This window comes from Streptomyces omiyaensis, assembly GCF_014650895.1.
Taxonomy (GTDB): domain Bacteria; phylum Actinomycetota; class Actinomycetes; order Streptomycetales; family Streptomycetaceae; genus Streptomyces; species Streptomyces omiyaensis.
The window spans coordinates 115,049-171,882 of the sequence record NZ_BMVV01000013.1; the positions used below are offsets into that span (position 1 = coordinate 115,049).

Genomic DNA, 56,834 nt, shown 5'->3' on the forward strand with positions numbered 1-56,834 from the left:
GGACCGGCCGAACTCCTCGACCTCAACGACCTGCTGACCACGGCCGCGCTGCCGACCAGCCATCTCGTCACCATCCGGCTCGACGCCGACGGCACCGCCCACTTCGCCCTGCCGCGCGCCGAGGTCGGCCAGGGCGTCACCACCTCCTCCGCCATGCTCATCGCGGAGGAGCTGGACCTGCCGCTGGAGAAGGTGCGGGTCACCCTCGCCGACGCCCGCCCCGAACTGCTCTTCAACCAGCTCACCGGCGGATCCAACACCACCGTCTCCACCTACACCCCGATCCGGGTCGCGGCCGCCGTCGCCCGGGGGCGGCTGCTGCACGCCGCCTCCCTCGTGCTCGGCGAGGCCGTCTCCACCCTCACCACCAAGGCCGGCACGGTCCTCTCCCCGGCCGGTGCCGTCCTCGGCTACGGCGAACTCGCCGCCCGGGCCGCCGCCGTGGCCGACGCCGCCGTCCCCGTCACGCTCAAGGACCGCGAGGACTTCCGGGTCATCGGGACCGCGCGCCGCCGCCTCGACGCGCTCGACGCCGTCACCGGCCGCAAGAAGTTCGCCATGGACCTCCAGCCGGCGGGTGCCCTGCCCGCCATGGTCTGCCGCCCGCCCACCCTCAACGGCACCGTCCGCTCCGTCGCCAACCTCGACGCGGTCCGGGCCATGCCGGGCGTCACCGACGTCGTCACCATCGCCTCCGGCGTCGCCGTCCGCGCCCGGACCTTCGGCCAGTGCGTCGACGCGGTCCGCGCCCTCGACGTCGACTGGGGCCCCGGCACCGCCGAGGACGCCACCGACGCCACCGTCCTCGCCGAGCTGCGCCGGGCCGAACTCCCGCTCGTCGTACCGCCGCTGCCGCTGCTCACCAAGGCCGTCGACGCCCGCTTCACCTTCCACTTCGCGAGCAACAGCGCCCTGGAGACCAACTGCGCCATCGCGGACGTCCGTCCGGACTCGGCCGAGATCTGGGGCTCCCTCAAGGCCCCGATCGTCGCCCAGGAGCAGCTCGCGCTCCGGCTCGGCCTGCCGGTCTCCGCGGTGAGGGTCCACGTCACCGAGGGCGGCGGCTCCTTCGGCCGGAAGCTCTTCCACGACGCGGCCCACGAGGCCGCGGAGATCTCGCAGAAGCTCGGCAAGCCGGTGAAGCTGATGTGGCACCGCACCGACGACTTCCGGCAGGGGCGTACCCACCCCATGGCGACCTCGCGGGTCCGCGCCACCTACTCGCTCGGCGAGGTCCTGACGTACGAGCAGCGGCACACCTCGGTCGCCACCGACTTCGGGCACGGCATCGGGGAGGTGCTGACGGCGGAGGCGGCCCGGCTGCCGGTCGCCGACGCCGCCTTCTCCCAGACGATGTTCCAGCTGACCCAGATCAGCCCCTACCACCTCGGCGTCACCACCCAGCTCCTCGCGGAGACCGACAAGGGCTACAACACCGGCTCGATGCGGAACATCTACTCGCCCGACGTGCGCACCGCCCAGGAGCTGGTCCTCGACGAACTGGCCCGCCGCCTGGGCGAGGACGCCTACGGGCTGCGCCGCCGCCTGATGAAGGAGGCGCGGGCCCGCGCGGTCCTCGACGAGGTCGCCCGGCGCGGGCGGTGGGGCCGGCCCATGGAGCCCGGCACCGGGCAGGGGATCGCCGTGCACCCCGAGTACCACTCGTACGTGGCGGTGCTCGCCGAGATCGACTGCCGGCCCGCGACCACCGGGCGGACGGTCCCGAACGCGTACACCGGCCCCCGGGTCACCAAGGTGGTCTGCGCCGTCGACGTCGGCCTCGCGGTCAATCCGCGCGGTCTGGAGGCGCAGATGATGGGCGGGATCTCCGACGGCATCGCGCTCGCCCTCACCTCCGGACTGCACCTGAAGGACGGCGCCTTCCTGGAGTCCAGCTGGGACAACTACTACTACACCCGGCAGTGGAACACCCCGCCCGAGCTGGAGATCGTCGTCATGCCGCCGACCGGGGACGAGCCCGGCGGCGCGGGCGAGCTGGCCGTGGCGGCGGCGATGGCGGCCGTCGCCGGCGCCTACGGGCGGGCGACCGGCACGATGCCGACGGTCTTCCCCGTCAACCACCACGCCCCGCTCGCCTTCACGCCCGCGCCGGCCGTCCCGCCGGTCCCCGCCTCCCCGACCGACGGCCGCGACCGCGTCCTCTAGCTCCCCGGAGTCCCCGTGCCCCAGCACACCTTCATCCTCAACGGCCGGGCCGTCACCGCCGAGGTCGAGTCCGACGTCCGGCTCCTGTGGGTCCTCAGGGACGTCCTCGGCGTCACCGGCCCCAAGTACGGCTGCGGGGTCGGCGTCTGCCGGGCCTGTACGAGCCACCTCAACGGCGAGGCGTTCACGCCCTGCGCCGTGCCCGTCGGCGAGCTCGCCGCGGAGGACGAGGTCACCACCATCGAGGGCCTGCCCGACACCGTCGGCGCCGAGCTCCACCCGATGCAGGAGGCCTGGCTCGACCTCGACGTGGCCCAGTGCGGCTTCTGCCAGCCCGGGCAGATCATGGCGGCCGTCGACGCGGTCCGCCGGGCCCGGGCCGCGGGCCGCGAGGTCACCGAGGCCGACCTCGACGAGCTCCGCAACATCTGCCGCTGCGGCACCTACCACCGCATCCGCCGGGCGGTCCTCGAAGGCGCCCGCCGCATGGCCTGACGGAGTCCGGGGCGGTCCGGGCGGGAGGCGGCGCCGGGGGCCGCTCCGGTGGGTCCCGGCGCCGCCCGTGCCCGGAGCGTGCCGAAGGCCCCCGCCGCGGTCGCGGCGGGGGCCTTCGGCACGGGTGGCTCAGACGGCGGGCGGGACCCGCGGCGGACGGCCGGAGCCCCTGGTCAGGGCGTAGCCGCCGATGCCCGCGAGCGCGGCGAGCACGCCGCCGGCCGCGGTCCAGATCCAGCGGTCGGACCACCAGCCGGAGGACCAGCCGTCCTCGGGCGCGGCGGCCTCCACCGCCGTGCGGCGGCCCGCCTCCTCCTCGGTCTCGGCGAGCTCGGCGGTGGTCGCGCCCGGCACCAGGGGTGCGGCGAGCGCGCCGTCGGCGGCGTAGGCGCCGCCCCTGTCGGAGACGTCGACGCCGATCCGGGCCGAGAACGGCTGTCCCAGGTCCTCCTCGGGCAGCCCGGTCACGGTCAGGCGCACGAAGTAGCTGCCCGGCAGCGGGTCGTTCGCCCAGGCGTCGGCGGCGGCCCGCACCGGGCGCAGCACGCAGGCGAGCTCCAGCGAGGAGGCCGCCTGCGGCGCGGTGCGCGACTGCGCCCCGTACATGCAGGCCTGACGGCGCCGCAGGCCGTCGTAGACGTCCACGCGCCAGGTGGCGGAGCCGTGCCGCAGGGAGCTCTCCGGCAGCGTCACCGTCGCCCGGACCGTGGGCCGCTCGCCGGTGTCGGCGGGGAAGACCCAGTAGAGGTAGTCGCCCGTCGCCGCCTGCGCGGTGGCCTCCTGGCCCGGCCGGAAGGGGGCGGCGGTACGGAAGGTGGTGCCGGCCTCCGTGGGGCCCGCCTCCTCGCCGGCCGTGGCCGACGGGGTGGGCGTGTCGGCGAGGGCGCCCGGCGCGGCGGGGCCCAGCAGGGCGGCTCCGGCCAGCGCGGCCGCCGCGAGCATCCGTACGGTACGCATCAGTGGGTCCTCCAGACGGCGAGGCGCCAGCGGGACAGCCAGCCCCAGATCAGACCGGCGAGGAAGCCGGCGAGCACCAGCGCGCCGAGCAGCCACCAGCCGCGGCCGAGCCCGAAGGAGGCCACGTCCGAGGCGCTCGCCGGGCCGTCGACGATGTCGACGGTCAGCTCGACCGGCATGCCGGGCGTGGTCTTCACGGCCGGGGGAGCGGAGAAGGAGTTGCTCACCTGGAGGCAGACGGTCTCGGCGGCCGGTTTGCCGTCCTCGTCCGCGTCCTCCGCCTCCGGCTTCGGGTAGCGCAGGCCGGTCGAGATGACGTCGGTGCGGCCGTCGCCGGCCTCGGAGCCGCGCACGATCTCCCGGCCGCTGCGGGTGACCGCCCGCAGCAGCACGCCGTAGTCGTCGTTCACGGCCCGGTCGGCGGAGATGCTGACGGAGGCGCGGAGTTCCTGGCCGGGCAGGAGGTCGACCCTGTACCAGCGGTGCTCGCCGAAGGTCTCGCGGTCGGTGTAGAGGCCGGGCTTGAGCTGCGGGGCGTCCGCGCACCGACGGGCGCCCTCGGTGGCGACCGGGGTCACGACCGGGTCGGCCGCGCGGTCCACCAGCTGGCGTACGCGGCGCGAGAGTTCCTCGGTGCGGTGGATGGAGGTGTACGTGCCGCCGGTCGCCTCGGCGATGCAGGTGAGCTGCTGCCGGGTCTTGGCGTCCGGCACCAGGCCCAGGGTGTCGATCACGAGGTGGATGCCCTTGGCGGCGATCTCGCGGGCCACCTGGCAGGGGTCGAGCGGGGCGCAGGTGTCCTCGCCGTCGGTGATGAGGACGATCCTCTTGGTCGCGCCGTCCTCGCCGAGGTCGTCGGCCGCGCCGAGCAGCGCCGGGCCGATCGGGGTCCAGCCGGTGGGGGCGAGGGTGGCGACGGCGGTCTTGGCCTCGGTCCGGTCGAGCGGTCCGACCGGGTACAGCTGGCGGGTGTCCTTGCAGCCGCGCTTGCGGTCGTTGCCGGGGTAGTCGGCGCCGAGCGTGCGGATGCCGAGCCGGACCTCCTCCGGCACCGCGTCCAGGACCTCGTTGAAGGCCTGCTTGGCGGCGCTCATCCGGGATTTTCCGTCGATGTCCCTGGCCCGCATCGAGCCGCTGACGTCGAGGACGAGCTCGACCTTGGGGGATTCCTTCGCCGCCGGTTCGTCGGCGGAGGCGCTCGTCGGCAGCAGCGCGGCGGTCAGGGCGACGAGCAGCGCACAGGCCCCGGTCGCCAGCCGTTTTCTCGTGATCATCGGCGGATCGTATTGATGATCCTCCGACAATCCAAAACCGGGGTCCGGCTCCCCGTCCTCCGGGGAGCCGGCCGCGCGGCCCCGACGGGCTACCAGATCGCCTCGACCCACTCCGGGTGGTCGATGAACGGGTTCCGGTTGCCCTGGTAGGCGGAGTGCACGAGGTCGTTGCGGCGCTCCTCGAAGGCGCTCGGCGGGTCCTGCTCGTTCCACTGCTTCAGGACGGAGAGCCGGCCGTGGTAGGGCACGCTGCCGTTGGAGGTCGAGTCGTTGGGCTCCAGGTTCGGCCAGCCGTCGCCGCCCTCGTACCGCACGGCCATGTAGAGGATCATGCGGGCCACGTCGCCCTTGTCGGCATCGCGCGGTTCGAAGGAGTTGGAGTCGGTGTAGCTGCCGGGGGCGCCGCTCACCGCGCTGCCGCCGTTGTCGAAGTCCTTGTTGCCGCGGATGCTGTTGACCTGGACGTCGGCCGCGCGCAGGTGGTGCAGATCGGTGCCGGGGCCGGCCGAGGTGCCGAAGGAGCCGTGCGACTGGGCCCAGGTGTGCTCGCGGTTCCAGTTGCCGACGGCGCCGCCGTTGAGGCTCTTGCTGCGCGAGGTGCCGCTGTAGAGGAGCAGGACGTTGGACGTGTTGTTCGGGTCCTGGTCGAGCGACTTCAGGGCGTTCCAGACGGCGTCGTACGAGATCGTGGACTGGTTGCGGATGATGGTGTGCAGCGCCGACTTGAGGCTCGTGCCGGTCTTGCCGACGGCGTTCTTGTAGTAAGTGGCGTCGTAGGCGGTCGTGGTGGCGGCGGCGGGCGACGCCGCGACCGTGGGGAGCGCGAGGCCGACGACGGCGGCGGAGGCCGCCGCCCAGACCTTCCACCTGCGTATCCGTGCAACCGACATGGGGGCCCTTTCCCGGGGACGGGCACGCGGACGAACACGGTGCCCGGCTCAAGGGCGCCGCGTTCTACGCGTGTTGACTTCGTGTCATCCGGGAGAGTGGCACGGCGGAGGGGCCGGCCGTGTTACGGGGAGAGAGCCGTTCGATGACGTTCTCGCATACGGCGCAACCGTTCGAGGGCGACTCGCGTGGCTTCCGCCTCGGGCGCCCCGGAGGTCCGCCGGTACCCCCTTCCGCCCGGGGCGCCCCGAAGGTTCCCCGGTGCCCCCTTCCGGCCCGGGTGCGCCGGAGGTTCCCCTCCCGTACTCCTTCCGGCTCGGACGCGCCGGAGGGTTCTCGGTGCTTGCCCGCTTCCGGCCCGGACGCCCCGGTACTCCCCTGCGCCCCCTTGCCGGTCAGGCGCCCCGGAGGTCCACCGGCATCCCCTTGGGCTCCTTGATCCGCTTCATGATGATCTGGGAGTTCACCTCGGTGACCCCGGCCAGCGCCGTCAGCTGCTCGATCCACAGCCGCTCGTACGCCGACAGGTCCGCGACCGCGATCCGCAGCAGGCAGCCCGGGCTGCCGAAGAGCCGGTACGCCTCGATCACGTCCGGGATCGACTGGAGCGCCTCCTCGAAGGCCTCCACCGTCTCCCGGTCCCGCTTCACCTCGACCGACACCAGCACCTCGAAGCCCCGCCCCACCGCCTCCGGGTCGATGACCGCCCGGTAGCCCCGGATCACCCCGTCCTGCTCCAGCTGGCGCACCCGGCGCAGACAGGGGGAGGGGCTCAGGCCGACCCGCTGGGCCAGCTCCTGGTTGCTCAGCCGGCCGTCCTGCTGGAGCTCGCGCAAGATGTGGAGATCGATACGGTCCATGGCGCAATTGTCTGCCACGATGAAACATTCCTGCACCCGGATTGGCAATCGGCTGCTCACTCTTCTGGCCTACCGTTGCCGAGAGACCACGAGAGCCCGGTGGACCACGCGCGCCCGAGGGGCGCGGACACCCGGGGACGGCACGGAGAGGCGGCGGACATGCAGCGGACGAACGACGGAACCCCGCGCCGGATCGTCGTCATCAGCACCGGCGGCACCATCGCCAGCCGCTGGCAGGGCACCGGCTACGCCGCCGACGCCTCCGGCGACGACGTCCTCGCGACCGCCCCCCTCCCCGAGGGCGTGACGGTCGAGGTCCGCGACCTCTTCAACGTCAACAGCTCGCGGCTCACCGCCGCCCATCAGCTCGCGCTGCTCCGCACGGTCCACGAGACCCTCGCGGACCCCGGCGTCGACGGCGTCGTCGTCACCCACGGCACCGACACCCTGGAGGAGACCGCCTTCCTCCTGGACCTCCACCACGCCGACCCCCGCCCGGTCGTCCTCACCGGCGCCCAGCGCCCCTTCGGCACCGGCGACGGCGACGGCCCCGGCAACCTGTACGACGCCCTCCAGGTGGCCGCCACCGTCCGCGAACTCGGCGTCCTCGTCGTCTTCGACGGGCGCGTCCACGCCGCCCGCGGCACGGTCAAGACCCGGACCCTGGCCGCCGACGCCTTCTCCGACCCCTCGGCCGAGCGCCTGGGCCGGGTGGGCTTCTCCCGCGTCGACATCGAGCGCCTGCCCGACCGCCCGGCCGTCCTCCCGCTGCCGGAGGCCGCCCGTACCGCCGACCCGGACACCACCGGCCGCGCCGGACTGCCGCGGGTGGACGTCGTCTTCCACCACACCGACGGCGACCGGCTGCACATCGACGCCGCCCTCGCCGCCGGCGCCCGGGGCATCGTCCTCGTCGCCACCGGCGCCGGGAACGCCACCCCGGAGATCGCCGAGGCGGTCGCCGAGGCCACCGCCCAGGGCGTCCTCGTCGCCGTCACCACCCGTGTCCCGTCCGGCCCGCTCGCCGAGATCTACACCGGCGGCGGCGCCGTCGACCTGGTCGCCGCCGGCGGCCTGCTCACCGGCACCCTCCGGGCCGGCCAGGCCCGCGTCGCCGTCCTGGCGGCCCTGCTCGCCGAGACCGACGGCGACGACCCGGCCCGCCGCACCGCCCTCCTCCGCCGTCTCCTCGAAGGCCCGGTCCGCGCCGCGCCCGCCCTCGCCACCGGCGCCTCCCGCGAGGCGGCCCCGGTGCCGACGCGCGCCTGACCGTCCCCGAACACCGGCTCGCGGGCGTCGACTTCCCCCTCCTCCGCCCGCGAGCCGGAAACGATCCCGCCGGGACCCGCACGGCTCCTCCGGTCCTGTGGCGCCCCCGCGTCCGCCGCCCGCCCAGGAGCCCCAGGCCCCGACGACGCCCCCGCGTCCGCCGCCGCCCGCCCAGGAGCCCCCAGGCCCCGACGACGCCCCCGCGTCCGCCGCCGCCCGCCCAGGAGCCCCCAGGCCCCGACGACGCCCCCGCGTCCGCCGCCCACCCAGGAGCCCCCAGGCCCCGACGACGCCCCCGCGCCCGCCCAGGAGCCCCCACGCCCCGACGAGGCCCCCGCCCCCGTCGTCCCGGGCTCCGTCATCCCCGCACCCGGCCTCGCCCCGCTCCCCGCCGTGCCCCGCGCAGGCGACCTGTCGCCCTACGGCCCCTGCCCGTCCGGGCTCTTCGACCCGGTGCCGGAGGCCGACCTGCGGGCCGCGATCGTCGCGGGCGTGCCCGGGCCCCTCGACGACCCCGACGGCGACACCCGCCCTGCCCACCCCGGCCCGGATCCTCACCACCCTGCGCACCGGCCGGATCCGGTCCGAGGACGAGGCCGCCGCCGCGCTGCCTCCGGAGCTGCCCGCGGCGCACCGTCCGGTGCCCGCGGCGGCCCGGGCCCCGTACCCGGCGGGGGAGTGCGGCTCCCGGACCGACGGACCGTCCGCGGCGCGGGCCCACGCGGCGTATGCCGCCGCGGCGATCAAGAGGGCCTATCCGGCCTGAAGTTACCCGTCGGTTTCTCGTGACTTCCTCGGCGAGCGGTCGTAGAACATGTTCCCATTCGCTCACGAGTGAGGAAGATCACATGAGTGAACACCCCCTGTCCGCCCAGGGAATTCACGGAGTCAGCCGACGCCGCTTCCTGACCGGAACAGGTTCTGTTCTCGGCGCCGCCGCCCTCGCCGCCGGACTCCCCGCCCCGGCCCGCGCCGAGGCCCCCGGGCTGGACGTCTCTCCCATCCCCGACGGCTCCCACGTCCGCGTCCTGGTCGTCGGCACCGGCTACGGCGGCTCGGTCGCCGCCCTCCGCCTCGCCCGCGCCGGCGTCGACGTCCACATGATCGAGATGGGCATGGCCTGGGACGCCGCCGGCCCCGACGGCAAGGTCTTCGCCAACACCACCAAGCCCGACTACCGCTCCTTCTGGCTGCGCACCCGGACCAAGCAGCCGCTGAGCCAGTTCCTCGGCTTCCCCCTCGACAAGGACGTGCCCCGGCACACCGGCATCCTCGACGCCGAGGAGTTCGCCGGCATCACCGTCTACCAGGGCCGCGGCATCGGCGGCGGCTCCCTGGTCAACGGCGGCATGGCCGTCACCCCGCTGCGCGAGCGCTTCCCGGCGATCCTCCCCACCGTCGACCCGGCCGAGATGTACGCCACCTACTACCCGCGCGCCAACGCGGGCCTCGGCGTCACCGACGTGGACGTGTCCTGGTGGGAGGGGACGGACGCCTACCAGTACGCGCGCGTCGGCCGCAAGCACGCCCAGCGCTCCGGCTTCCCCTTCGTCTTCGTGCCCAACGTCTACGACTGGGACTACATGAAGCAGGAGGCCGCCGGGGCGGTGCCGAAGTCGGCCCTGGACGGCGAGGTCATCTACGGCAACAACCACGGCAAGAAGAGCCTCCGGAAGACCTACCTGGCCCAGGCCGCCGCCACCGGCCGGGTCACCGTCTCCGCCCTCCACCGGGTCACCTCGGTCACCCCGGCGGCAGCCGGCGGCTACACGGTCGCCGTCGACCAGATCGACACCACCGGAGCCACCCTGGCCTCCAAGACGGTCCGCGCCGACCGCGTCTTCTTCGCCGCGGGCAGCGTCGGCACCAGCAAGCTCCTCACCCGGCTCAAGGCCACCGGGGCCCTGCCCGCCCTCAACGAGCACATCGGCAAGGGCTGGGGCGACAACGGCAACGTCATGTGCGGCCGGGCCAACCACATGTGGGACCCCACCGGGAAGCTCCAGTCCGCCATGCCCACCGCGGGCATCGACAACTGGGACGCGGGCGGGGCCTTCGCGGAGGTCGCCCCGCTGCCCACCGGCATCGAGACCTACGCCTCCTTCTACCTCTCCATCACCCGCACCCCGCACCGCGCGGAGTTCACCTGGAACCCGGCCACCGGCAAGGTCGACCTCAGCTGGAACCGGGCCTGGAAGCAGAGCTCCATCGACATGGCGAAGTCCATCTTCGACAAGATCAACGCGAAGGAGGGGACGATCTACCGCACCGACCTCTTCGGCGCCTACAAGATCTGGGGCGACCACCTCACCTACCACCCGCTCGGCGGCGCCGTCCTGGACCGCGCCACCGACAACCACGGCCGCCTCCGCGGCTACCAGGGCCTCTACGTCATCGACGGCTCCCTGATCCCCGGCAACGCCAGCGTGAACCCCTTCGTCACCATCACCGCCCTCGCCGAGCGCAACATCGAGCGCATCATCGCCGAGGACTTCTGAGCGTGACCCCGGACGCGCGAGGGCCGGCCGGTCCGCGGACCGGCCGGCCCTTCCGGCGTCCGCCGGGCCTCAGCCCGTCGGCAGCACGCACACCTCGTCGAGCCCCAGCACCCGGTTCAGCCGGCCGAAGGCCAGCCAGGAGCCCAGGCTCATGGTCAGCTCCACGATCTCGGTCTGGCCGTAGTGGGCGGTCATCCGCTCCCAGAACTCCTCGTCCAGACCGTGGTGGTCGAGCGCGTACCGCTCCGCGTACTCGGCCGCGAGCCGCGTGCGCGCGTCGAAGGAGTCGGACACCTCCGTCGTGCGCCAGGCCGCGACCACCGCGTCGAAGCCCTCCTCGACCTTCTCGCCGTCCCGGTCCGTCCGCCAGTCCAGGCAGAACCGGCAGCCGTTGATCTGCGCGATCCGCAGCCGCGCGGCCTCGAACTCGCGCAGTCCCAGGGTCGTGTGGGCGTACACCGACAGCGAGAAGTTCGCCGCCGCCATCCCGATCCCCGGGACCATGTCGCCCCACACGTACCCGATCGGCTCCTGCCCCTCGGGAATGTCGATGATCATCGTGCGCTCCTTCCCAGCTTCCCCACCGCCGGGCGTATCGGCACGTCCAGCGCGTCGTAGAGCCCCGGCTCCGCCGCGGCCAGCCACTCGATGGCCCCCACCAGGCGCCCGACCGCCGTCGCGTTCCCGCCGGCCGCCCGGTTCTCGTCCTCGTCGGTGGCCGCCACCGTCACCTCGATGCGCGGCCGGCCCTCGACGATCACCCGGTGCGCCCCGGCGCCGTCCGGCGGCACCGGCCAGTCCGGGGCGCAGGACGGATGGATCCGGGTCACGTGCTCGATCACGATCCGCGGCTCACCGCCGACGATGCCCTGGACCTCGAAGCGGACCGCGCCCTGCGTGCCCTCCTCGAAGACGCCCATCGTCCGGGTCCTCACCGTCGCCTCCAGCGGCCGCCGGTCCACCGTCTCGCGGATCTCGTCCAGTTCGGCCCCGAGGGCCCGCGCCATCAGCCGGATCTGCCCGCCCCAGACCATCGTCGGGACCGACGGGAAGAGCATCGGCGGCTCGTGGTCGAGCGGCTTGCCCATGCCGATCAGCTCGCGCACGGAGAACTCCTGCTCGTACGTCGAGTAGTCGAAGATCTCCTGGCAGCGGACCGCGTCCACGACCGTGCCGAGCCCGCTGACCAGCAGCGGCAGCACGTCGTTGCCCCAGCCGGGATCGACCCCGGACGCGAAGAGCGACCCGCCGCCCCCGGCCACCGCCGCGAGCACCGGATCGCGGAACTCCGGCGGCGCGCTCCGCGGGTCGTAGAGCGGGTACAGCGAGGGCGTCACCACCACCGCGCCCGCCGCGACCGCCCGCACCACGTCCTCCAGGGCCCCGTCGGGCCGCACGTCGCCGGAGGCCGCGTACACCACGGCCCCCGGCCGCGCGCCGAGGACCGCCCCGACGTCGTCGGTCGCGGCGACCCCCAGCTCGCGCCCGAGTCCCGCGAGCGTCCCCGCGTCCCGGCCCACCTTCGCCGGGTCGGAGACCAGGACCGCCGCGAGTTCGAGGCCGGGATGGGCGTCCACGGCCCTGAGGGCCGCCCGCCCGACATTTCCGGTTCCCCACACCACCGTCCGTATCATGCGCGGAGGGTAGCGCCGGGGGAGCGAGGTTCCCATACCCGCGACACCGCTATCTGACGCTCAGTCAGATAGCTGGCCGCGCACGGCGGACCATCCGAGCCGCAGGGTCACGAAGGGGATCGTGTCACCCGGCAGCACATAGCGCTCCACCTCCGTGAAGCCCCGCGCGAGGGCGAACCGCAGCCCCTCCTCGTTCGACGCCAGGACCACCGTCTCCACCCCCGCACCGCCCAGCGTGCGCGCGTGCGCGAGCCCCCGCTCGTACAGCGCCGTCCCGAAGCCCCGCCGCCGGTACTCCGGCAGGATCCGCGCGATCACCGTCGCCGCCGGGGTCTCCCCGTCCGGCGGCCGCACCGTGGAGCACCCCACGGCCACCCCGTCCAGATAGGCCACCTCCAGCCGGTTCCGTCCGGCCCGCTCCCGCACCTCGTCCGCCGACAGCACCGCCGTCGGGACGATCGTGTTGTGCACCGCCCGCCAGTCGGCGGACTCCCGCCCGCCCGCGACCGGGACGACCCGCACCCCGTACCCCTCAAGACGACTCATCCCGGCACCCAACCGCGCCCCCGTCCGGAGGTCAACCGCTTTCCGTCCCCGTCCGCTCCGCCGTACGGGTGGGCCGCCGCGGTCCCGCGCAGCGCCGCCCGCCGATCGGGTACGGATCGCTCCACTGCCCCCGGCCAGGAGGATGCCCACCCATGCCCGCCTTCGTCCGCAAGGGCGCCCCCGCGCTCCTCGGCGCCGGCACCCTGTGCGCGGCCCTGCTGCTCACCGGCTGCGCGCCGCCCGGGCCCGCCGCCCCCACCCCGCCGACCGCGTCCGCCGCGGCGAAGACCCCCGCCGCGCCCACGCCGGGCCGGGAGGCGAGCGCCACCGACGCCCGCCCCGAGAGCCCCCCGCGCATCCCCGGCCTCGGTCCCCTCACCCAGTCCCGCGTCCCCGACGGCACCACCCAGGCCCTCGTCGTCACCGGCGCCACCGAGAACAGCAACACCGCCACCGTCGTCCTCCACCGGCGCGCCCCCGACGGCCGGTGGCACGAGTCCGGCGGCCCCTGGCCCGCGCACAACGCGCTCAGGGGCTGGACGCCCGACCACACCGCCGGCGACCTGCGCACCCCCATCGGCGTCTACCGCATCGGCGACGCCGGCGGCCGGCTGCCCGACCCCGGCGCCCGCCTTCCGTACGACCAGGACCCCGAGTTCGCCATCAGCGGCACCGGCTTCCGCGGCGAGCCCCTCGAAGGCTCCTTCGACCACGTCATCGCCATCGACTACAACCGGGTCCCCGGCCGCACCCCGCTCGACAAGGAGCGCCCGCTCGGCGCCGAGAAGGGCGGCGGCGTCTGGATCCACGTCGACCACGGCGGCCCCACCCAGGCCTGCGTCACCCTCCACCGCGACGACCTGCGCACCCTGCTGGTCGCCCTGGACCCCGCCGCCGCGCCCGTCGTCGTCATGGGACCGGCCCCCGAACTCGCCCGCTGAGCGGACGGATCCGGGGACCGGCGAAGGCCACGGGGGGCGGGCTCAGCCGACCGCCCCCCGGAAGGGCCCGGTGTGCAGCCGGACCTGGTCCGGCGTCAGATAGGCGTCGGTGTACTCGAAGTCCCGCAGCGTCCCGGCCTTCGACGCCAGGAACCCGGTCCGTACGTAGTCGTCCCCGGCCACCGCGTTCAGCAGCCAGTTCGTCATCACCCGGGTCTTCGCCACGTTGGTCCGCAGCGCCGCCCAGTGGTAGCCGCGCGCCACCGCCTGGGCCGCCGGCCCGTGCAGCTCCACGCCCAGCGGCTTCGACACCCCGTCCATGCCGCCCAGGTCCACCACCAGCCCCAGGTCCTTGTGGGTGTACGGGTGCGTCGGCTCGCCGCGCAGGGTCGCCACCAGGTTGTCGGCGAGCGCCTTGCCCTGCCGCATCGCGTGCTGGGCGGTCGGCGGGCAGATCGCGCCCTCCTCGCCCTTCGCCAGGTCCGGCACGGCCGCCGCGTCGCCGAGCGCCCACACCCCGTCGACGCCCGGCACCCGCATCTCGGGCGTCGCCACCAGCCGGCCGCGCAGGGTCTCCGTGCCGACCGTCCCGACGAGCGGGCTCGCGGCCACGCCGGCCGTCCAGATCAGCGTCCGGCAGGGCAGCACCCGGCCGTCCGTCAGGGTGACCGCCTCGTCGTCGACCGAGGCCACCGACACCCCCAGCGAGACCTGGATGCCCCGCGCGGTGAGGATGTCCATCGCGGCCGAGCCGAGCTTGTCGCCGAGCTCGGGCATGAGCCTGGGTGCGATGTCCACCAGGTGCCACTTGATCAGGGCCGGGTCGAGCCGGGGGTACCGCTTGACCGCGTTGTGGGTGAGCAGCTGGAGGCAGGCCGCCGTCTCGGTGCCCGCGTAGCCGCCGCCGACCACCACGAACTGGAGCCGCGCGGCCCGTTCGGCCTCGTCCTCGCTGGCGTCCGCCAGGTCCAGCTGGGCGATGACGTGGTCGCGGACGTAGACCGCCTCGGCCAGGGTCTTCATGCCCCGCGCGTGGTCGGCGAGCCCCGGGATGTCGAAGGTCCGCGTGACGCTGCCGGGCGCGAGCACCAGATGGTCGTACGGCTCGACGTCGTACTCCCCGGTGATCGTCCGGACCACCACGGCCTTCGCCGCCGTGTCCACGCCCACCGCGCCGCCCGGCACGATCCGCGTCCGGTGCTTCTGGCTGCGCCGCAGCGACAGCGCCACCGACTGCGGCGTCAGGACGCCCGCCGCCACCTGGGGCAGCAGCGGCAGGTAGAGCTGGTACGAGAAGGGAGAGAGCAGCGTGATGCGCGCCTCCCGCTCCGTGAGCCGTCGTTCGAGCCGCTTCACACAGCCCACGCCGGCGAAACCGGCGCCCACCACGAGGATCCTCGGTCGCGTCACGCTTGCCGCCTTCCGTATGAACGTGCAAAGTGCCGTCGCGTATGACTGCATATGCACATGTGGCAATTTTTCGCTGACTATCCGTGGTTTACCCTTTTTATCGTCATTGCTGCAGGATCGCTCTTCGGCATGGTCCGCTTCGGGCCCGTGAAGCTCGGCGCGGCCGGCGTCCTCTTCGTCGGACTGCTGGTCGGAGCCCTCGACCCGGACGTCGGCAAGGCGGTCCCCGCCGGGCTCTCCGTCCTCGGACTCGCGCTGTACGTCTACACGGTGGGCCTGGAGGCCGGCCCGGCCTTCTTCCGGGAACTGCGCCCCCAGCTCGCCGTGATGCTCGGCGCCGTCGTCGCACTGGTCCTCACCGCCCTCGCCGTCGGTCTGGTCGGCAGCGGACTCCTCGGCATCGAGGGCCCCTACCTCGCCGGCGGCTACGCGGGCATCGGCACCACCACTCCCGGTCTCGCCGCCGCCCAGGCCGCCTCGGACGACCCCACGCAGGCCGCCACCGGCTATGCGATCGGCTACCCCCTCGCCGTCGTTCTCACCATCCTCTTCGTCGCCGCCGTCGCGGCCGCACGGAACTGGCCGGGCCGCCGCGACCCGGGCACCGGTCTCCCCGACCGGCTCGTCACCCGCACGGTCGACATCACCCGGCCCGCCCGCTGGGCCGACGTCCCCGGCGTCGCCTCCGGCGAAATCCTCGCCAGCGCCCACCGCCCGGCCGGCGCCCCCGTCCACATCGTCACCGGCGACCCCGGCCCGCTCGCCCCCGGGGACGCCCTCGTCCTCGTAGGCGGCCCCGAGGCGGTCGCCGCGGGTGTCGCCGCCCTCGGCGCCGAGGCGCCGGAGCACCTGCTCGACCGCCGGGACGTCGTCGACTACCGCCGCATCCTGCTCACCAACCCCGACCTCGCCGCCCGCACCGTCGCCGAACTCGGCCTCGCCGACCGCTTCGGCGCCCGCGCCACCCGGGTGCGCCGGGGCGACCAGGAGCTCCTCGCCCACGACGACCTGCTGCTCCAGCTCGACGACCGGATCCGCGTCGCGATGCCCCGCGAGCGGACCGCCGAGGTCTCCGCCCACCTCGGCGACACCGAGGCCAAGGTCAGCGAGGTGAGCGCCGTCAGCATGGGCCTCGGCCTCGCGGCGGGCTTCCTCATCGGCATCCCCGAGCTCACCGTCGGCTCCACCGTCCTCTCGCTCGGCACGGCCGCCGGCCCGCTCGTCATGGCGATGGTCCTCGGCCGGATCCGCCGCACCGGCCCCCTCGTCTGGGTCCTTCCCACCCGCGCCAACCTGACCCTGCGCCAGATCGGCCTGCTGGTCTTCCTCGCCTGCGTCGGCCTCACCTCCGGCTACGCCTTCCGCCGCGAGGCCTTCTCGGTCTTCGGCCTCAAGCTGCTCGCGGTCCTCGCCCTCGGCGCCGTCCTCAGCTACGCCCTGATGGTGCTCGTCTGCCGCCTCCTCGGGCAGAGCCGTCCCCGCACGATGGGCCTGCTCGCCGGCTACGTCGGCAACCCGGCCATCACCGCGTACGCCAACAGCCGGGTCTCCGACAGCCGGGTGAACACCGGCTACGCCACCCTCTTCGCCCTCGCCATCCTGGTGAAGATCGTCTGCATCCAGCTGATCGTCGGCCTCTGACCGCCCCGCGCGGGACCGCGCGGGACCGCCCGGGACCGCCCGGGCCGGCGTCGACCCGTCTGCGCGCCGACGGAGCCGGGGCGAAGCGCACCGGGTAGGGGACCCGCGGCATCCACGGGATCCACGGGATCCACGGGATCCACGGGATCCACGGGATCCGCGCGGCCGTGCGCGGACCGGCCGTCCGACCGCCGGGCGGCGGGGGAGGCCCGTCGGGCGGCGCGAGGGGGTCCCGTAGGGCGGACGGTGCGGGAGGTTCCGTCAGGCGGGCGCCCGGCCGTCCGCGGGGGCGCCGGGCCCGTCTCCCGCGTCCCCGTCCGGGATCAGGGAGGCCACCAGGCGGCGGACGGCCGGGCGGGGGTCGGGGGAGCCGGGCCAGGAGGTCATCAGGAGGTGGTGACCGGTGCCGACCAGGGCGAGGGCCGCGATGGCGGGGTCCAGCGCGGCGGGGGCGCGGCCGAGCAGGCGCTCGGCCTCCAGGTAGGCGGCGACGGCCTCCTCGATCGCGGCGAAGCCCGGAGCCCCGGCCGCCAGGGCCTCGCGGACGCGGAGCGCGGCGTCGGGGCGGGCCATGACGAGGCCGGAGAGCGCGGGACCGCGGGAGTCGAAGAGCGCCTGGACGACCGTGTCGAGGTTGCCGGCCACCGTCCCCCGGCCGACGAGTCCGGCCAGGGCCCGCGCCCGCTCCGCGGTACGGGCGAAGCGGTCGAGGCACAGTTCGGCGACGAAGGCGTCGAAGCCGTCGAAATGCGTGTGCAGCAGCCCCTTGGCGCACCCCGCCTCGGTGGTCACGGACCGGCTGGTGAGCGCCCCCGGCCCGTCCCTCTCCACGACCCGCTCGGCCGCCGCGAACAGCCGTTCGCGCACGTCCGGCGTCGCCACTCCGCGCGGTGACATGAGCCCGCCGTCCTCTCCCTCGCCCTGCGCGCGCGTGCGCGCCCGTCGTCCGTGACCCCCGGCGTCCGCGTCGGGCTGCCCGGCCACCCGGCTCACCCGGATCACCCGGCTCACCCGGATCACTTGGATCGTAAACGGTGTTGCCGGTATGGGCACATGCCCATACCGTGGGCCGTCACGAGAATGGGCACCCGCCCATTCTCTTCCCCACTCCTGGAGCACGTCGTGACCGTCATCGCCAACACCGCACAGGAGCAGGCCTGGAACGGCCCGGAAGGAGCCCACTGGGCCCGCCACCAGGACCGCTGGAACGCCGTCAACGACGGCTTCAACGCGCCCCTGCTCGACGCCGCCCGGATCGGAGGGAGCCACCGCACCCTCGACATCGGCTGCGGCGCAGGCCGGACCACCCGGCTCGCCGCCCTCCGGGCCCCGCTCGGGCACGCGCTCGGGCTCGACCTCTCCGGGCCGATGCTCTCCGAGGCGCGCGCCCGGGCCGCCGCCGACGGCGTACGCAACGTCGCCTTCACCCGCGGCGACGCCCAGACCCACCCGCTCGGCGCGGGCGCCTTCGACGCGGCGATCAGCCGCTACGGCGCCATGTTCTTCGCCGACCCCGAGGCCGCCTTCGGCAACATCGCGCGGGCCCTGCGCCCCGGCGGCCGGCTCGCGCTCGTCTGCCCCTCCGCCCCGGGGCTCAACGGCTGGGTCACCGCGATGACGTCCCTGCGCGGCATCCTGCCCGTCGGCGACTTCGCCCGTACCGGAGAGCCCGGCATGTTCTCCCTCGCCGAGCCGGCCCGCGTCCGCGCCGTCCTCGCCGCCGCCGGCTTCACCGCGATCGCGCTCGACGAGACGCGCGCGCACGGCACGTGGGGCCGGGACGCCGCGGACGCGGCGGACTTCCTCCTCGCCACCGGTCCCGGCCGCCACCTGACGGAGCGGGCGGACGCGCCCGCGCGGACCCGCGCCCGCGCCGCCCTCACCGACCACCTGCGCGCGCACGAGCGGCCCGACGGCACCGTCGCACTGCTCAGCACGGCATGGCTGGTCACGGCGGAGAGGGGCTGACCCCTCGCCTCCGGACCGGCCGGGGTCCGGAGGGAAGGCCGGGAGGTGCCCGTAACCGGGGGCCTAGAAGACGACCACGCCCAGCGGGCGCGCGCCCGCCGCGAGGCGCTTCACCTCGCCCGAGCCGAGGTCGACGACGCTGATCCCGTCCCAGTACCCGTCCCGCGTGAACCCGCCCGTCACATAGGCGGTCCGGCCGTCCCGCGACACCGCCACGTCCTCGTGCGGACCGTCGAGCGGGTACACCCGCTCGACGCCCCGGGGCGACCGGACGGTCAGCGACGGCCCCCGGTCCTCGCTCGGGTCGATCGGGCCGGTGCCGACGGCGAGGAGCGTCCCGTCCGGCGTCACGGTCACCCCGTGCTGGTGGGTGTCGGCCGTCATCTCCTCGATCTCGACGCGACCGGTGGCGGGGTCCACGACCGCGAGCCGCTCGCCCTCGAAGGGCAGCAGCAGCTTCCCGTCCGAGGGGCGCACCGCGGCGTAGTGGGGCTTCAGCCAGGAGCCGAGCCCGCCCTCGGTGCCGTACGGGGCGACCTCGACGCGCCGGGCGTCCAGCGAGCCGGCGTCGACGACGGTCACGTCGAAGGAGTCGTGGTTCGTCGCGTACACGGCGGAGCCGTCCCGGCTGACGTCCACGTCGAAGGGGCGGCGCCCCACGTCCACCACGTCCACCACCTTCGCGGACGCGGTGTCGATCACCTCCAGGGTGCCGTCGCCGCCGGGCACGTTCACCCCCACGTACACCCGCTTCCCGTCGGGCGAGAGCGCGATGCCCATCCCGCCGCCCCGGTACTCGCCGGTGGTCACCGGCCCGGTGTCCGTCCGGTAGGGCACGAGGGCCCGGCGCTCCCGGGCGGCGGTGTCGACGACGGCGACGCCCTCGGCGGTCGCCACCCAGGCCCGCCCGTCCTTCCCGAGCGCGAGGCCGTACGGTGCCGTGCCCACCTCCACCGAGCCGGTGGCACCGCGCGCGGGGTCCACGAACGTCACGGTGTCCGCACCGAAGTCGGCGACCAGCAGCGTCCCGGCGGCGGGCTTCGCCCCGGGCGTCGCGGGCCCGGCCGACGGCGGGGGAGCGACGGTGACGGCGGGCGCCGGGCCGTCCGGAGCGGCGGCGGGAGCCTCGCCGGCCCGGGCGCATCCCGCGAGCAGGACCCCGGCGACGGCCGCGGGCAGCAGCGCGCGGGCGGTACGGGACGGGCGGCGGATCTTCGTCATCTCGGGCTCCTCGGTGCGGGGCGTGCGGAGGACGCCGCGCGAACCGGCCCCTCCCGTCTCCCGATCCTCCGTCGGCCCGGGCCCGGGGGGTCTCGCCCGCCCGGATGCGGTCCCCGGTCCCTCCGGACGACCCGGGGGTCCACCGATCGGACGACCCGGCGCGGTGGCCGCGCCGGACGGGCGCCGGGGCCGTGCCCCGGACCTCGGGGCCCGCCGGGCCCGGGACGGGTGGGTCAGCCCTGCGGGAGCGACCGCATCGCCACGATCCCGGAGGGGCCGTGGGGGCCGCCCTGGCCGGGGACCGGACCGGGGGCCTGGAGGCCAGCCTGGCCCGGCAGTCCGGCGGGGCCCGCCATGCCGGGCTGCCCGGGCGCCGGCTGGCCCGGCACCGCCGGAAGGGCGGGGAGCGCCCGGCCCTGCATCCCCGGCTGCCCCTGCATCCCCGGCTGACCGGGCATCCCCGGCTGACCGGGCATTCCCGGCTGGCCGTGCATGCCGGGCTGCCCCGGCATCGGCTGCATGGGCTGCATCCCCGGCATCCCGGGCTGACCCATCCCGGGCTGACCCATCCCCGGCTGCCCGTGCATGCCGGGCTGGCCCTGCATGCCCGGCTGGCCGGCCATCCCCTGCATCCCGGGCATGCCCGCCGGCGCTCCGACGCCCATGGGCTGCTGCGGCGCGGCCGGGGGAACCTTGATGTACCGGCTCAGGTCGCGCAGCACTTCCTCCGCGGTCTGGCGCACGTCACCGGGTACGTCCCCCCGCTCCCGTATGAGCTGGGCGTAGATCGGTGCGGTGCCGTCCGCGTGGTTCATGGAGTCCGTCGCTTCCTGTCAGCTGGGCCGGTGCCGCCACCGGCGGCAGACGGCGAGTCTACGGGGAACCGCCGACACCCCGTGGCGCGGGGAGCCCGCCGCCACCCGGGCGGGCGACCCCGCGGGGGTGCCCGGGACGTGCCCGGGCACACCGCCGTCCGTGTCAGGATCGAGGGATGCTGGAGAAGATCATCGCCGCGTGCGACGGCGCGTCCAAGGGAAACCCCGGCCCCGCGGCCTGGGCCTGGGTCATCGGCCGGACGGACGGCACCGTCGAGCGCTGGGAGGCCGGCCCGCTCGGCCGTGCCACCAACAACGTGGCCGAACTCACTGCCCTGGAACGGCTCCTGGAGACCCTCGATCCCGCGGCGCCCGCGGAGATCCGGATGGACTCCCAGTACGCCATGAAGGCCGTCACCACCTGGCTCCCCGGATGGCGCCGCAAGGGCTGGAAGACCGCCGCGGGGACCCCGGTCGCCAACAAGGACCTCGTCGTCCGGATCGACGCCCTGCTCACCGGCCGGGACGTCGACTTCGTCTACACCCCCGCGCACCGGGGGGCCGACGGCGACCCCCTCAACGACGCCGCGGACCGGGCCGCCAGCCACAGCGCCCGGACCCAGGAACCGCTCGGTTCGGACGCCGGCTCCGCCCTCCCGGACCCCGAGCCCGCCGCCGTACGCGTCTCCGCCCCCCGCACGCCCCGGCCACGCGCCTCCGCGCCGGGCGGATCCGGTGCCTCCGGGGCCCGCCGGAGTCGCCCGTCCGGCGGCACGCTGAAGGCCAAGTTTCCGGGCCGCTGCCGGTGTGGGCGTGCCTATGACAAGGGGGAGAGCATCGCCAAGAACGCGGAGGGCTGGGGGCACCCCACCTGCGTCTGAGCACGGCGGCCGTCCGAGGGGCGGGCGACCCTGTCCGCCCCCTGAGACCGCCTTTCGGGCCCCTCCGGCAGGCTTCACCCACCCGTGGATCCCGGTTCGCCCCAGGTTCTGTTCTCAGAGCTGTTGTGGCTGCATACTGTTCCTCCTCGCACCTGGTGACGAACCGTTTTGCCTGCTCATCCGACGTCTCTCGACGTGAATCGGCACCCGGCGAGATTCCCCCCTTCACTTCCGGCGCACAGCGTCGTGACGGAAGTGACCCCTGCCCGTGAAAGACCCGAGGTTCCGTGCCAGTACCTGTTCTCCTGACCGGGCGCTCCGTGCGCCTGGAGCCGCTGGCGATGCGGCACGCCGAAGCCCTTGCGCGGGCCGGCGAGGCGGACCGATCGGCCTACGCCTTCACTCCCGTGCCCGACGGCCTGGAATCCGCTCTCGACTACATCGCCCGCGCCCTGGCCGAACAGGCCGCCGGGCGCTGCCTGCCCTTCGCCCTGGTCAGTACCGCCGACGACCGGGTGATCGGCTCCACACGCTTCCTCGAACTCGACTATTGGCGGGGGCCGCTCGTGTGGCCCCCGACCCCCGGCCACCCCCACGGGGATCCGCTCACCGCGATCCCCGACGCCGCCGAGATCGGCAACACCTGGATCGCGGGCGACGCCCGGGGCACCGGCATCAACACCGAGGCGAAGCTCCTCATGCTCCGCCACGCCTTCGAGAGCTGGGGCGTCCGCCGGATCACCTTCCGCGCCGACGCCCGCAACACCCGCTCGCGGGTCGCCATCGAACGCCTCGGCGCCACCTGCGAGGGCATCCGCCGGGCGCACTCGCGCGGCCTCGACGGCGCCGTCCGGGACACGGCCTTCTACTCGATCCTCGACGAGGAGTGGCCCACCGTCCGGGACATCATCGAGCTGAGGCTGAGCGCCCCCCGCGGGAACCGGGTCCTCCAGGACCTCCTCCCCGCCTGACCACCCCGCGCCGCCCGCACTGCGGGCGGCGCGGCAGGGTGTTTTCATGGAGGTGACGGGAAGGACTCCGTGCGAGGACACGGAGTAGCGGTCCTTGAGCCGCGCACCGTGCAATCAGGATCCGCGAGAAGCGGGTGAGTCCTTCCCGCCCCCACGTCCCCGACCACCCGCCTCCCCGCCGGCGACGCCCGCCGGGGCGGGCGAGGGAGGCGGTCCCATGAGCGGCGGCGCGTGGACGGTCCTGGCCGTGGCCGGAGTCACGGCCGCCTACGCCCTCGGTTCGCGGCGGCTCTCCACGACGCCGGTCTCCTCGGCGATCGTCTTCACCGGCTGCGGCGTCCTCCTCGGCCCCGCCGTCCTCGGCGTCGTCGGGGGCGACGACGCCGGACCCGTCACCGCGCTCCTGGAGGCGGCCCTCACCCTGGTGCTCTTCACCGACGCCATGACCGTCCGCCGCCGCGACCTCACCGTCGGCGGGTTCCTGCCCCGCCGGCTCCTCGGCATCGGGCTCCTGCTGAGCATCGCGCTCGGCTGGCTGCTCGCCCTGCCCCTCCTGCCCGGCCTCACCGTCTGGGAGCTCGCCCTCGTCGGCGTCATCCTGGCGCCCACCGACGCCGCGCTCGGCAAGACCGCGATCTCCGACCGGCGCGTCCCGCCCCTCGTCCGGCAGGGACTGAACGTGGAGAGCGGCCTCAACGACGGCATGGTGCTGCCCTTCTTCCTCGTCTTCCTCGCCGCCGTCCCCGGCACCTCGTACGCCGCCGAGGGCGTGGCCGGCACCTTCTGGCGCTCCCTGCTGCTCAGCACCGCCCTCGGCCTCCTCGCCGGCGGCGTCGCGGGCAGGCTGCTGCAGGCGGCCCGGGCCCGCGGCTGGATCACCCGGGAAGGGCGCCACGTCTACGTCCTCGCCGTCGCCGCCGCCTCCTACGAGCTGGCCGTCGTCGTCGACGGCAGCGGCTTCATCGCCGCCTGGATCGCCGGATTCGCCTTCGGCCACGCCCTGCGGAACGTCCCGGCGGGCCCGCCCGCGACCCCGGCACCCGACCGCGGGGAGGAGCGGGACTCGACCGCCGACCTCGCCGAGGACCTCGGCGGTCTCCTCGCCTCCGTCTCCCTCCTCCTCTTCGGCGCGCTCCTGCTCGGACCCGCCCTCCAGCACCTGAGCTGGCGGATCGTGCTCTACGCCCTGCTCAGCCTGACCGTGGTCCGACTCGTCCCCGTCGCCCTGTCGCTGCTCGGCAGCGGACTGCGCCTCCCCACGGTCCTCTACATCGGCTGGTTCGGCCCCCGCGGCCTCGCCTCGGTCGTCCTCGGGCTCCTGGTCGCCGAGGAGCACGTCGCCGGCACCGAGCTGATCGGCCGGGTCGTGGCCGTCACGGTGGCCCTCAGCGTCCTCCTGCACGGCGCCACCGCCCCGGCGCTCGCGGGCCGCTACGGCGCCTGGTACCGCGGGGCCGCCGCGGCCACGGACGGTCTGAGGGAGTCCGCCGACGTTCCCGAGGGCGGCGGCCGCCGCCGCGTCGGCCCCACGTCGTAGGGGGTGCCCCGTCCGATCGGGCCGGGCCGGTCGGTCCCCCGGTCCCGCCGATGCGCACCGCGCCCTTCGGGCCGACCATGGAAGGAAGCGCGGGGACCGGCGCGGTCCGGGCCCGGCTGACCGAGAGCGAGGACCCATCATGGCCGCCACGCACACTCCCCACCGGACGGGCAGCACCCAGCAGTTGTGGGCCGGGGGACTGACCGTCTTCGCAGCCGTCATGCTAGGGATCACCGGCGTCGTCGGTGTCTTCCGGGGCATCATGGCGATCGCGGAGGACGACGTGTTCCTCACGACGCCCAACTACGTCTTCCAGTTCGACCTGACCGGCTGGGGCTGGATCCACCTCGCCCTCGGCATCGTCGCGATCCTCGTGAGCTTCGGCCTCTACAAGGTGTCGACGTGGGCCCGGGTGGCCGGTGTGGCCATCGCCGCCCTCGTCGTCATCGCGAACTTCCTGTCCCTGCCGTACTATCCGGCCTGGTCGATCCTCATGATCGCCATGTCCGGCTTCGTCATCTGGGCCCTGTGCGTCGTCAAGCCCGACGACTCCACGGCGCGCTAGTCCCCACCGCGAGAACCCGGGAGCCCGGCCGTCAGCCGGTCAGCTCGTACAGGGAACGGCTCACCAGCCACAGCCCGAGGAGCAGACAGAGACCGATGACGGCGGGCTCCTTGTGGCGCGTCAGCCACCGGCGCAGCGCCATCAGGGCCGGGTGCGCCCGCTCCGGGGCGAACACCATCGACAGCTCCATCGCCAGCAGGCTGGAGGTGGCCACCAGACAGAAGAGCACCAGCACCACGACGTTCCCGGCGTCCGACAGATCGGCCTGGACGACCGTGGCGCCGGCGGCCCCGACCATCCCCCACGGCTGTAGCAGGAGGGGCAGGGCCGCGGCGGACCACAGGGAGACGCCGCCGTGCGGGCCCGCCGACTCCCCGGAGGCCTCCGCGGCCTCCGGGCCCTCCGCGGCCGGAGCGGACGACGCCCCGGCGTCCGGCCCGGGCGCGGCGGAGCCCCCGTCCTCCCGTGTCCGTACTGCGGAAGCGGAGGCGTCCGCGTCCTCCGGCGGCGTCATCGCGCCCCGGCGGACGCGCCGCAGCCGGTACGTCCCGTACCCGAGCAGTCCGAGCCCGATGACGAGCGTCACCGCCTTCGCCGCCGTCGACGGCGGGGAGCGGGGAGCGGGCGGCTGCCCGCCGGTGAGGAGGACGACGATCCCGATCACCGCCACCAGGCACGCCAGCCAGGACACGATGAAGACCAGCCCCTTGCGGACCCCGCCCGGCGAGGCCACGACCAGGACGAACGCCATGACGGGCAGCGGGAAGAGCGTGATCGCCAGCCCGATCAGCAACAGGTCAAGCGCCATCACGGCACCGCCGCTCCCGGTCCGCCGCCCGGGACGGCCGGAGGGACCCCGCCGGGTCCCGGGCCGCCCGCACGGCGCGGACCGTCAGGAGCGGCCCTTCCGGAAGGAGTCCCGGACGCCCCGGGCCCGCCGGCCGAGACCCCGCCACGCCTTGCGCAGCTCGGCCCGGAAGCGGTCCGTCCGGCCCTCGGCCTCCAGCCGCTCGTCGCCGGTCATCCTCCCGGCGATCTCCTTGGCCTTGCCCCGGGCCCGGTCCATCTCGTGCCTCGCCGCGTCCTTGGCCCGGTCGACCTCGTGCCTGGCCTTCTCCCTGGCCCGATGGGCCTCGTGCGCGGCCTTCTCCCTGGCCCGATGGGCCTCGTGCGCGGCCTTGCCCCGGGCCCGGTGGGCCTCGTGCCTGGCCTTGACCTTCGCCCTGTCGATGGTGCTGCTCATGCCTGCGATGCCTCCTTGGGCCCGCCCCCCATTCCACGCTAGGCCGCGGCCGCCGCCCGCGCCCGTCGGCCCCGGATCCGGCGGCGCGGCTCCTCCGGCGACCGGCACGATCGACGTCCGCCTCGCCGGGACCACCGGCCGGCCCGCCCCCCGCCGCGAGCGCGGCCGCCCCGACCTCGCCCTCGCCGCCGGCACCCTCCCCGCCGTCCGCCACGTCCAGGAGGAGACCGGCGGCGTACGGGTCGCGGTCTCGACTCCCTCCCCCCGCGGCGCCCGACCCGCCCCGGCGCTCCCCGGGGACCCCGTCCGACGGCCCCGGGGACCGGCCCCGGGGCCCCGGCCCCCGCCCGGTAGCGTGGGCGGCGACCCAGTGCCGTGCCCCGGGAAGGACCGCGTGATCGCCGTGCCCGCCGAAGTGCCCGCCGAACACCCCGCCGACGAGCCCCAGACCACCGCCGAGCGGGACGCGGACGTCCTGCGCCGCACCGAGGGCCGGGCCGGATTCCTCACCCTCGACCGGCCCCGGGCGATCAACGCCCTCACCCACTCCATGGTCCGCGCCCTCGACGCCGCCCTCGCCGACTGGGCGGACGACCCGGCCGTCACCACCGTCGTCCTGCGGGGAGCGGGGGAGCGGGGCCTGTGCGCGGGCGGCGACATCCGCGCCATCCACGACGACGCCCGCGCCGGGGGCACCGCCTCCGCCGCCTTCTGGCGCGACGAGTACCGCCTCAACGCCCGGATCTCCCGCTACCCCAAGCCGTACGTCGCCCTCATGGACGGCATCGTCATGGGCGGCGGCGTCGGCGTCTCCGCCCACGGCTCCGTGCGCGTCGTCACCGAACGCTCCCTGATCGCCATGCCCGAGACCGGCATCGGCTTCGTCCCCGACGTCGGCGGCACCTGGCTCCTCGGCCGGGCCCCCGGCGAGCTGGGCACCCACCTCGCCCTCACCGGCGGCCGGATCGGCGCCGCCGACGCCCTCCTCACCGGCCTCGCCGACCACCACGTCCCCGCCGCCGCCCTCGACGCCCTCGCCGCCGACCTCACCCGCCTCCCCGCCGACGAGGCCCTGGCCCGGCACACCACCGCACCCGCCCCCGGCGTCCTCGCCGAGCAGCGCGACTGGATCGACGCCTGCTACGCGGCCCCCACCGTCGAGGAGATCGTCGGCCGGCTGCTCGACAGCGGCGTCCCCGCCGCCAAGGAGACCGCCACCACCCTCCTTTCCAAGTCGCCGACCGCCCTCAAGGCCACCCTCGCCGTGCTGCGCGCCGCCCGCGCCCTCGACAGCCTGGAAGCCGTCCTCGACCTGGAGTACCGCGCGTCCTGCGCCGCCCTCACCGGTCACGACCTCGTCGAGGGCATCCGGGCCCAGGTCGTCGACAAGGACCGGAACCCGCGCTGGGACCCGGCGACCCTCGCCGAGGTCACCGACGCCGACGTCGCCCGCTACCTCACGCCCCCGCCCGGCGGCGACCTCGGCCTCGGCCCCCGCTGACCGGCTCCGCCCCCGCCGCCGGCTCGCCCAGCGCCAGCGCCGCCGTCCGCCACGCCTCCGTGACGGCCCCGTGCGCCAGCGCCGTCGCCGACGGCACGTCCCGCGGCAGCCGCAGCGGCGCCCCGATGTGCACGTGCAGGCACGGGCGCCGCAGCGGGGCCGTCAGCACCCCCGCGATCTGCTTCGCCGTCCCGCCCGAGGTGATCCGGCGGGCCCCGGCCTGCCCGACCGGGACCACCGGCGCGCCCGTCGCCCCGGCGAGCCGCGCCAGACCGGTCCGGAACTCCTCCGGCGGCGCCTCCGACGCCTCACGCCGCGGCGGGATCCGCCCCTCCGCGTAGAGCATCACCGGCCGCCCCGAGGCGAGCGCCACCGCCGCCCGGTCCAGCGCGGCCGAGGCGCGTGCGGTGTTCCGGTGCACGGGCACGTACCCGTCCCGCGACAGCGCCCGCCCGAGTCCCGGCACCCGCCACAGACCCGCCGCCGCGAGCAGCACCGGCTCGGCGCCGAGCCGCCGCCGCAGCGCGGCCAGCACCAGCGCCGGATCGGCGAGCGAGGTGTGGTTCACGACGATGATGCTGCCCGGCTCGATCCGGGCGCCGGGGTCCGCGGTCACGGTCAGCCGTCCGAAGAACGGCACGAGATGCGCGGCGAGACGACTGAGCACGGGCGGGACCCTCCACCTTCGGAAACCGGCGACGACCGGCACATCGTCCGCCGGAGCCGCCCCCGGGGGCATGCGCGCCCGTACTCATCCGCGTACTCATCCCGCCGCCCCGCCCACCTGGTGTCCCGTCCCGGCCGCCGCCCGTCTAGGCTGGCCCGACGGGTCGTCACGGCAAGAGGTACCGACGACGGCCAGGGCGACGAGAAGGACAGGGGGTGGGCGGTGGGACGCGTCACGCGGCCGGCCTCCGTCCGTGTCCTCGCCCGGCTCCTCCCGGCGCTGCTCTGCGCGCTCTGCGCCTTCCTCGTGGCGCCCGCCAGCGCCGCCGTCGGCACCGGCGCCCCGACGGTCGCCGTCGTGGACGTCGCCCCGGCGCCGGCCGGACCCGACAGCCTGGTGTCGGCCGCCGAGACGGCGGAACTGCCCGCCGTCGTCGAGCAGTCCGTACGCTTCCCGGCGCCGCCCGTCGCACCCCCGGTCGTCCGGGGCGGGACCGACGCGTCCGCGCGCGGACGCGTCGCCGGGGACCCGCGCCGGGAGCGCGCGCCGCCCGGCCTTCCGCACCACCCCACGGCCCCACGGGGGCCGCCCTCCACCCGGCACAGCTGACGCCGTTCCACCGCGCCGCCGTCCGGGCCCTCGGCATGCCCGCCGCCCGGCCGCGCGCAGCCCAGCTCGCCCGCACGGACCGCCGCGCCCCCGGCGCGCGGCCGTGCCACGCCCGTGGAGACCCCATGTCCTCGTCCGCCGTGCTCCGGCGCGCGCTCCTCGCGCTCGCCGTCGTCGCGCTCGCCCTCTGGACCGCCCTCACCACCTCGCCCCGCCTCGGACTCGACCTCCGGGGCGGTACCCGGATCGTCCTGGAGACCCAGGACGCCCCCGGGGTCCGCGCCGACGCGCAGGCCACCGACCGCGCCCTCGAAGTCCTCCGCAAGCGCGTCGACGGGCTCGGCGTCGCCGAACCCTCGCTCGCCCGCTCCGGCGAGAACCGGATCGTCGTCGAACTCCCCGGCCTCCGCGACCCGCGCGAGGCCGCCGAGGTCATCGGCCGCACCGCCCAGCTGACCATCCACGCCGTCACCGGACCGTCCGGCGGTCCCGCCCGGGAACCCGCCGCCGACGGCGGCCGCGTCCTCGCCGACCCCGACGCCGCGCCCGGCTCCGCGGGCTTCCTCGCCCTCGCCGCGCCCGCCCTCACCGGCGACGGCGTGAAGAGCGCCGACGCCGTCCTCGACGCCACCGGCGGCCGCGGCTGGACCGTCGACCTCGCCTTCCGCGACGCCGCCGCCGCCGACTGGGCGCGCCTCACCGGCGAGGCGGCCTGCGCCCCGGCCGGCGACCACGCCCGCCGGGTCGCGATCGTCCTCGACGGCCGGATCGTCTCCGCGCCCTCGATGCAGACCGGCGTGCCCTGCGGCGGCGGCATCGCCGGCGGTGCCACCCAGATCACCGGCGGCTTCTCCGCGCAGGAGGCCCGCGACCTCGCCGCGCTCGTCGAGGGCGGCGCCCTGCCCGTTCCCGTCACCACCGTCGAACAGAGCACCGTCGGCCCGACCCTCGGTGCCGAGGCGATCCGCGCCAGCGCCCTCGCCGCCGTCATCGGCCTCGCCTGCACCGGCGCCTTCGTCATCGCCGTCTACCGGCTCCTCGGCCTCCTCGCCACGATCGCCCTGCTCCTCTACGGCCTGATCTCCTACGCGGCCGTCGTCGCGCTCGGCGCCACCCTCACCCTCCCCGGCCTCGCCGGCTTCGTCCTCGCGGTCGGCATCGCCGTCGACGCCAACGTCCTGGTCTTCGAACGGGCCAGGGAGGAGTACGCGGCCCTCGGCCGCTCCGCGCCGGACCGCGACCCGCGCCGCCCGCTCGCGGCCGCCTTCGGCAAGGCCTGGAGCGCCGTCGCCGACTCCAACGTCACCACGCTCCTCGCCGCGGGCCTCCTCTTCGCCTTCGCCACCGGCCCGGTGAAGGGCTTCGGCGTCACCCTCGCCATCGGCGTCCTCGCCTCGATGGTCACCGCCATGGTGATCACCCGGCTGCTCGCCGACGCGGCCCTCGCCCTGCCCGCCGTACGCCGCAGGCCCGCGGTGACCGGCATGGCGGGCCTCGGCCGGCTGCGCACCCGGCTCAACCGCCGGGCCCCGCGCCTGATGGTCCACCGCCGCCGCTGGTTCACCGTCAGCACCGCGCTGCTCCTCGTCGCCCTCGCCGGGATCGGCGTGCGCGGCGTCGAGCTGGGCGTCGAGTTCACCGGCGGCCGGGACGTCCGGTACGCCGCCACCCGCCCGGTGGACGCGGACGCCGCCCGCGCGGCCGTCGCCGCCGCGGGCTTCCCCGACGCCGTCGTCCAGACCACCGGCGACGGGGGCCGGGACGTCACCGTACGGGTCGGGGAGACCGGTGACGAGGCCCACGCCCGCATCACCGAGGCCGTCACCGGCGCGGCGGGCCCCGTCACCGTCGAGCGCGACGACCTGATCGGCCCGAGCCTCGGGGGCGAACTCCGCACCCACGCGCTCCTCGCGCTCGGCCTCGCCGTCGCCGCGCAGCTGGTCTACCTCTCCGTCCGCTTCCGCTGGACGTACGCGGCGGCGGCCGTCGCCGCGATGGCCCAGGACGTGCTGCTGGTCGTCGGCCTCTTCGCCTGGCTCGGCAAGCCGGTGGACAGCGTCTTCCTGGCCGCGCTGCTGACCGTCGTCGGCTACTCGGTCAACGACTCGGTCGTCGTCCTCGACCGGCTCCGCGAACTCCGGCGCAAGGGCGGAGGCCTCCCGCTCGCCGACCTCGCCGACCGCGCGGTGGCCCAGACCCTGCCCCGCACGGTCAACACCGGCATGGGCGCCCTCTTCGTGCTGGCCGCCCTCGCCGTCCTGGGCGGGGACACCCTCACGGACTTCTCCGTCGCCCTCCTCGCCGGCGTCCTGCTGGGCATGGCGTCGACCGTCTTCACCGCGCTCCCCCTGACGGTCACCCTGGAGACCCGCTCCCCGGCCCCCACCCGCCCCGCCGCGCCCCGCCCCGCCTCGGCCGACCGCACCGGCGCGGTCGTCTGACCCACCCGGGGCGCCGCTCACGGGACTCCCCGCGCCCGGCGCCCCGTTCCGGCCGGCTCCGCCCGTTCGCCGTTCAGCCGGTCGGCCGGTCAGCCGGCCGGCCGGGCGGGTCGGTGGGCGAGGAACGGTTCGGTCAGGTGCGGGGTCGCCAGGTGGAGGGTGCCCGCGGCCGGGCCGCGCAGGAGCCGTTCCCGCGAGACGCGGGCCCGCTCCGCGTCCATCTCGTGGGCGTAGGCGAGTTCGGGGTGGAGCAGCTGGACCGCGTGCACGAGCAGGTCACCGGTGACGGCCACGCGGTCGCGTCCGGCGTCCACGAGCACGCTCTGGTGTCCGGGGGTGTGCCCGGGGGTGGCGAGGACGCGCCCTCCCCCGCGGAGCGGGGCGTCGCCGTCGAGCAGCCGCAGCCGGTCCGCCGCCCGGAGCGGATCGAGCACGGCCGACCGCAGCTGAGGGTTGATCCGGTCGAGGGCCTCGGCCTCGGCCCGCTGCAGGAGGTACGCGGCGTTCGGGAAGTACGGGCGTGCCCGCTCGCCGCCGACGACGGCCCAGCCCACGTGGTCGGTGTGGAGGTGGGTGAGCACGACGGTGTCGACGTCGGCGGGGTCGATGCCCGCGGCGGCCAGCGAGGCCGGGAGCGCGCCGGGGACGGGCGCCCACGAGGCCGCCGGGCCGTCGGCCGGGCCGATGCCCGCGTCGACCAGGGTCACTCCCCGGTCGCTGCGGACGGCGAACGCGCGGAACCGGAGCCACCACCGCCCGTCGGCGTCGAGGGCGCCGGGATCGAAGCGGTCCGCCGCCGCCCACTGCTCCGCCGTGGCGCCGGGGAACGCCTCCCGACGGGGGGAGAAGAAGGGGCCCTCGCCGTCGGCGAGCGCGATGACCGTGTACGGGCCGAGCTGGAGGGAGGGCGGCATCCCCGGATCATGCCAGCGGGGACGGCCCGCCACCAGGGGCGGCCGGGGCGCGCCGTCCGCCCTCGCCGGCCGCGTGGCCCGCGGTCCCCCCGAGGGGGAACGCCCGGCGCTGCGCCGTCACGAGCGCCGTGTTCACCGCCGCCACGGCGCCGAACACCACCGCCGCCGTGCCGTGGCCGAGGTCGGCCAGGGCGAGCGAGGCCGCCCCGAAGACGAGCGCCTTGACCGCCAGGACGCCCGCGAGCGGCACCCGGAACCGTGCCTTCGGAGCCGCGAAGAGACCCCACAGCGCCGCCGCGGCGCCCGGCACCGCCACGGCGGCCGCCAGGCGCAGCCACACCGCCCCGCCGGCGCTCCATCCCCACCAGGTGAGCAGTCCGAGCGCGAGCAGCTCCCAGACGAAGGCCAGCAGGTCGTTCAGTACGCGCGCCGCACGCATGTGACGTCCTCTCGCCGGGCGGCGCCCGGCAGTTCGGGATGAGCCCGGTCCGACGGCCGGGGGCGAACACGTGATCGTATCGGTGGCGCCCGGTCCGCGTCCGGAGGTTTCCGCTCCCGTCGCGCGTGGGCCGATGGAGCGGTTTGGGTGACCCCGGGTGCGTTGGGTCGTTGCACGCGTAAAACGATCACACGGTGATGACGCGGAGGTGGTTCCCGTGAGCGTTCAGCAGGTCACGGCGGTGAGGACCTGGGTGCTCGACGACCCGGAGGACGTACGCGCCGCGGCCGCGGCGCTCGCCGAAGGGCGGGCCGTGGCACACGGGTTCGGCAACGTCTACGCGCTGGCCTTCCGTCCGGGCCGGGACACCGTCGAGCGGGTGAACCGGCTGAAGGGGCGCCCGGCGGAGCAGACCGCCAGTCTGGTGACGGTCCCGGAGCGGATCCCGTCCGCCTTCGACTGGACCCGGCTGCCCGACGGCGTGCCCCGGGAGCAGGTGCGGTCGCTGATGGACGAGCTGGTCGGGCTCGGGCCCATCGGCCTGCGGGGGCCGGCGGCCGACCGGGTGCCGGGCGCGCTCGCCCGCGACGACGACGGCGTGCGTACCGTCCAGGTCATCGTGCCGGGCACCCGGTGCCCCTCTCACGCCTTCCTGGGCGCGGCGCTCGCGCGGACCGGGGGCGACTTCCTCGCCGTCACGTCCGCCAACCGCTCGCACCACCTCACCGGCCGGGAGCAGGAGCCCGCGCACTGGCGGGCCGAGGGCCTCGCGGAGGAGTTCGGGGGCGAGTCCGGCGTGCGGGTCCTGGCCCATGCCGACGAGGAGGCCGCCCGCCGCCGCCATCCGTTCCACCGGACGACCTCCGTCAGCGTGCTGTCCTTCCTGCGGGTCGCCGGACGGACCCGTTCCGGCCTGCCCGTGCTCGTCCTCGAACGGCACGGCTCCCTCTCCGCCGACCACATCCGCGCCGTCGCCGCCAACCACGGCTTCGGTCTCGCCCCGGCCCCGCACGCCACCGTCCCGCTCGTCCCCCGCGCGTACGGCCCCGCCTGACCGGGCCGGGGCTCAGTCCCGGGGCCCGTCGAGCGCGAGCTCGGCCCAGACGGTCTTGCCGTCCTCCTCGAAGCGGACGCCCCACGCGTCCGCCAGGGTCGAGCAGATGTGCAGACCGCGACCGCCCTCGTCGCCGGCCTTCGCGTGCCGCAGGTGCGGGGCGGTGGGCGCCCCGTCGCGGACCTCGACGGTGAGCGCGGTCTCGCCCCGGAGCAGCCGCAGGGAGATCGGCGGGGCGCCGTACCGGACCGCGTTGGTGACCAGTTCGCTCACGGTCAGCTCGACGGTGAGCGGGTCCACCGGGAGGCCCCACTCCCGCACGCGCGCCTCGGCCGCGTGCCGCACCGGCGACACCGCCGACAGCTCGGACGGCACCGGCCACTCGGCGACGTCCGTGGCGGGCAGCCGCAGGGTGCGGGCGACCAGCAGGACCCGCTCCGGCACCAGCAGGGCCGCCAGGTCGTCCGCCATGGCGTGGGGGCCGCGCTCCGGCGAGGCCAGCGCCTCCGCGACCCGGGCCCGCGAGGGCCCGCCGTCGTCCCGGGCGGAGGAGGCCAGGCAGAGGGTGGTGCCCTCCGGCAGGAGGTGCGAGGAGCAGGCGAACGGAGGTCCCCCGCCGCCCAGCAGCGGCCCCTCGTCCACCAGATCCGCGTCGAGCGAGCCGTCCGGCCGGACGGCGAGGCACAGGGAGGCTCCCGCGCGGGCGAGTTCGAGCCGGCCGGTCACCGGGTCGTGCACGGCGATCGTGCAGCTCGCCGCCGGCTCGTCGGCGCCGGGCCCCCGCCCCTGCTCCCGGGCGAGACGCTGGGTCACCGTGTGGAGCCGGGCCAGCAGTTCGTGCGGGGCGAGGTCGAGCGTCGCCAGGCTGTACACGGCCGTCCGCAGCCGTCCCATGGTCGCCACCGAGCTCAGGCCGGGCCGCTCCACCTGGCCGACCACCAGCGCCACCCGCGCGCCCGGCAGCGGGATGACGTCGAACCAGGAGCCCGCGCCCGTGCCGCCCGGCCGGTGCCGCTGGGCGAGGTCGACGGCGTGCCGGGTCTCGCCCTCGGGGCGCAGCGGCCACGACTGGAGGGCGGTCATGACGATGTGCTCGCGGGTGAAGCGGAGCGCGTTCTCCAGGCAGGTCGCGGTGTGCGCCGTCACCCCCTCGGCGAGCGCGAGGTCCTCCTCGCTGTACGGATCGGCCCCGCGCGGACGCCGGAAGGCCACGGCCCCCAGCAGCTGCCCCCGGACCGAGAGCGGCGCCACCAGGCGCACCTCCCCGTCCGCGGCGACCAGCTCCGGCCCGTCGGGCAGCCGTTCGCCGAAGAGCCCGGGCAGCAGCACCGCCCCCGGCTCCGGCAGGGGGCCGTCCCCCGAGCCGCCCACGGCGGTGCAGCGCAGCAGCGGCGCGTCGCCGCGGCGGCGCAGCTCCGGCGGTTTGCCGCGCAGCACGGCGTCGGTCAGGGCGACCACCACCGAGCCCGCGAAGCCCGGCACGGTCACCTCGACCAGCTCGCGGGCGGTCCGCTCCACGTCCAGCGTCCGCCCGATCCGTTCCCTGGCCTCGTAGATCAGGGCGAGCCGCTGCTGGGCGCGGATCCGCTCGGTGACGTCCATGACGGTGGCGACGAGGCCGAGCGGCGGCGGCTCCGCGCCGTTCGCCGCCGGTGGGCGCAGCGGGTACACGGACACGGAGTAGACGTGCACGTGGTCCGGGTCGTGCGGCGGCCGGCCGCGCACGAGCACGTCGCGCAGCGGCGGACCGCCGTCGAGGACCCCGCGGAGCGCGATCTCCGGCGACTCGACCCCGAAGACGCGGTACGCCTCCGTCACGTGCCGTCCCAGCAGCTGCTCCTCGGCGACGCCCCGCGCGGCGAGCACCGCGCCGGTGACCCGGACCAGTCGCAGTTCCCGGTCCATGACGTGCACGCCGACCTCCGACTGGCGGAAGACGGTGTCGAGGACGGCGTCGTCGAGCAGGGGGGAAACGTCCTCGAACATGTGCACCCCTGCCAGCGCTCGACACCCGGTCCGCCCAGTCTCGCCGCTCCGCCGCCGCCTGTCGCGCGCTGCGGTCAGCGCGCGGCGGGCGGCAGGAGGAGCAGTCCGGTGCCGAGGGAGCGTTCGCCGGTGGCGTCGGAGGGGCGGTTGACGACGCCGGTTCTCGTGGCGAGGACGCTCGAACCGCCGCCGTCGAGGTTGAGCGCGTCGCGCGCGCCGAGGGCCCGCATCAGGCGGGCGGCGCCGTCGATGCTCAGCCCCTCGCTGACGCCCGGCCGGCGCCCGTCGGCGACGACGAGCAGCAGCCGGCCCGCGGCGTCCACGCCGATCATGGACCGGGGGTTGGCGCGGACGGTCCACTCGTAGGTGAAGGTCGGGTCGGCCCCCTCGCGGACGATGCCGTCGGCGACCGCGTTCACCGCCACCCGGCTGCCCCGGACCAGGGCCGGGCCCACCTGGAGGATCGTCGTGTCCGGGCCGAGCGGGACCACCCGGCCCGCGCCGTCGCGCACCTGCTCGTCGAAGACGAGCGTCGCGCCCGCCTTCGCGGTGCGCAGCAGCCAGGCGGCGCTGTCGCCGGTCGCCTGGAGCGTCGAGCCGCCGCGCGGGACGGCCGCGCCCCGGGTGGAGCGGACGGCCGTCACGCGGCCCTGCGCGTCGAGGACGGCCTCCGCGCCGGGACCGGCCGGGGGAGCGCCCCACTCGGGCGTGAAGCGGACGAGCTCGCTGGCGTCGGTGCACTTCACGTCGTGCTGCGGCCGCTGGGTCGGCAGGTCGCCGCCGACGCCGCCGCAGTTCCAGATCTCGCCGGGCATCCGGTTGACCCCGTCGACCTCCACCGTCTCCCCGGCGGCCGTGACCGTGACCCGCGCCGTGAAGGTGTCGACGGCGACGGCACGGCCCCCGCCCTCCATGCGGATGCCGGCCCGGCCCTGGGTGGCGGAGCCGAGGAGCCGGCCGTTCCGCACGTAGAGGCCGCCGGGCGCGTTGTTGTAGAACCACTGGGCGTTGATCCCGGCCACGGCGCCGGCGGAGCCCATCAGGGCGGTCAGCTTCTCGGTGCCGTACAGCGTCGGGCCGTGACCGGCCTCCAGGCGCCCGCCGAAGGCGGTGAGGTCGACCTTCAGCACGTGCACCCGCTGCGGGGCGTCCTCGTCGGAGCCGTCCTGCGCCGTGTAGCGGGTGCGGGCGGTGAACCCGGCCGCCTTGAGCCGGTCGGCGAGCGCGACCGCCCCGGCCTCGTCCGCGTACCGCCCGGTCCGCACCGTCCAGCCGAGCGTCCCCGGCCGCAGGTCGGCGAAGGCCGGGGTGGTGACCTGCTCGACGCGCGGCTCGAAGCCCTTCTCGCGCAGCGCCGTCGCGATCCGCAGCGCGGTCTCGCGCGGCCCGAGCGCGAGCGGGGCGCCGGCCGGGGAGCCGTCGGGGGTCTGCGGCAGGGAGACCTGGACGGTCCAGACGTCGTCGGTGCCCCGGCGCCCGTACGTGAGCGTGGTGAGCGTCACGCCCGGTGCCGGGGTGCCGGTGACGCGGGCGGCTCCGTGCACGGCGTGCCGCGTCGCGACGGCCGGACCGGGCGCACGGGCCTCGGCGAGGGGCGCGGCGGCGGTCGTGAGGACCACCGCGGCCGCGAGGAGGGAGAGGGATCTGCGCTGCACGGGAGTCCTTCGACGGTGGGAATACGGATGGATGATAAGAGAAGAGCAGACGTCAGCCGACGCCGGGTGAAGGGGAGTTGGCCGCGTGCTGTGAAGTGGGGAAAGGTCCGGTTCGTCCGTCCCGCCGTCCGGGTCGCCCGCTCCGCCGTCCGGGTCGCCCGCCCCGCTATCCTTCCGGCGTGGAGATCCCCTCATATGACGAAATCCGGGCGCTGCACCGGAAGCACGCCCCCAGCGACGCCGCCTTCGAACTCGTCTTCACCCACTGCGAGATCGTCGCCGCCATCGCCGACCAGCTGCTCGCCCGCTCCGGCCGGGGCGCCGACGCGGAGCTGGTCCGCGCCGGCTGCCTGCTCCACGACATCGGCGTCTACCGCCTGTACGACGCCGACGGGCGCATCGACGGCGGCGCCTACGTCACCCACGGCCTCCTCGGCCACCGGCTGCTCGCGGAGGAGGGCCTCCCCGAGACCCTCTGCCGCTTCTGCTCCTGCCACACCGGTGTGGGCCTGACCCGGGAGGACGTCCTCGCCCAGGGCCTGCCGATCCCGCCCGCGGACTACGTGCCCGTCACGCCCGAGGAGCGGATGGTCATGTACGCCGACAAGTTCCACAGCAAGAGCACCCCGCCCCGCTTCGTCTCCCCGGACAGCTTCGAGACGCGCATCGCCCGCTTCGGCCAGGAGAAGGTCACCGTCTTCCAGGCCCTGCGGCGGCTCTACGGCGACCCCGAGCTGGACGCCCTGGCCGCCGCCCACGGCCACGCCGTGACCTGAGGCGCCCCGCGGGGCGAGGGGACGAGGGGCCAGGGCCGGGGAGGCGCGGGCTTCAGCTGGTGACCACGACGATCGTGGCCACCGACACGGCCGCCATCGCCGCCTGCATGTTCCGGATCGCCTCCCGCACGCCCTCGGCCGCCCACCGGCCCTCCGCCAGCTTCTCCAGGCGGGCGGCGATCTCCTTCCGGGGCTCCTCGGGGAACGCGAGCCGGTGCAGCTTCGCCCCGTGCACCAGGGCGATCAGCCCGGCCGTCCGCTCGTCCGGGGCCGCGCCGCCGAGGACCACGGACCGCAGCCGCTCCCGCAGCTCCCTCTCGACGGAACCGTCCGCCTCCGGATAGCGCCGCACCGGGAACAGGCCCAGCACCCGCCGCTTCTCCTCCACGACCAGGCCCCGCTCGCAGAGCCGCTCCACCGTCGCGGCCGGCGCCTTCGCCTGGTCCTTCGTCAGCCAGTCGGTCACCTTCGGCGCCTTGCTCCGGCGCCCCGCCCAGGCCTCGAGCTGCGCCAGGCGCCCGTCGAGCAGCGGCTCCCCGGTGGGGGTCGCGTCCGTGACGGCGAGCCGCCCGTCGGCGACCGACACCCGTCCGGCGAGCGCCAGCTCCAGCAGGATCCCGCCCGCGACCGCCCACGAGGCCGCCTGCCGCTCCTTGGCCTCCCCGGACTCGTCGTCCAGCGACAGCAGGGTGATCTCCTCGGCGAGCGTGATCGTCATCGGCGTCCTTCCCGGTGGCGGCGGCCGGACGGGTTCCCGGCGGCTCTGCCCGTGAGGACGGTGTGACGGCCCGTCCGGTTCCCCCGGAGCCGTCCGCACGGGGCCGTACGGAGCCGTCCGCACGGGGCCCTACGGGGCCGGCCGGCGGGCCGTTGTCAGTGGCGGCTGGCACGCTGGGGCCATGGACAGGCAGAGCGACAGTCCCGGGGACGGGGGGAAGGGCGGCGGCATGGGCGGGGACCGTGACGAGGAGCTGCTGCGGGGCCGGGTCTACGGCCAGGACCACGACGACCCGAGCCCCGGACCGCGCCCCGGGCGGGCCTACGCGGAGCTGGTCGGCGGACCCCTCGACGGTCTGCTGCTCGACGTCACCGACTGGACCGGCGAGGAGATAAGCGCCGGCGCCGTCCTGGAGACCGAGCTGAGCCGCTACGGCTCCGGGGGCAAGGCGGTGTACGGCCCGCGGACCGGCGACCCGGCGCGGTTCGACTGGTCCGGCGACACCCGCTGACCGCCCCGGGCGACGGCGGGCGGGCGCGAAGAGGAGCGGGCGGGCACGAAAAAGGCGGGAACACCTCCCGCCATGTTCAAGGTATAGCGCAAGGGGGGCCTTGCGGCAAGGCCCCCCACATGCCGCACAATCGCACATCTACCCCCGTCACCTGCTGAAACGAGATTGCGCGCGTGCCCATGCCTCCGCGGACCACCGGCCCCTTCCAGCTTCCCGAGCGTCTCGCCGCCAAGGCCGCCCCGGCGCTGATCGCCGACGACGAGAGGCACTTCGCCGCCGTCGAGGAGAGCCTCGAACAGGCCGTCGCCGAACTCTCCGACCGGCTCGCCGGCGTCCTGCGCGCGCCCGGCGGCGCGGGCCGCGAGGCGATGGAGCGCGACCTGGAGGTCCACCGGCTCTCCGGGCGGCTGCGCGCCCTGCGCCGCTTCGGCCTCGACCTCTGTCTCGGCCGGATCGTCTCCGCCGACGGCTCCGAGCCGCTCTACATCGGACGGCTCGGCCTCACCGACGGCGACGGGAACCGCCTGCTCGTCGACTGGCGCTCGCCCGCCGCCGAACCCTTCTTCGCCGCCACCCACGCCCACCCGATGGACCTCGCCAGCCGCCGCCGCTACCGCTGGAACGGCGGCCGCATCACCGACTACTGGGACGAGGTCTTCACGGAGGGCGGCCTGGACGCCCACGCGGCCCTCGACGACCAGTCCGCCTTCATCGCCAGCCTCGGCACCAACCGCTCCGAGCGGATGCGCGACGTCCTCTCCACCATCCAGGCCGACCAGGACGCCATCGTCCGGGCCGGCTCGCGCGGCGCCCTCGTCGTCGACGGCGGCCCCGGCACCGGCAAGACCGTCGTCGCCCTCCACCGGGCCGCCTACCTGCTCTACTCCGACCCCCGGCTCGGCCACCGCCGCGGCGGCGTCCTCTTCGTCGGCCCCCACCAGCCCTACCTGGCCTACGTCTCCGACGTGCTGCCCAGCCTCGGCGAGGAGGGCGTCCGCACCTGCACCGTCCGCGACCTCGTCGCCGAAGGGGCGACGGCGGGACCCGAGAAGGACCCGGAGGTCGCCCGGCTCAAGTCCTCCGCCGCCCTGGTCCGGGGCATCGAGAAGGCCGTCCGCTTCTACGAGGAGCCGCCGGCGGAGACGACCCGCGTCACCACCGACTGGGGCGACCTGACGGTCACCGCGGAGGACTGGGCGGAGGCCTTCGACGCCCCCGGTCCCAGCACCCCGCACAACGAGGCCCGGGAACTGATCTGGGAGGAGCTCGTCACCCTCCTCAAGGAGAAGGCCGGCGACCAGGTCCCCGACGTCCTCTTCGAGCGGGCCCTGCGCCACGACCGGGAGCTGGTCGGCACCCTCGAACGGGCCTGGCCCATGCTGGAGCCCACCGACCTCGTCGGCGACCTGTGGACCGTCCCCGCCTATCTGCGCCTGTGCGCCCCCTGGCTCGACCGGGAGGAGGTGCGCGCCCTCCAGCGCGCCGACGCCCAGGCCTGGACCGAGTCCGACCTGCCCTTCCTCGACGCGGCCCGGCAGCGCCTCGGCGACCCCCGGGCCGCCGCCCGCACGCGCCGGGAGAAGGCCACCCTCGCCGCCCGCAAGGAGCGGATGGCCGGCGTCATCGACACCATCGTGCGCTCCGACGACGACGGCGAGGGCGCCGTCACCATGCTGCTCGGCAAGGACCTCCAGGACAGCCTCGTCGACGGCGGCGGTCTGCCCGCCGCCGCCACCGACCCGCTGGCCGGCCCCTTCGCCCACGTCGTCGTCGACGAGGCGCAGGAGCTCACCGACGCCGAATGGCAGATGCTGCTGCTGCGCTGCCCGTCCCGCAGCTTCACCATCGTCGGCGACCGCGCCCAGGCGCGGCACGGCTTCACCGAGACCTGGCGCGAGCGCCTGGAGCGGATCGGCCTCTACCGCGTCGAGATGGCGTCCCTGAGCATCAACTACCGGACCCCCGAGGAGGTCATGACCGAGGCCGCGCCGGTCATCCGCGCCGCCCTCCCGGACGCCAACGTGCCGACCTCGGTCCGGGCGAGCGGCCTGCCCGTGGTCCACGGCCCCGCCGACGACCTGGACGCCGTCCTCGACGACTGGCTGGCCGGTCACGCCGACGGCGTGGCCTGCGTCATCGCCGCCGGGGGACACCTTCCCCCGCTCGGCGACCGCCCCCGGGTCAGGGCGCTCACCCCGAGCCTCTCCAAGGGCCTGGAGTTCGACCTCGTCGTCCTCCTCGACCCGGAGCGGTTCGGCGAGGGCATCGAGGGCGCGGTCGACCGCTACGTGGCGATGACCCGCGCCACCCAGCGGCTCGTCGTCCTCACCACCGGCTGACCGGCGGGCCGGACGCTCAGGACGGCAGCCCGCCCCGCGCGATCACGTCCGCGTACCAGCGGGCACTGTCCTTGAGCGTCCGCCGCTGGCTCGCGAAGTCGACGTGCACGATCCCGAACCGCTTGCTGTAGCCGAACGCCCACTCGAAGTTGTCCAGGAGCGACCAGAGGAAGTACCCCCGCACGTCGGCCCCGTCCTCGACGGCCCGCCGCACCGCCGCCAAGTGCCCGTGCAGGTAGGCGACCCGCTCCGGGTCGCGCACCTGCCCGGACGGGTCCGCGTAGTCGTCGTACGCGGCCCCGTTCTCGGTGATGACCAGGGGGACGCCCGGCAGCTCGTCGCGCAGCCGCGTCAGCAGCTCGTACAGCCCGTCCGCGTCCACCGGCCAGTCCATCGCCGTCCGGGGCCCCGGCGCGGGCAGGAAGCGCACGTGCCGCTCGGCGCCCGCCCACGGCGACGGGGACTCCGAGGAGCCCGCCGCGACGACGGTGGGGGAGTAGTAGTTCAGCCCGAGGGAGTCGATCGGCGCCGCGATCGCCGCCAGGTCCCCGTCCCGCACGAAGTCCCAGTCGGTCACGCCGGAGGTGTCCCGGACCAGGTCCTCCGGCAGACGGCCCCGGAAGACCGGGTCCAGGAAGATCCGGTTGGCCACCGCGTCGATCCGGCGGGCCGCGTCCCGGTCCTCCGCCGACTCCGTCAGCGCCCGCACCACGTGCAGGTTGAGGGTCAGCGAGACCTCGGTCCCGGCCGGCAGCGCCTCCCGGAGCGCGCCCACCGCCCAGCCGTGCGCCAGGTTCAGGTGGTGGGCGGCGCGCAGCGCGTCCGCGTCGTCGGTCCGGCCCGGCGCGTGCACCCCGTTGCCGTACCCGAGGAAGGCGGCGCACCACGGCTCGTTCAGCGTGGTCCAGGTCGCGACCCGGTCGCCGAGCCCGTCCGCCACGATCCCGGCGTACTCGGCGAACCGCGCGGCCGTCTCCCGGCGCGGCCAGCCGCCCGCGTCCTCCAGCTCCTGCGGCAGGTCCCAGTGGTACAGCGTCGCGACCGGCCGGATGCCGGCCTCCCGCAGCTCGTCGCAGAGCCGGCGGTAGAAGTCCAGGCCCTTCTGGAGCGCCGGTCCGCGCCCGGTGGGCTGGACCCGCGGCCAGGCGACGGAGAAGCGGTAGTCCGTGACCCCCAGTTCGCGCATGAGGGCCACGTCCTCGCGGACCCGGTGGTAGTGGTCGGCGGCGATGTCGCCGGTGTCGCCGTTGCGGACCTTGCCCGGCGTCCGGCTGAAGGTGTCCCAGATGGACGGCGTCCGGCCGTCCTCCGTGGCCGCGCCCTCGATCTGGTACGCGGCGGTGGCGGTGCCCCAGCGGAAACCCTGCGGGAAGCGGAGCGTCGCGGGGGAGTCGGGGCGTGCGTCGACAGCGGTCATGGGGAGGAGACTCCAAGGAGAGGGGACGGGTGGGGGAGGGGGGACGGGGCTCAGCCCTTGACCGCGCCCTGCATGATGCCGCCGACGATCTGCCGGCCCAGCAGGCCGAAGACCAGCAGCACGGGCAGGGTGCCCAGCAGGGTGCCCGCCATGATCACCGACTGGTCGTGGACGTAGCCGCCGCCGAGCTGACGGAGCGCCACCTGGACGGTCGGTTCCTGCGAGGAGAGTGCCACGATCGGCCAGAAGAAGTCGTTCCACGCGGCCATGAAGGTGAGCAGGCCGAGGACGGCCATACCCGGACGGGCGATCGGTACGACGATCGACCAGAAGATCCGGGCGGTGGAGGCGCCGTCCACCCGGGCCGCCTCGATCAGCTCGTCCGGCAGCGACTGCACCAGGTACTGGCGCATGAAGAAGACGCCGAAGGCGGAGACCAGGCCGGGGAGGATCACCGACTGGAGCTGGTTCACCCACTGGAGCTCGGCGATCAGCATGAAGAGCGGGATGACGCCGAGCTGCGGCGGGATCATCATCGTGCCGACGGTGATCGCGAGCAGCGCGCCCCGGCCCCGGAAGCGGAGCTTGGCGAAGGCGAAGCCGGCCAGGGTGCAGCACAGCACGGTGCCGACGGTGATCGAGCCGGAGACGATGAGGGAGTTCAGCAGCGCCTTGCCGATGTCGGCCTCGGCGAGGACGGCCTCGAAGTTCCGGATCAGGTGGGGGCCCGGCACGAGCGACGGCGGCACCTGGGCGAGGTCGGCGTTGGTGCGGCTGGCCGCGACGATGGTCCAGTAGAAGGGGAAGGCGGAGACCAGCACCGCCAGGATCAGCACGGCGTACGCGAGCGGGCCGGCCTTCAGGGTCCGTCCGGCGCCCGAGCGGCGCCGGCGGCCCGGTCCCGGGGGACCGGCGGCGGGGGCCGGCGCGGGCGGTGCGGCGGGCGGGTCGGCGAGCGCGGTCATCGGCCGGCCTCCTTGCGGGAACGGCGGCGCGCGATCAGGGCGTTGGCCCCGACCAGCACCAGGATCAGCAGGAACATCACCCAGGCGATCGCGGCCGCCCGGCCCAGGTGGAAGAAGCCCCAGCCCTGCTCGTACATGTAGAGGCCGAGGGTCTGGTACTGGTGGGAGATGCCGCCGGACATCGAGCCCTCGAAGAGCAGCGGCTCGCCGAAGAGCTGGGTCGCGCCGATGGTGGAGACGACGACGGTGAAGAGGATGGTGGGCCGCAGTCCCGGCAGGGTCACGTGGAAGAACTGCCGCCACCGGGAGGCGCCGTCCATCTCGGCCGCCTCGTACAGCTCGGAGGGGATGGACTGCATGCCGGCGAGGTAGATGAGCGCGTTGTAGCCGGTCCACCGCCACACGACGATGGTGGAGACGGCGATCTGGGAGCTGAGGGTGCCGGACTGCCAGTCGACCGGTCCGACGCCGACGAGGCCGAGGACGTAGTTGAAGAGGCCGAAGTCGCGGCCGAAGAGCTGGGCGAAGACGAGGGTCGCGGCGGCGACGGAGGTGGCGTACGGCAGCAGCATCGCCGTCCGCAGGAAGGTCCGGCCGCGCAGCCGGTGGTTGAGCAGGTGGGCCAGGGCCAGCGCCATCACGAGCTGCGGGACGGTCGACAGGAGGCCGATGGTGAAGGTGTTGCGCAGCGCGGTCCAGAAGAACTCGTCGCCGAGGAGGGCGGTGTAGTTGCCGAGCCCGCGCCACTCCATGGAGCCGGGGTCCTGGAGCTCGACCCGGTGGAGGGAGACGTACGCGGTGTAGATCAGCGGGAAGAGCCCGAAGGCGGCGAAGAGGGTGAAGAACGGGGCGACGTACGTGTACGGCGACACCGCCTGCCACGCCCGCCGGAGGGCCGGCTGGCGGGGGGCGGTGGCGGCTTTCGCCGGTGCGGTGAGGGTCACGGTGCGGCCCTTCGGGAGGTGGTCACGGGGGAGGCGCGGGCGGGGTCCCGCGGGTGGGCCGGGGCGGGGGGAGCCGCCCCGGCCGGGCGGCCGGCCGGGGCCCGGGGAGGGGTCCGGCCGGCGCGGGGTCAGCCGAGGGTGTTGGCGACGCCCTTCTTTGCGTTCTCCCAGGCCTTCTCCGGGGCGAGGCCCTTGCGCTCGACCTCGCTCAGCGCGTTGGTGATCTGCTGGTTGATGTTCTGGTCGTGGACGCCGAGGACCTGGACCGGGGCCGCCTTGGCGGCGTCGCCGAAGATCTGCCCGATGGGCGCGCCGGAGAAGTACGGGTCGGTGGTGCCCGCGACCTCGGCGATGGCGCCGGTGGAGGAGGGGAAGTTGCCCTGCTTGGCGAAGATCTTGGCCTGCTGCTCGGGGGCGGTGAGCCACTTGATCAGCTCGTACGCCTCCTTCTTGTTCTTCGCGGCGCGCGGCACCGCGAGGTAGGAGCCGCCCCAGTTGCCGGCGCCGCCGGGCAGTGCGGCGATGTCCCACTTGCCCTTGCCGGTCTCGCCGGCCTGGCCCTTGATGTAGCCGAGCATCCAGGCGGGGCAGGGGATGGTGGCGAAGGATCCGGCGGCGAAGGCCTGGTTCCACTGCGGGGACCACTGGTCGAGCTTGGCGCTGAGTCCGGCGCCGCTCGCCTCGACGGAGGTCTCCCAGGCGGTCTTCAGGGCGGGGTTGGTCTCCCAGATCAGGGCGCCGGAGGCGTCGTAGTAGCGTTCCTTCTCCTGCCCGATCATGATCGAGAAGAGGCTGCCGACGCTGTCCAGCCAGGCGCTCTTGGCGGGAGCCTTGGCCTTGTACTGCTTGCCGAGCTCCAGGTAGCCGTCCCAGGTGGACCACCGCTTGGCCAGCTCGGCGCGGTCGGTGGGGAGTCCGGCCTGCTGGAAGAGGTCGGTGCGGTAGCACATCGCCTCGGGGCCGACGTCGGTGCCGAGGCCGAGGACCTCGCCGCCCTTGCCGGTCGCGGCGGCCCACTTGGCGTCGGCGAACTGGCTCTTGAGCCCGTCGGCGCCGTACTTCCGCAGGTCCTCGAAGCGGTCCGCCTGCTGCTGGGTGACGGAGGCGATCCGGCCCACCTCGATGCCCTGCACGTCGGCGAGGCCGCCCCCGCCGGCGAGCCGGGTCTGGAGGGACTTCCAGTAGTCGGCCTCGTCCTCGGTGTCGGTCTGCTTGATGGTGACGTTCGGGTGGAGCTTCTCGTACTCGGCGTAGAGCCCGGCCTCCTTGTAGCCGAAGGAGCCGAAGAGGTCGACGGTGACGGTCACCTTGCCGTCCGCCTTGCCGGCGGTGGTCCCGGAGGATCCGGACCCGCAGGCGGCGAGCAGGGAACCGGCGAGCGCGACCGCTCCGAGGCGGAGGACGGCCTGGGTGGCGGCTCGGGTGATGGGCATGGACGGGCTCCCTTGGCATCGGGGCGGAACGGGGGGTTGCGGCAGGCGGACAGGGGCGGGCAGCACCGGGTGGTCCCGGGGAGCCCCGAGAACGCTTGAGAGCGCTCTCAAGAACGGTCTGGAGCGTGCCCCGACTCGCCGGTTCCCGTCAAGACTCGAAGGCGTAACGGCTCGGAATCGAAGGGCGTGTAAGGCCCTTGCGTCCCAACTCGGCTTCTCGTCGCCTCTCTTGACGCCCACGTTTCGGGAGTTTTACGTTGCGCACTGCTGAGAGCGCTCTCAAAACCGTTTCCGCGGTCCCTCCGGGGCCTCCGCGGGACGATCCCCAGCCCCCACCACCGAGCCAACGAGGTGCTGTACGTGTCAGCTCCCCGCTCCCGACCGGCCGCGTCGCTGGTCCTCACCGCCGCCCTGGCGGCCGCCGGTCTCGTACCGGTCGCCGCCGGTCCCGCCTCCGCCGCCACCGTCCCCGTGGGCGCGGGCGGTTACTCCGACACCCGCCCCGCCGGGACCTCCGGCCCCACCACCAACACCGGCGCGCCCGTCACCCCCAAGGTGACCGCCGCCGCCAAGGACCGGCCCGTCCCCACCAACGACTGGTGGTCCTCGCTCGCCTTCCAGCGCTACGGCGACAACCCGTACTCGACCCCCATGTACGGGCACCCGCTGACCTACCAGGCCGTCGCCGGCGGCCTGGAGATCGGCTACCCCACCGCCCCGGCGATCGTCGGCGACGGGCGCCAGTACGAGTTCCCCCACAAGGCCGACCTCACCCTCGGCCTCACCGGACTCAACTCCCCCGACGCCAAGGCCGACGACTGGTCCGACTGGACCGTCACCCCCGCCTGGTCCGACGGCGCCCGCACCCTGCGCACCACCATCGGCCACGGCCTGCCCTTCGTGTACGCCAAGGGCACCGGCGGCGACGCCCGGATCACCACCTCCGGCGCGCCCACCGTCTTCGCCGACCAGGGCAACGTCCTCGGCATCACCGTCGGCGGCCACCACTACGCCCTCTTCGCCCCCACGGGCACCGACTGGAACGTCGCGGGCACCACCGTCACCGCGGGCCTCGGCGGCAAGGACTACTTCTCCGTCGCCGTCCTGCCCTCCACCGGCGCGCTCGCCACCTTCCGCAAGTACGCCTTCAGCTTCGTCACCGGCTCCCGCGTCGCCTGGTCCTCCTCGGCCGGCCGGATCAACGCCACCTACACCCTCACCACGGAGGCGAAGGAGGGCACCGAGACCGGCACCCTCCAGGCCCTCTACCGGCACCAGTGGCTCAACACCACGGACGCCCTGACCCCGTACACGTACGTCTCCCCGCGCGGCACCATGAAGGTCCGCGAGGGCAGGTCCTTCACCACGAGCCGCAAGCAGGCCGCCGTCCTGCCCGGGCTGCCCGCCTCCGGCGCGGTGGACCAGGCGCGGCTGCGCACCTACCTGAACGAGGTGGTGAACTCCGCCGACCCGTTCTCCGGGGCCACCGACACCTACTGGACCGGCAAGGCGCTCGGCAAGCTCGCCCAGCTGGTGCCGCTCGCCGAGCAGCTCGGCGACACCGCGCTGCGCGACCGGCTCGTCGGCCTGCTCAAGGGCCGGCTCCAGGACTGGTTCACCGCCGGCGGCGCCAACGAGTTCTCGTACGACCGCACCTGGAAGACCCTGACCGGCTACCCGGCCTCGTACGGCAGCGACACCGAGCTCAACGACCACCACTTCCACTACGGCTACTACGTGTACGCCGCCGCGATCGTCGCCCAGTACGACCAGGCCTGGGCCGCCGACTCCGCCTGGGGCGGCATGGTCAGGACCCTGGTCCGGGACGTCGCCAACCCCAGCCGCACCGACACGGCCTTCCCCTTCCTGCGCGGCTTCGACGTCTACGCCGGCCACAGCTGGGCCTCCGGCCACTCCGGCTTCGCGGCCGGCAACAACCAGGAGTCCTCCTCCGAGTCCACCAACCTGAGCGCCGCCCTCGTCCTGTGGGGCTCCGCCACCGGCGACACCGCCCTGCGCGACCTCGGCGGCTACCTCCTCGCCACCGAGTCCGACGCCATCGGCCAGTACTGGTTCGACGCCGACCAGCAGGTCTTCCCCGGCTCCTTCGGCCACGACACGGTCGGCATGGTCTGGGGCAGCGGCGGCGCCTACTCCACCTGGTGGACGGCGAACCCGGAGGAGATCCACGGCATCAACACCCTCCCGGTGACCTCGGGCAACGCGCTGCACATGGGCGCCTACCCGGGTGCCATCCGGCGCAACCTGGCCGAGATGGAGCGGGAGAACGGCGGCCCGGCCGTCGAGTGGCGGGACATCCTGTGGGAGTTCGAGTCGCTCGCCGAACCGGCCCGCGCCAAGGGGCGCTTCGACGCCGTCGGCGGGAACTACACCCCCGAGGCCGGTGAGACCAGGGCCCACACCTACCACTGGCTCACCACCCTGGACGCGCTCGGCGCCCCCGACGCGACCGTCACCGGATCGATCCCGACCTCGGCCGTCTTCCTCAAGGGCACCGAGCGGACCTACGCCGCCCACAACTTCGGCGCCGCCCCGGTCACCGTCGCCTTCTCCGACGGCAAGTCCCTCACCGTCCCGGCCCGCTCCACCGCCACCGGCAAGGGCACCGGCACCATCCCCTGCGGCCAGCCCGGCGGCCCCGTCTGCCCCGAGCCCGGCACCGGCGACACCTTCCGGCTCAAGAGCGGCGGCCAGCTGACCACCGCGACCGACACCGCCGCGGGCAGCGACACGATCGCCTCCGCCGGCGGCGCCAACCACGACGGCGCGCCGCACCAGCCGCTCGTCTACGAGGCGCGGAACGTCACCGGCACCCTCACCCCGGGGGCCGCCACCGCCTTCCGCCTCGCGGTGGACGCGGGCACCTCCGTCGGCCTCGGGCAGCAGGTCCGGGTCAGCTACGACCTGACCGGCGACGGCGCCTTCGACCGCACCGAGACGTACCACTACTTCGCCACCGACCCGGTGGCCGGCTGGGAGCGGTACGACCAGACCCGCGGCCTGAAGTCCGCCACCGGCACCCTCGGCGACCTGCGCGGCGGCACCGTCCGCGTGGAGCTGTGGAGCGCCATCGGCAACGCCCCGGCGACCGTCAGGACCGGCACGGCGGACTCCGTGCTCGTCATCCCCTTCGACTGACGGGGGTGCGCCGGGCCTCGGACCGAGGCCCGGCGCGCGGCGGGGGCGTGCCGGGCCTCAGGCCGAGGCCCGGCGCACCAGCGTCGTCGGCGTGATCAGCGGGTCCGGGGCGGGTGCCCCGGACCCGTGCTCGTGGAGCAGGTGCATCAGGAGCCGGACCATCAACCGCCCCATGCCCTCGATGTCCTGACGGACCGTCGTCAGCGGCGGGTCGGTCCGCTCGGCGATCGACGCCACGTCGTCGAAGCCGACCACGGCCACGTCCTCCGGCACCCGCAGGCCCCGCTCCCGCAGCACCCGCAGGGCGCCCGAGGCCATCAGGTCGTTGGCGGCGAAGACGCCGTCCACGTCCGGTCGCCGGTCGAGGAGTCCGGCCATCGCCCGGGCGCCGCTCTCCGCCGTGAAGTCGCCGTGGCCCAGCAGGGCCGGATCCGGGTCGCCGAGCGCCTCCCGCCAGCCGTCGGCGCGGTCCACCGCCGAGGTCTGGTCGCGGGGCCCCGCCAGGTGGGCGACGGCCCTGCAGCCCCGGTCGACCAGGAGCCGGACGGCCTCGCGCGCGCCGCCGCGGTTGTCGCAGTCGACGTACGGCATGTCGGGGCCGATCCCGTCGGTGGGGCGGCCGCCGAGCACCGTCGGGATCTTCGCCCGGCGCAGCACCGCCGCCAGCTCGTCCTCGTCGTGGAGGGAGAAGGCGAGGGCGCCGTCGACGTGACCGCCGCCGAGATAGCGGGCGATCCGGTCGTGGTCGCCCGGGCTCTCCACCCAGAGCAGCACCAATTGGGAGTCGTGGGAGGTGAGTTCACGGCTGATGCCGCGCACCTGCTCCTGGAAGAAGGGGTCGGAGAAGATCCGGAACTCCGGCTCCGCGATGACCACGGCCACGGCGCCGTTGCGCCGGGTGACCAGGGTGCGGGCCGCGAGGTTCGGGACGTACCCGAGCTCCTCGACGGCCTGCCGCACCTTGTCGACCAGCGGCGCCCGGACCCCGGCACCGCCGTTGACGACCCGGGAGGCCGTGGCCCGCGACACCCCGGCACGGGCCGCGACGGCCTCCAGCGTGGGGCGGGCCCCCGTCGTCTGTTCGGCCACGTCGGCCCCCTTCGTCTGCTCCGGACCGGGTCAGGATATCCGTACGGGCGCCCGCTCTGAGAGCGCTCTCTGAACTCGGTGGCGGGCAGGAGCGGGTCAGTCCGGCCCCGGGGCGAAGGAGGCCATCCGGGGTTGGCGCCGCGCGTCGTCGCCGCTGACGTGCGCGGGCGTCACGACGACCCGTCCGCCGACGCGGAGCACCCGGCCCGCCCCCGTGTCGTACTCGGCCCCGGCCGCCGCCGGGTGCCGCAGCAGCACCTCCTCCCCGCCCGCCCCGCCCCCGTCCAGGACGAAGGTGCGGCCGGGGCGGCTCGGGGTGGCCGACTCGTAGACGATCGTCCCCGGCGCGGCGCGGAAGCCGACCGGTGTCAGGGTCCTGCCGTCGTGCGTCCGGATGCCCCGGAGGAGCTTCCCGGTCGCCAGGTCGTAGGCGCCGGCCCGGTCCGTGCCGCCGACGTGGACCAGTCCGTGTCCGACGACGATGCCCGGACAGGGCTGGAGGCCGGCGTCGATCCCGGAGTGGACGCAGTGCTCGAAGCCCTGGGGCCGGGGGTCGATCGTGCGGCGGACCTCGCCGCGGGGGCCGGGGGCGACGATCCGCCAGTCGTCGGTGAGGCGGTCGTTGTCGACCGAGGTGTACACCACCGGATCGACGGAGGCCACCCGCTCGACGCTCCGGCCCGCCGGAGTGCGGTGGCGCCACCGCACGGCGCCGGTGCGAGGGTCGAGCTCCCGGAGCCCGGAGTGGCTCCTGCGCCGGTCGGCGCCGGTCGCGCACAGGGAACCGACGAGGAGCCGGGAGCCGCCGGCGACCTGGTCGGGGCGGCAGCGGCCGGGCTCCTCGGCCGGGACGCCGAAGAGCCGGACGCCGTCGCCCACGCGGTACGCGGCGGCTCCCGTGCCCTCGGCGACGGCGAGGGTGTCCCCGCTGATCGCCGTGTGCGCGAGGAGCACGGGCGTGTCCGGGGTCGGATCGGCCCGAAGCAGCTCCTTCGTCCAGCCGGCCTTCCCGGTCCGCAGGCCGATCATCCGGAACCGGTCGCAGCGCGCGCCCCGCCGGGCCGTGCCGGTCGCGAGGACGACGACGATCCGGCCGTCCGGCGTCGTGTGCTCCGGCGCCTCGCAGACGGGGGTGGGCAGGGTCGGGCTCCGCAGCTCGGCGCCGTCGGCGAGCCGGTAGGCGGTGACCTCGCGGAAGAGCGCCCGGACCACGGTGTCGCCGACGATCCAGGGACCGTCCGCGCGGATGCTCCGCCGGGGCAGGTCCGTGGAGTCGGAGGCGATCCAGGAGGTGCCCTCGCCCGGCTGCCGGGCGGCGGCGAGCTCCCGGGCGCCGGGCACGCGGACCGGCCCGGGGGTGCGGAGGGCGGGCCCCGTCGGAGGCGTGACGCCCTCCGCCGGAGGCGCGGCGGTCCCCGGTGGGGGCGCGCCCGTCCCCCGGGCGGCCGGGGGACGGGCGTGGCCGGTCCCGTGGCCGTACCAGCCCGCCCCCGCCACCGCGACGACCAGCAGCGCGAGCCCGGCGGCGAGCGCGAGGAGGGCGGGGTCGCGCCGGGAGCGGCGGCCCGGCTCGGGCGCCCGCCCCGGAGGGGTCCGGGGCGGCGGCGCGTACGGCATCGGGACTCCCCCTGTGGGTCACCGGTGATCCGGAGCGTATTTCTAGAACGAGATTCTGTTTCGGTCGTAGCACAGCGACGCGGACCGACGGCACCCACGCGGACCGGGGGCGGAGGGCCGCCGTCAGGGGCGGCGGCCCGCCGTTCACCCGTGGCGGTGGTCGCGGTCCGTACCGGCTCCGCCGCGGCGCTCGGGTGCGGCAGCGTGACCGCCATGAACGTCCGCCGCACCGCGCTCCCGCTGCTCACCGCCCTCCTGGTCGGCGGCTGCGTGGGCCTCCCGAAGCCCTCCGCGCCGCCCGCCCCCGCGACCGCGCCCCCCGCCCTCGCGCCCGCCGCGCAGCGCCCCCCGTCGGCGCTCCCGGAACCGCCGCCGGAGGCCGAGCCCCGGGAGGAGCTGGCCGACGTGGCCGAGGAGGGGCGGCGGGGCCCGGCGGACGGGGCCGGGGGCGTGCCCGTACCGCCCCGGGCCGATGCCGGGCGGGAAGGGGAGCGGGACCGGGAGCCGGGTGACGGAGGCGGCGGGGCGGGAGCGGTGCGCGCCCCGGCGCGGACGGCGGAGGCGCGCCCGGCGGGGGAGCGCCCGGCGGGGGAGCGCCGTGCGGGGCAGGGGGTGCGCCGGGAGGGAGGGGCGCGTCCGGGGAAGGAGTCCCGCCCGCCCCGTCCCCGTGCCGCGGGACCCGGCCGGGCGCCCGCGCCCCGGCCCGCCCCCGCCGGACAGGTCCCCGCCGGACGGACTCCCGCCGGGCAGGTCCCCGAGATGCGGAACCTGTGCCGCGAGGCCCAGCGGATCGACGCCCCCCTGGGCGCGGCGGAGCTGTGCCGGGGGATGTACGGCCGCTGAGCGGAGGCGGAGCCAGTGGCCCGGGCCGACGGTCCGTCAACGGACCGGAGTCCACGGGCCACTTCACCCTAGCGTCGTGTCCATGGCAAACCCCTCACCTGCGGAACCCCTCACCGGCGCACACCATCCCGGCGGCCCCCTCCTCCTCGGCAGGCCCTCACCGGCACGCTCCTTCCCGGTGCGCACCACCCCGGCGCTCACCACCCCGGGGACCTCCGGCTCCGCCCCGGCCTCCGGCTCCGCCCCGGCCTCCGGTTCCGGCCTCGCGCCCGGCCCCGCCCCCGGCGGCCGTCCGGCCGTGCCCCGCACGCTGCTCCTCGCGCAGCTGGGCAACTCCGTGGGCGACGGCGCCTTCTACGTGACCTGCGCGCCGTACTTCTCCGGGATCGTCGGGCTCTCCGCCGCGCAGGTCGGGGCAGGGCTCACCGTCGCCTGGGCGGTGGGCTCCCCGGCCGGGGTCCCGCTCGGAGCGTTCGCCGACCGGCGCGGCCCGCACGGCGTCTCCGTGCTCCTCGCCCTCGTGACGGCGGCGGCCGTCGCCTCCTTCCTCCTCGTCGCCTCCTTCCCCGCCTTCCTCGCCGCCACCCTCTACGCCTGCGCGCAGAGCGGCCTGGCCGCCACCCGGCAGGCCCTCCTCGCCCGGACGGTCGACCCGGCCGGCCGGACCGCCGTCCTCGTCCGGCTCCAGGCCCTCTCCCACGCGGGCCTCGCCGTCGGCGCGGCCCTCGGCGGCCTCGCCCTCCACGCCGGCACCCGCGGCGCCTACCTCGCCGTGCCGGCCCTGGACGCGGCCGGCTTCCTGCTCTGCGCCCTGCTGCTCGGACGGCTCCGCGCGCCCCTCCCGCCCCGGTGCCCGCGTCCGCCGTCCGGGGCGCCTCCGTCACGGCCGTGCTGCGCGACGGCCCCCACGTGGTCCTCGCGCTCCTCAACGCGCTGATGCTGCTGCGGACGCCGGTCCTGAGCCTGGCCCTGCCGCTGTGGATCGCGCAGCGGACGGCGGCACCCGGCCGGACGGTCTCGGCGCTCTTCGTCCTCGACACCCTGGCCGTGACCCTCTTCCAGGTCCGCGCCGCCCGGTCGGTCACCGACCTCGGCACGGCCGCCCGCGCGGTCCGGGGCGCGGGCGCCGTCATGTGCGCCGCCTGCGCGGTCTTCGCGGTGACCGCGCTCCCCGCGCTGAGCGCCGGTGCCGCCGTCGCGGTCCTCGTGCTCGGCGCCGTGCTCCTCGTCGTCGCCGAGATGCGGCACGCCGCCGGTTCCTGGCAGCTGGGCCTCGGCCTCGCGCCCGCCGACCGGACTCGCGCCCGCCGACCGGATCGGCCAGTACCAGGGCTTCCACGGCGCCGGCGTCCCGGTGGCCCGGGCGATCGGTCCGCTCGCCGTCACGACGCTCCTCGTCGGCGGCGGCCCCCCTCGGCTGGCTGCTGCTCGGTGCGGCCTTCCTCCTGGCCGCCGCGGCGACCGGCCCGGTCGCCCGCCGGGCGGCCAGGACCCGGACCGCGACCGGGTAGGAGTGCCCGCGGGGCGCGGGGCGCGCCGCGCCGACCGGGCCGCCGTCCGGTCCGGTGTCCGGTACCGACCGGGCCGCCGTCCGGTGCCCGGCGTGAGGTGCCCGCCGTCCGCCGTCCGGTGTCAGGTGCGGGGGCGGCCCTCGGTGAGGAGGGCGAAGCCGGGCCGGTCGACGGAGACGCTCGCGGCCGCGAGCACCACCACCCCGGTACCGGCCTCGCGGTCCAGGCCCAGCCAGGAGCGGAAGCCGCCGGTCCCGCCGTTGTGCATCGTGATCGCGAGGCTGCGGACGCGCAGCGTGATCCAGGCGGCGCCGATCCGGGTGCCCCCGCTGAACGGGGCGACCGGATCGAGCGCGGCCGTCCCCGGCGCCGTGCCGTCGAGGAGCGCCGCGGTGAAGCGCGCCATGCTGCCGATGTCGGCCCGGATCCCGCCGGCCGGCCCGAGCGCCTCGCCCGTCCACGGCTCGCGCCGCCCGCCCCGCCGGGTCGTCCCCTCCAGGGCCCCCGGCCGCAGGTCGGCCGCGGTGGCGGGGAGGTAGAACCGGTCGAGGCCGAGCGGCCGCCCGATCCGCGCGGCGACCAGCTCCTCGTACGACGTCCCGGCGGCGGCGGCCAGCGCGTGCCCCAGCAGTTCGAAGCCGAGGTTGGAGTAGCGGGGCCGCGCGGAGCCCGGCCGGACGGTGCGGGCCTGGTCGAGGAGCTCGGCGACGTCCTCGCCGTACGGATTGGCGCCGTGCCGCCACAGCGCGAACGTCCGCCGCCACGGCCGCGCCGCGGCGGGAATCCGCGGCAGCCCCGACCGGTGCGTCGCCAGCGTCCCGAGCGTCACCGAGCCGACCGGCACGTCCGCCAGCGGCAGCAGCGCCCCGAGCGCCGTCCCGGCCGTCACCTCGCCGCGCTCCAGCGCGTCCGCGTACAGGAGCCCCGTGACGCCCTTCGACACGGACCCGATCTCGTAATCGGCCCCGAGCCCCGCCCCCACGGACGCCGTCACCGCGCCCTCGGGGCCGAGCAGCGCCCCGGCGACCGGGAACCGCCCGCCCGTCAGCGCCCGCAGCCGCTCCGCCAGTCGTGCGTCACCATGATCCCCATCCATGCGGCCCACCCTAGAAGGCCGGACCCGTCCCCGGCCACGCCCGGCGGAGCCCCCGGCCGGCCGGCCCGGAGCCGCGGCGGTCCGCTTGTGACCCACGTCACGGATTCCGCTTTCCCTCTTTCCGTTATCCCCCTCCTCGGCCGAGGCTCTCCCAGGCGCAGGGAAATCCGGGAACGGGCGAGAGAAGGACGAACGGCGTGCAGCAGACCATGGGTGCGGACCAGACGGCGGAGTGGATACGGGCGGCGCAGTACGGCGACCCCTGGGCGTGCGACCAGCTCCTCCGGGCCCACCAGCCGCTCGTCGGCGCCCTGGCGTCGCGCGCCCTGGTGGCCCGTCCCGCGGTCGCCGTCGAGACCGTCGTGGGGGAGACCCTGCGCCGGGCCCACGGCTCCCTGCACACGCTGCCCCACCCGGACGCCTTCCGGTCCTGGCTGGTGGCCCTCGCCGTCGACACCACCCTCGGACACGCCGCCGCCTCGCTCGACCAGGCCGCGGGATGGCTGGACGTGCAGGACGCGATGCTGGCGGCGCTCGGCTCGCTGGAGGACGAGGGACAACTCCTGCGCCACGAGACGTCGGCCGCGCTCGGGTGGACGCCCGAGGAGACCGCGACCCGGATGGCGACCGTGCGGGTGCGCGTCGACGCCGCCCGGTCCGTCGCCTCCGCCCTCGCCCGGCGGCCGCGCTGCCCCCGGCTCCAGGAACTGACCGCCGGCTGGGACGGACGGCCGGGCGCGGGGTGGCGCGACCACCTCGCCGCGCACACGAGCCGCTGCGCCGGGTGCGGCGGGGTCGCGCCGGCGGCGCCCGCCGCGCAGGCGTGGCCGGTGGCGGGCTTCGGAGGAGCCGCGCCGACCGTGGGCGCGGCCTTCACCGCGCCGGAGGGCGGGGCCGGGTACGGGCCCGAGGCCGCCGCCGGGTACGCGACCGGAGCGGGGTTCGGGTACGGGCCCGAGGCCGCGTTCGGCGCGGAGGCCGGGTTCGCCTCCGAGGCCGCGTTCGACGCGGAGGCGGAGTACGACCTCCAGGCCGAGGCCGAGGGCGGGCTCGGCGGTGACGACGTGACGCGGGCGTACGACCTCGGCGGGCTCGCCGCGGCGCCGGCCGGACGGCGCGGATCGCGGGCGGCCCTCCGGCGGCGGCGCCAGGCACAGGAGAAGACCCGGCGGCGGGCCGCCGTCGCGGCCGGGATCGCGGTCGTCGCCGTGACGGGCGGGGCGTTCTCGTTCTACGGAGGGCGCGACGGGCAGCGCGAGATCCTGGAGGCGAACCGCGCGCTCGTCCCCGCCCCCGACGTGCCGCTCACGCACGAACCGGACTCGCTGGGGGCCACGCCCGCCACCACGGGCGCGGCCCCCTCCGCCACC

49 protein-coding genes (2 of these 49 running past the window's edge) are annotated in these 56,834 nt (G+C 75.6%); 23 read left to right on the forward strand and 26 right to left on the reverse strand.

What is annotated here, in order from left to right:
• A protein-coding gene (locus IE287_RS22080; protein WP_189850871.1) for a molybdopterin cofactor-binding domain-containing protein crosses the window boundary here: on the forward strand, positions 1-2,166 show its 3' portion. The gene continues 198 nt to the left of window position 1, outside the view; only the last 2,166 of its 2,364 coding nucleotides appear in the window; the start codon falls outside the window, past its left edge; the stop codon is at positions 2,164-2,166.
• Between the two features lie 15 nt (positions 2,167-2,181).
• Positions 2,182-2,661 (forward strand): (2Fe-2S)-binding protein, encoded by a 480-nt coding sequence (locus IE287_RS22085; RefSeq protein WP_189850872.1) that lies wholly within the window; start codon positions 2,182-2,184, stop codon positions 2,659-2,661.
• Positions 2,662-2,790: 129 nt separating this feature from the next.
• On the opposite strand, the gene IE287_RS22090 is transcribed toward IE287_RS22085, so the two are convergent.
• The 4 genes from IE287_RS22090 to IE287_RS22105 form a co-directional block, all read right to left on the reverse strand.
• Positions 2,791-3,618, reverse strand: coding sequence for a hypothetical protein (locus tag IE287_RS22090; protein WP_189850873.1), 828 nt, complete (start codon positions 3,616-3,618; stop codon positions 2,791-2,793).
• Positions 3,618-4,892, reverse strand: coding sequence for a VWA domain-containing protein (locus tag IE287_RS22095; protein ID WP_189850874.1), 1,275 nt, complete (start codon positions 4,890-4,892; stop codon positions 3,618-3,620). Before IE287_RS22095 ends, IE287_RS22090 begins: the two co-directional genes overlap by 1 nt.
• Before the next feature lie 89 nt (positions 4,893-4,981).
• A complete protein-coding gene (locus IE287_RS22100) occupies positions 4,982-5,782 on the reverse strand; it encodes an endonuclease I family protein (RefSeq protein WP_189850875.1) in 801 nt (266 codons plus the stop codon).
• A 393-nt stretch (positions 5,783-6,175) separates the two neighbouring features.
• Entirely contained in the window at positions 6,176-6,640 is a 465-nt protein-coding gene (locus IE287_RS22105) for an Lrp/AsnC family transcriptional regulator (RefSeq protein ID WP_189850876.1), read from the reverse strand.
• A gap of 159 nt (positions 6,641-6,799) precedes the next feature.
• Here IE287_RS22105 and IE287_RS22110 point away from each other — a divergent pair, with 159 nt between their 5' ends.
• From IE287_RS22110 to IE287_RS22120, 3 genes are all read left to right on the forward strand, one after another.
• The gene (locus IE287_RS22110; RefSeq protein WP_189850877.1) at positions 6,800-7,909 is read left to right on the forward strand and encodes an asparaginase; all 1,110 of its coding nucleotides are present in this window, start codon (positions 6,800-6,802) and stop codon (positions 7,907-7,909) included.
• A 97-nt stretch (positions 7,910-8,006) separates the two neighbouring features.
• Positions 8,007-8,675 carry an aminoglycoside adenylyltransferase domain-containing protein gene (locus IE287_RS39485; RefSeq protein ID WP_189850878.1) on the forward strand — a complete coding sequence of 223 codons (669 nt, stop codon included), beginning with the start codon at positions 8,007-8,009 and terminating at the stop codon, positions 8,673-8,675.
• A gap of 82 nt (positions 8,676-8,757) precedes the next feature.
• Entirely contained in the window at positions 8,758-10,407 is a 1,650-nt protein-coding gene (locus IE287_RS22120) for a GMC oxidoreductase (protein WP_189850879.1), read from the forward strand.
• A 69-nt stretch (positions 10,408-10,476) separates the two neighbouring features.
• Here IE287_RS22120 and IE287_RS22125 read toward each other — a convergent pair whose 3' ends face one another.
• From IE287_RS22125 to IE287_RS22135, 3 genes are read right to left on the reverse strand one after another with little or no spacing between them, the layout of a single operon-like run.
• On the reverse strand, positions 10,477-10,965 hold the full coding sequence (locus IE287_RS22125) for a carboxymuconolactone decarboxylase family protein (protein WP_189850880.1): 489 nt from the start codon (positions 10,963-10,965) through the stop codon (positions 10,477-10,479).
• Complete coding sequence (locus IE287_RS22130; protein WP_189850881.1) at positions 10,962-12,041, reverse strand: NAD(P)H-dependent amine dehydrogenase family protein; 1,080 nt, start codon at positions 12,039-12,041, stop codon at positions 10,962-10,964. Before IE287_RS22130 ends, IE287_RS22125 begins: the two co-directional genes overlap by 4 nt.
• A 60-nt stretch (positions 12,042-12,101) precedes the next feature.
• The gene (locus IE287_RS22135; protein ID WP_189850882.1) at positions 12,102-12,587 is read right to left on the reverse strand and encodes a GNAT family N-acetyltransferase; all 486 of its coding nucleotides are present in this window, start codon (positions 12,585-12,587) and stop codon (positions 12,102-12,104) included.
• Positions 12,588-12,739: 152 nt separating this feature from the next.
• On the opposite strand from IE287_RS22135, the gene IE287_RS22140 reads away from it, so the two are divergent.
• Positions 12,740-13,528 (forward strand): hypothetical protein, encoded by a 789-nt coding sequence (locus IE287_RS22140; protein WP_189850883.1) that lies wholly within the window; start codon positions 12,740-12,742, stop codon positions 13,526-13,528.
• A 42-nt stretch (positions 13,529-13,570) separates the two neighbouring features.
• On the opposite strand, the gene IE287_RS22145 is transcribed toward IE287_RS22140, so the two are convergent.
• Complete coding sequence (locus IE287_RS22145) at positions 13,571-14,938, reverse strand: NAD(P)/FAD-dependent oxidoreductase (RefSeq protein WP_189850884.1); 1,368 nt, start codon at positions 14,936-14,938, stop codon at positions 13,571-13,573.
• A gap of 57 nt (positions 14,939-14,995) precedes the next feature.
• On the opposite strand from IE287_RS22145, the gene IE287_RS22150 reads away from it, so the two are divergent.
• Positions 14,996-16,579 (forward strand): aspartate:alanine exchanger family transporter, encoded by a 1,584-nt coding sequence (locus IE287_RS22150; RefSeq protein ID WP_189850955.1) that lies wholly within the window; start codon positions 14,996-14,998, stop codon positions 16,577-16,579.
• 261 nt (positions 16,580-16,840) lie between these two features.
• Here the strand turns inward: IE287_RS22150 and IE287_RS22155 are convergent, their stop codons facing one another.
• Complete coding sequence (locus IE287_RS22155) at positions 16,841-17,476, reverse strand: TetR/AcrR family transcriptional regulator (RefSeq protein ID WP_189850885.1); 636 nt, start codon at positions 17,474-17,476, stop codon at positions 16,841-16,843.
• A 225-nt stretch (positions 17,477-17,701) separates the two neighbouring features.
• Here IE287_RS22155 and IE287_RS22160 point away from each other — a divergent pair, with 225 nt between their 5' ends.
• Entirely contained in the window at positions 17,702-18,547 is an 846-nt protein-coding gene (locus IE287_RS22160) for a class I SAM-dependent methyltransferase (RefSeq protein ID WP_189850886.1), read from the forward strand.
• Between the two features lie 63 nt (positions 18,548-18,610).
• Here the strand turns inward: IE287_RS22160 and IE287_RS22165 are convergent, their stop codons facing one another.
• Positions 18,611-19,768 (reverse strand): YncE family protein, encoded by a 1,158-nt coding sequence (locus tag IE287_RS22165; RefSeq protein WP_189850887.1) that lies wholly within the window; start codon positions 19,766-19,768, stop codon positions 18,611-18,613.
• Between the two features lie 233 nt (positions 19,769-20,001).
• A complete protein-coding gene (locus IE287_RS39300; RefSeq protein WP_189850888.1) occupies positions 20,002-20,583 on the reverse strand; it encodes a hypothetical protein in 582 nt (193 codons plus the stop codon).
• Between the two features lie 176 nt (positions 20,584-20,759).
• Here IE287_RS39300 and IE287_RS22175 point away from each other — a divergent pair, with 176 nt between their 5' ends.
• From IE287_RS22175 to IE287_RS22190, 4 genes are all read left to right on the forward strand, one after another.
• Positions 20,760-21,464 carry a ribonuclease H family protein gene (locus IE287_RS22175; protein ID WP_189850889.1) on the forward strand — a complete coding sequence of 235 codons (705 nt, stop codon included), beginning with the start codon at positions 20,760-20,762 and terminating at the stop codon, positions 21,462-21,464.
• Positions 21,465-21,751: 287 nt separating this feature from the next.
• On the forward strand, positions 21,752-22,435 hold the full coding sequence (locus IE287_RS22180) for a GNAT family N-acetyltransferase (protein WP_189850890.1): 684 nt from the start codon (positions 21,752-21,754) through the stop codon (positions 22,433-22,435).
• A 217-nt stretch (positions 22,436-22,652) separates the two neighbouring features.
• On the forward strand, positions 22,653-23,972 hold the full coding sequence (locus IE287_RS22185) for a cation:proton antiporter domain-containing protein (protein WP_189850891.1): 1,320 nt from the start codon (positions 22,653-22,655) through the stop codon (positions 23,970-23,972).
• A 139-nt stretch (positions 23,973-24,111) separates the two neighbouring features.
• Positions 24,112-24,537 carry a DUF7144 family membrane protein gene (locus tag IE287_RS22190; RefSeq protein WP_189850892.1) on the forward strand — a complete coding sequence of 142 codons (426 nt, stop codon included), beginning with the start codon at positions 24,112-24,114 and terminating at the stop codon, positions 24,535-24,537.
• Between the two features lie 31 nt (positions 24,538-24,568).
• Here IE287_RS22190 and IE287_RS22195 read toward each other — a convergent pair whose 3' ends face one another.
• Entirely contained in the window at positions 24,569-25,345 is a 777-nt protein-coding gene (locus IE287_RS22195; RefSeq protein WP_189850893.1) for a GAP family protein, read from the reverse strand.
• 84 nt (positions 25,346-25,429) lie between these two features.
• On the reverse strand, positions 25,430-25,780 hold the full coding sequence (locus IE287_RS38655; RefSeq protein ID WP_229883639.1) for a CsbD family protein: 351 nt from the start codon (positions 25,778-25,780) through the stop codon (positions 25,430-25,432).
• A 475-nt stretch (positions 25,781-26,255) separates the two neighbouring features.
• On the opposite strand from IE287_RS38655, the gene IE287_RS22205 reads away from it, so the two are divergent.
• On the forward strand, positions 26,256-27,281 hold the full coding sequence (locus tag IE287_RS22205) for an enoyl-CoA hydratase/isomerase family protein (RefSeq protein WP_229883647.1): 1,026 nt from the start codon (positions 26,256-26,258) through the stop codon (positions 27,279-27,281).
• Here IE287_RS22205 and IE287_RS22210 read toward each other — a convergent pair.
• Positions 27,238-27,948 carry a lysophospholipid acyltransferase family protein gene (locus IE287_RS22210; protein WP_189850894.1) on the reverse strand — a complete coding sequence of 237 codons (711 nt, stop codon included), beginning with the start codon at positions 27,946-27,948 and terminating at the stop codon, positions 27,238-27,240. The two genes, IE287_RS22205 and IE287_RS22210, sit on opposite strands and share 44 nt — an antisense overlap.
• Positions 27,949-28,170: 222 nt before the next feature.
• Here IE287_RS22210 and IE287_RS22215 point away from each other — a divergent pair, with 222 nt between their 5' ends.
• Together IE287_RS22215 and secD are read left to right on the forward strand one after the other, a co-directional pair.
• On the forward strand, positions 28,171-28,557 hold the full coding sequence (locus tag IE287_RS22215) for a hypothetical protein (RefSeq protein ID WP_189850895.1): 387 nt from the start codon (positions 28,171-28,173) through the stop codon (positions 28,555-28,557).
• A 125-nt stretch (positions 28,558-28,682) separates the two neighbouring features.
• Positions 28,683-30,998, forward strand: coding sequence for a protein translocase subunit SecD (secD, locus tag IE287_RS22220; protein WP_189850896.1), 2,316 nt, complete (start codon positions 28,683-28,685; stop codon positions 30,996-30,998).
• An 89-nt stretch (positions 30,999-31,087) separates the two neighbouring features.
• Here secD and IE287_RS22225 read toward each other — a convergent pair whose 3' ends face one another.
• Positions 31,088-31,912: an MBL fold metallo-hydrolase gene (locus IE287_RS22225; protein ID WP_189850897.1), complete on the reverse strand. Its 825-nt coding sequence runs from the start codon at positions 31,910-31,912 to the stop codon at positions 31,088-31,090.
• 7 nt (positions 31,913-31,919) lie between these two features.
• On the reverse strand, positions 31,920-32,351 hold the full coding sequence (locus tag IE287_RS22230; protein ID WP_189850898.1) for a YrdB family protein: 432 nt from the start codon (positions 32,349-32,351) through the stop codon (positions 31,920-31,922).
• A 217-nt stretch (positions 32,352-32,568) separates the two neighbouring features.
• Here IE287_RS22230 and IE287_RS22235 point away from each other — a divergent pair, with 217 nt between their 5' ends.
• Positions 32,569-33,405, forward strand: coding sequence for a hypothetical protein (locus IE287_RS22235; RefSeq protein ID WP_189850899.1), 837 nt, complete (start codon positions 32,569-32,571; stop codon positions 33,403-33,405).
• A 12-nt stretch (positions 33,406-33,417) separates the two neighbouring features.
• Here IE287_RS22235 and IE287_RS22240 read toward each other — a convergent pair whose 3' ends face one another.
• Positions 33,418-35,391, reverse strand: coding sequence for an ATP-binding SpoIIE family protein phosphatase (locus IE287_RS22240; RefSeq protein WP_189850900.1), 1,974 nt, complete (start codon positions 35,389-35,391; stop codon positions 33,418-33,420).
• Between the two features lie 74 nt (positions 35,392-35,465).
• Entirely contained in the window at positions 35,466-37,046 is a 1,581-nt protein-coding gene (locus tag IE287_RS22245) for a phosphodiester glycosidase family protein (RefSeq protein ID WP_189850901.1), read from the reverse strand.
• Between the two features lie 179 nt (positions 37,047-37,225).
• Between IE287_RS22245 and IE287_RS22250 the strand changes: the two genes are divergently transcribed.
• Positions 37,226-37,822: an HD domain-containing protein gene (locus IE287_RS22250; protein WP_189850902.1), complete on the forward strand. Its 597-nt coding sequence runs from the start codon at positions 37,226-37,228 to the stop codon at positions 37,820-37,822.
• A gap of 52 nt (positions 37,823-37,874) precedes the next feature.
• Here IE287_RS22250 and IE287_RS22255 read toward each other — a convergent pair whose 3' ends face one another.
• Positions 37,875-38,540 carry a GOLPH3/VPS74 family protein gene (locus IE287_RS22255; RefSeq protein ID WP_189850903.1) on the reverse strand — a complete coding sequence of 222 codons (666 nt, stop codon included), beginning with the start codon at positions 38,538-38,540 and terminating at the stop codon, positions 37,875-37,877.
• Positions 38,541-38,769: 229 nt separating this feature from the next.
• Here IE287_RS22255 and IE287_RS22260 point away from each other — a divergent pair, with 229 nt between their 5' ends.
• Together IE287_RS22260 and helR are read left to right on the forward strand one after the other, a co-directional pair.
• Positions 38,770-39,051 carry a hypothetical protein gene (locus tag IE287_RS22260; RefSeq protein WP_189850958.1) on the forward strand — a complete coding sequence of 94 codons (282 nt, stop codon included), beginning with the start codon at positions 38,770-38,772 and terminating at the stop codon, positions 39,049-39,051.
• Positions 39,052-39,230: 179 nt separating this feature from the next.
• The gene (gene helR / locus IE287_RS22265) at positions 39,231-41,390 is read left to right on the forward strand and encodes an RNA polymerase recycling motor ATPase HelR (RefSeq protein WP_189850959.1); all 2,160 of its coding nucleotides are present in this window, start codon (positions 39,231-39,233) and stop codon (positions 41,388-41,390) included.
• Positions 41,391-41,406: 16 nt separating this feature from the next.
• Here helR and IE287_RS22270 read toward each other — a convergent pair whose 3' ends face one another.
• The 4 genes from IE287_RS22270 to IE287_RS22285 form a co-directional block, all read right to left on the reverse strand.
• On the reverse strand, positions 41,407-42,807 hold the full coding sequence (locus tag IE287_RS22270; protein WP_189850904.1) for a GH1 family beta-glucosidase: 1,401 nt from the start codon (positions 42,805-42,807) through the stop codon (positions 41,407-41,409).
• A gap of 50 nt (positions 42,808-42,857) precedes the next feature.
• A complete protein-coding gene (locus IE287_RS22275; RefSeq protein WP_189850905.1) occupies positions 42,858-43,772 on the reverse strand; it encodes a carbohydrate ABC transporter permease in 915 nt (304 codons plus the stop codon).
• The gene (locus IE287_RS22280) at positions 43,769-44,716 is read right to left on the reverse strand and encodes a carbohydrate ABC transporter permease (protein ID WP_189850906.1); all 948 of its coding nucleotides are present in this window, start codon (positions 44,714-44,716) and stop codon (positions 43,769-43,771) included. The genes IE287_RS22275 and IE287_RS22280 overlap by 4 nt, the downstream gene beginning before the upstream one ends.
• A 128-nt stretch (positions 44,717-44,844) precedes the next feature.
• Positions 44,845-46,149: an ABC transporter substrate-binding protein gene (locus IE287_RS22285; RefSeq protein WP_189850907.1), complete on the reverse strand. Its 1,305-nt coding sequence runs from the start codon at positions 46,147-46,149 to the stop codon at positions 44,845-44,847.
• A gap of 360 nt (positions 46,150-46,509) precedes the next feature.
• Between IE287_RS22285 and IE287_RS22290 the strand changes: the two genes are divergently transcribed.
• Complete coding sequence (locus IE287_RS22290) at positions 46,510-49,308, forward strand: glycosyl hydrolase (RefSeq protein WP_189850908.1); 2,799 nt, start codon at positions 46,510-46,512, stop codon at positions 49,306-49,308.
• Positions 49,309-49,365: 57 nt separating this feature from the next.
• On the opposite strand, the gene IE287_RS22295 is transcribed toward IE287_RS22290, so the two are convergent.
• Positions 49,366-50,397, reverse strand: coding sequence for a LacI family DNA-binding transcriptional regulator (locus tag IE287_RS22295; RefSeq protein ID WP_189850909.1), 1,032 nt, complete (start codon positions 50,395-50,397; stop codon positions 49,366-49,368).
• A 96-nt stretch (positions 50,398-50,493) separates the two neighbouring features.
• Positions 50,494-52,014 carry a PQQ-binding-like beta-propeller repeat protein gene (locus IE287_RS22300; RefSeq protein ID WP_189850910.1) on the reverse strand — a complete coding sequence of 507 codons (1,521 nt, stop codon included), beginning with the start codon at positions 52,012-52,014 and terminating at the stop codon, positions 50,494-50,496.
• A gap of 204 nt (positions 52,015-52,218) precedes the next feature.
• On the opposite strand from IE287_RS22300, the gene IE287_RS39130 reads away from it, so the two are divergent.
• Together IE287_RS39130 and IE287_RS39305 are read left to right on the forward strand one after the other, a co-directional pair.
• Positions 52,219-52,857 carry a hypothetical protein gene (locus IE287_RS39130; protein ID WP_189850911.1) on the forward strand — a complete coding sequence of 213 codons (639 nt, stop codon included), beginning with the start codon at positions 52,219-52,221 and terminating at the stop codon, positions 52,855-52,857.
• Positions 52,858-52,939: 82 nt separating this feature from the next.
• On the forward strand, positions 52,940-53,794 hold the full coding sequence (locus IE287_RS39305; protein WP_308436878.1) for an MFS transporter: 855 nt from the start codon (positions 52,940-52,942) through the stop codon (positions 53,792-53,794).
• Positions 53,795-54,489: 695 nt separating this feature from the next.
• Here IE287_RS39305 and IE287_RS22315 read toward each other — a convergent pair.
• The gene (locus IE287_RS22315; RefSeq protein ID WP_189850912.1) at positions 54,490-55,464 is read right to left on the reverse strand and encodes a serine hydrolase domain-containing protein; all 975 of its coding nucleotides are present in this window, start codon (positions 55,462-55,464) and stop codon (positions 54,490-54,492) included.
• Between the two features lie 197 nt (positions 55,465-55,661).
• On the opposite strand from IE287_RS22315, the gene IE287_RS22320 reads away from it, so the two are divergent.
• Positions 55,662-56,834, forward strand: the 5' portion of a protein-coding gene (locus tag IE287_RS22320) for a CAP domain-containing protein (RefSeq protein WP_189850913.1). The gene runs 606 nt beyond the window's last position; the window shows 1,173 of its 1,779 coding nt (coding positions 1-1,173); the start codon lies at positions 55,662-55,664; its stop codon lies off the right edge, out of view.

Excerpts from the sequence above, each read along its gene's own strand:
- IE287_RS22140 (WP_189850883.1), top strand. The coding sequence starts at position 12,740 with ATGCCCGCCTTCGTCCGCAAGGGCGCCCCCGCGCTCCTCGGCGCCGGC.
- IE287_RS22260 (WP_189850958.1), top strand. The coding sequence starts at position 38,770 with ATGGGCGGGGACCGTGACGAGGAGCTGCTGCGGGGCCGGGTCTACGGC.
- IE287_RS22125 (WP_189850880.1), bottom strand. The coding sequence starts at position 10,965 with ATGATCATCGACATTCCCGAGGGGCAGGAGCCGATCGGGTACGTGTGG.
- IE287_RS22150 (WP_189850955.1), top strand. The coding sequence starts at position 14,996 with ATGTGGCAATTTTTCGCTGACTATCCGTGGTTTACCCTTTTTATCGTC.
- IE287_RS22155 (WP_189850885.1), bottom strand. The coding sequence starts at position 17,476 with ATGTCACCGCGCGGAGTGGCGACGCCGGACGTGCGCGAACGGCTGTTC.
- IE287_RS22300 (WP_189850910.1), bottom strand. The coding sequence starts at position 52,014 with ATGCCGTACGCGCCGCCGCCCCGGACCCCTCCGGGGCGGGCGCCCGAG.
- IE287_RS22230 (WP_189850898.1), bottom strand. The coding sequence starts at position 32,351 with ATGCGTGCGGCGCGCGTACTGAACGACCTGCTGGCCTTCGTCTGGGAG.
- IE287_RS22110 (WP_189850877.1), top strand. The coding sequence starts at position 6,800 with ATGCAGCGGACGAACGACGGAACCCCGCGCCGGATCGTCGTCATCAGC.
- IE287_RS22165 (WP_189850887.1), bottom strand. The coding sequence starts at position 19,768 with ATGACGAAGATCCGCCGCCCGTCCCGTACCGCCCGCGCGCTGCTGCCC.
- IE287_RS22190 (WP_189850892.1), top strand. The coding sequence starts at position 24,112 with ATGGCCGCCACGCACACTCCCCACCGGACGGGCAGCACCCAGCAGTTG.
- IE287_RS22100 (WP_189850875.1), bottom strand. The coding sequence starts at position 5,782 with ATGTCGGTTGCACGGATACGCAGGTGGAAGGTCTGGGCGGCGGCCTCC.
- IE287_RS22105 (WP_189850876.1), bottom strand. The coding sequence starts at position 6,640 with ATGGACCGTATCGATCTCCACATCTTGCGCGAGCTCCAGCAGGACGGC.
- IE287_RS22135 (WP_189850882.1), bottom strand. The coding sequence starts at position 12,587 with ATGAGTCGTCTTGAGGGGTACGGGGTGCGGGTCGTCCCGGTCGCGGGC.
- IE287_RS22255 (WP_189850903.1), bottom strand. The coding sequence starts at position 38,540 with ATGACGATCACGCTCGCCGAGGAGATCACCCTGCTGTCGCTGGACGAC.
- IE287_RS22225 (WP_189850897.1), bottom strand. The coding sequence starts at position 31,912 with ATGCCGCCCTCCCTCCAGCTCGGCCCGTACACGGTCATCGCGCTCGCC.
- IE287_RS22090 (WP_189850873.1), bottom strand. The coding sequence starts at position 3,618 with ATGCGTACCGTACGGATGCTCGCGGCGGCCGCGCTGGCCGGAGCCGCC.
- IE287_RS22240 (WP_189850900.1), bottom strand. The coding sequence starts at position 35,391 with ATGTTCGAGGACGTTTCCCCCCTGCTCGACGACGCCGTCCTCGACACC.
- IE287_RS22120 (WP_189850879.1), top strand. The coding sequence starts at position 8,758 with ATGAGTGAACACCCCCTGTCCGCCCAGGGAATTCACGGAGTCAGCCGA.
- IE287_RS39300 (WP_189850888.1), bottom strand. The coding sequence starts at position 20,583 with ATGAACCACGCGGACGGCACCGCACCGATCTACGCCCAGCTCATACGG.
- IE287_RS22185 (WP_189850891.1), top strand. The coding sequence starts at position 22,653 with ATGAGCGGCGGCGCGTGGACGGTCCTGGCCGTGGCCGGAGTCACGGCC.
- IE287_RS39305 (WP_308436878.1), top strand. The coding sequence starts at position 52,940 with ATGGCAAACCCCTCACCTGCGGAACCCCTCACCGGCGCACACCATCCC.
- IE287_RS38655 (WP_229883639.1), bottom strand. The coding sequence starts at position 25,780 with ATGAGCAGCACCATCGACAGGGCGAAGGTCAAGGCCAGGCACGAGGCC.
- IE287_RS22130 (WP_189850881.1), bottom strand. The coding sequence starts at position 12,041 with ATGATACGGACGGTGGTGTGGGGAACCGGAAATGTCGGGCGGGCGGCC.
- IE287_RS22095 (WP_189850874.1), bottom strand. The coding sequence starts at position 4,892 with ATGATCACGAGAAAACGGCTGGCGACCGGGGCCTGTGCGCTGCTCGTC.
- IE287_RS22275 (WP_189850905.1), bottom strand. The coding sequence starts at position 43,772 with ATGACCGCGCTCGCCGACCCGCCCGCCGCACCGCCCGCGCCGGCCCCC.
- IE287_RS22175 (WP_189850889.1), top strand. The coding sequence starts at position 20,760 with ATGCTGGAGAAGATCATCGCCGCGTGCGACGGCGCGTCCAAGGGAAAC.
- helR (WP_189850959.1), top strand. The coding sequence starts at position 39,231 with ATGCCTCCGCGGACCACCGGCCCCTTCCAGCTTCCCGAGCGTCTCGCC.
- IE287_RS22270 (WP_189850904.1), bottom strand. The coding sequence starts at position 42,807 with ATGACCGCTGTCGACGCACGCCCCGACTCCCCCGCGACGCTCCGCTTC.
- secD (WP_189850896.1), top strand. The coding sequence starts at position 28,683 with ATGTCCTCGTCCGCCGTGCTCCGGCGCGCGCTCCTCGCGCTCGCCGTC.
- IE287_RS22315 (WP_189850912.1), bottom strand. The coding sequence starts at position 55,464 with ATGGATGGGGATCATGGTGACGCACGACTGGCGGAGCGGCTGCGGGCG.
- IE287_RS22285 (WP_189850907.1), bottom strand. The coding sequence starts at position 46,149 with ATGCCCATCACCCGAGCCGCCACCCAGGCCGTCCTCCGCCTCGGAGCG.
- IE287_RS22195 (WP_189850893.1), bottom strand. The coding sequence starts at position 25,345 with ATGGCGCTTGACCTGTTGCTGATCGGGCTGGCGATCACGCTCTTCCCG.